The following is a 50,847-nucleotide window of genomic DNA, read 5'->3' as shown; positions in this document are numbered from 1 at the left end:
GACGACCGGCTCGCCGAACGCGGCGATGACCGCCCGCGCGCGCGGCTGGCCCGGCACGCGCACGGCCACGCTGTCCAGCCCCGCCCGCGCCAGATCGCACACCCGCTCGCGATCGCGCACCGGGGCCACAATGGTCAGCGGCCCGGGCCAGAAGGCCTCGGCCAGAGCCCGCGCCTTGGCGTCGAATACGGCGATCGCCTCAGCGTCCACGGCGTTGGCGACATGGGCGATCAAAGGATTGAAGCGCGGCCGTCCCTTGGCCTCGAAGATTCGCGCCACCGCCTGCGGGTTGGAGGCGTCCGCCGCCAGCCCATAGACCGTCTCGGTGGGCAGGATGACCAGACGCCCCGTTTTCAGCGCCTCGGCGGCGATTTCGGGGCTGTCGCCCCTGGCGGCTCGGTCGGCGGGCACGGTCGGCCTTTCCTTACGCGGCGTCAGCCGTTCAAACAGAGGGCCACAGTGCGCGGAATCTCGACCAAAGTCCAAGCAGGCTTGCGCCCAAGGGCGCGGCGGCCGACAGAAGCGCAACGTCTTTCTGAGGATAACCGATGAGCTACCGCGCCCCCGTCCGTGACATCGCCTTCGCCCTCGACGCCGTGGCCGGGATCGGCCAGGTGGCGGCGACCGGCGCCTTTCCCGATTACGACGCCGATGTCGCCTCGGCCGTGCTGGACGCCGCCGGTCAGTTTTCCGAAGAGGTTCTGGCCCCGCTGAACCGCCCCGGCGATCAGGCGGGCGCCAAATACGCCAACGGCGCCGTGACGGCCGCCCCCGGCTTCGCCGACGCCTATCAGCAGTTCGCGGCGGGCGGCTGGACCAGCCTAACCGCCTCGGTCGAGGCCGGCGGACAGGCCCTGCCCAAGGCGCTGGAGCTGGCGGCCTATGAGACCGTCCACGCCGCCAACATGGCCTTCGGCCTGTGCCCCATGCTGTCGCTGGCCTCCATCGAGGCGCTGGAGCAGGTCGGCAACGAACATCAGAAGGCGACCTATCTGCCCAAGCTGGTCTCGGGCGAATGGACCGGCGCCATGGTGCTGACCGAACCGCACGCCGGGTCCGACCTGGGCGCCCTGACGGCGACGGCGGTTCCCAACGGCGACGGAACCTACGCCCTGACCGGCCAGAAGATCTTCATCACCTGGGGTGATCACGACGCCACGGACAACATCGTCCACCTGGTGCTGGCCCGCCTGCCCGACGCGCCTGCGGGGCCCAAGGGCATCAGCCTGTTCCTGACGCCCAAGTTCGCGGTCAACGCCGACGGCTCATTGGGCGAGCGCAACGCCTTCCGCCCGGTCGGCGTCGAGCACAAGCTGGGCATCCACGCCTCGCCCACCTGCGTCATGAGCTATGAGGGCGCCCGCGCTGAACTGGTCGGACAGCCGAACCAGGGTCTGGCCCATATGTTCGTCATGATGAACGCCGCCCGCCTAGCCGTCGGCGTCGAGGGCGTCGGCGTCGCCGAGCGCGCCTATCAGCACGCCCTGGCCTATGCGCTGGAGCGCCGTCAGGGTCGCAGCGTCTGGACCGGCGAGAAGGACGCCCCGATCTTCGATCACCCCGACGTTCGCCGGATGCTGTCGGTGATGAAGGCCAAGGTCGCCGCCGCGCGCGCCATCTGCCTGTCGACCGGCATCGCCGCCGACCTGGCCCGCCACGCCGCCACCGAAGAAGAGCGCAAGGCATGGAAGGGTCGTGAAGACCTGTTCACCCCGATCGCCAAGGCCTGGTCCACCGACGTCGGCTGCGAAGTCGCCTCGCTGGGCGTTCAGGTCCACGGCGGCATGGGCTTCATCGAGGAGACCGGCGCCGCTCAATACTATCGTGACGCCCGCATCACCCCGATCTACGAAGGCACCAACGGCATTCAGGCGATGGATCTGGTGGGCCGCAAGCTGTCGATGGACGGCGGCGAATCGGCCAAGGCCCTGATCGCCGAGATGAAGGCCACGCTGGCCCAGATCGACCGCCTCTATACCGGCAAGCCGGTCGAGCGTTTCGCCACCGCCATCGAGGCGGTCAAGGACGCCACCCTGTGGCTGCTGGACGCCAAGTCGGACCCGGCCCGCGCGGCCGATGTGCTGGCCGGCGCCGACGCCTATCTGAAGCTGATGGGCGACGTGGTCGGCGGCTGGATGCTGGCCAAGGGCGCTCTTGCCGCCAAGGCGAAGCTGGACGCCAATGACGGCGACGCCGTGTGGCTGCAGGGCAAACTGGACCTCTATGAAGTCTACGCCGCCAACGTCCTGGGCCACGTCTCCAGCCGTTTGGCCGCCGTCGGCCAGGGCGGCGACCTGCTGCAAAGGATGAGCGTCGACGCCCTGGCGGGCTGATCCCCTCGCCAAGACTATTCAAACGATAAGGCCTCCTGCATCCTGCGATGCAGGAGGCTCTTTTTAGATGATCTTGCCAACCATAATCCTCACGTCCGGTCTTGCCTTGGCTCAGGCCTCCGACAAAACAGAGCGGCAACCCGAAACCCCCCGCGTATCCTGGTCCGTTCTCCCGGCGCCGACCGAGACTGATTTTCCCGAGACGCTGCAATCCCTCGGCCTGACCGGCAAGGCCGTGGTCATCTGCGTGGCCGACGCCGAAGGCCGTGCGCGCGAATGTGTCGTAAAGGCACGTCCAGCTGGCCTTGGCCTGGAACAACACGCCGTCGAAGTGGTCAAGCGCGGCCGCATCAAGGCGAACTGGCCCGGCGACACGCCCGAGAATCTGAGCTTTTCGGTCAGACTGCCTTTTGGTTCGGACATGATCCCCCTGCTGCAGCCGGCGGATAGCTGGACGGGACCGACTCCCACCCCGGAGCAGGTCGAACTGGCGACCCGGACATCGGATGAAATCAGCGCTATGCGTAAGGAAGAGCCCAGCGACGACCTCATTCCCCCCGCTCTCGAGGCGGCTCTGGCTACAGAGGTGGAGCCCGAAAAGGCGGCCTTTATCCGCAGGCTCTACCAGGAACACGGCATTTCCACGCGACAGGCGCGCGCCCTGAATATCCGTATGATGGCCCGGATGATCGCCCTAACCGAAACCTCGCGGCCTCTCGAATTCGCCTTATATTTCGATGAGCCGGAGATACAGGAATTGATGCGCGACGCGGAGGCTGGCGAAGGCGTCCTCGCCTCTGCCTGGCGTATTCAAGCAGACTATTGCGCGCGCTTTGACTGCGGGGCGGACTACCCCGAAGAGCCCGACACCCCGGAGCATTGGCGACTGCGCGACGACGAGCCGTTTCCGACGCGTCAACCCGCCGACTGATCCAGCAGGGCGATGGCCTCGCGCACATATTGGGCGTGGGCGACGACGCCCAGGTCCATGCCTTCGCCGCCGCCCTGCACTTCTTGAACCAGCACTCCCGCTATGAAGGGATGCTCCGGCACGGGCGCCCCCGGCACGCGGCGCGCAGCTGGCGTCCAGAAGACCGGGCCGCCGGAATTGCCCTGGGCGACCACGAAGTCGAGCAGGAAGATCGGGAAGTGCCGGATCGGCGTCAGCGGCCATGAGCTGATCCGACCCAGGCGCAGGATCGGAAAGCCCGCCCGATTGGCCGACAGGCCATGCGGATAGCCCAGCGCCAGCAGTTCGTCCCCCGGCCCCATGCGCCAGCGATCGAAGGCCTCAGCGTCAGCCAACCATCCCGCAGGGATGGCCGCCTGGGCGAAGGCGGACGGCGCCGTGATCTCCATCACCGCCACGTCACGTTCCGGGTGCGCGGTCCACAGCGGCGCACCGCCGGCGTCGCGGATCGCCAGGGTTCCCGGCGTGAACTTCCAGGCGCCGTCCGCCTCGGCCGTGCGCCAGCCGATCCGCGCCTCATTGCCGGGCATGACGTCAAGCACGTGTTGCGCCGTCACCAGCACCACGCGCGGCGCGCCGTCAGGCCGGGGCGCGGCGATCAGAAAGCCCGTGCCGACCTTCCTCTGGCCGTTGCTGATGGCCTGATCCAGTTGCACGGTGGCGTTGATCACCCCGACCGTCAGATCCCATTCGGGCGGCGGGGCGGCGACGACGGCGGGTTGTTCGGGCGGAAGATCCTGAATGATCATGACGCCATTTGACGCCGAGCGTCGCCGGGCACAAGGTCCGGCTCAAATCATATTCCAGGGGGAAGCCCACGCCATGAACCGCCGTGAACTGATCGCCTCGACCGCCGCCGTCGGCTTGGTCGCCGCCTCCCCCGCCCTTGCCCGCCAGAGTACCGGAGCCTCGATGTCCAAACCCACGCCGCCCGTCGCCAAGAAAGTCCCCGTCCGCATCGAGCAGTTGGGCCGCGTCCGCGTCGACGACTATCAGTGGATGAAGGACGACAACTGGCAGGCCGTGCTGCGTGACCCGTCGCTGATCAAGGCCGACGTCAAGGAGCACCTGACCGCCGAGAACGCCTATCGCGAGGCCATGATGGCCTCGACCCTGCCGCTTCAGGCGCAGATGTTCGAGGAGATGAAGGGCCGCATCAAGGAGGACGACAGCTCCGTCCCCGCCGCCGACGGACCGTGGGAATATTACGTCCGCTACAACACCGGCGACCAGCACCCGCTCTATTGCCGTCGCCCGCGCGGTAAGACTGATGGCGAGACCATCCTTCTGGACTGCAACAAGCTGGCCGAGGGCAAGGCCTATTCGGAAGTCTCTGCGACCGAACACAGCCCCGACCACGCCCTGTTCGGCTATGCCGAGGACGCTCAAGGGTCCGAAGTCTACAAGATCTATGTGAAGGATCTGGCCACCGGCGAGGTGCTGCCCAACCCGATCGAATCTGCCAGCGCCAACTTCACCTTCTCACCCGACAGCCAGTGGATCTTCTGGACCAACCGCGACGACAACGGCCGCCCGGACAAGATCTTCCGTCGCCCGGCGCGCGGCGGCGAAACCGCCCTGGTCAATGAAGAAGCCGACGAGGGCATGTTCCAGGGCGTCGGCCGCACCGCCGACGACGCCTTCATCGTCATCTCCATCGGCAACCAGGAAACCTCGGAAAGCCGCATCATCCCGGCTTCCAACCCCACGGCCGCGCCCGTGGTGGCCGAGCCGCGCCATGTGGGCCGCCTGTATGACCTGGACCACTGGGGCGACCGCTGGGTGATCCGCACCAACGCCGACGACGCCATCGACTTCAAGGTCGTCGAAGCGCCCACCGCGACCCCCGCCAAGGCGAACTGGAAAGACCTGATCGCCCACGCGCCGGGCCGCTTCATCGAGGGCGTGGCCCTGGTGAAGGACTATCTGGGCCGCCAGGAACGCGCCGACGCCAATACGAAGATCGTTATCCGCGATCGCGCCGGCGCCGAGCATGAGATCGCCGTGGACGAGCCCGCCTACGCCCTGTCGCTGGGCGGCGCGTCGGAGTTCGACACCACGGTCATGCGCTATGGCTACAACTCGCCGTCCACGCCGACGTCCACCTATGACTACGATCTGAAGACGCGGGAACGCACCCTGCGCAAGGTTCAGGAAATCCCCTCGGGCCACAATCCGGCGGACTATGTGGTCGAGCGGCTGAACGCCCCCGCCGCTGACGGCGAACTAGTCCCGGTGACGGTGCTGCGCCGCAAGGACACGCCGGTCGACGGCTCGGCGCCCCTGCTGCTCTACGGCTACGGCTCCTACGGCATCCCGATGGCGGCTAGTTTCGCGACCAACCGACTGTCGCTGGTCGATCGCGGCTTCATCTACGCCATCGCCCACATCCGCGGCGGTTCGGACAAGGGCTGGAACTGGTTCCTGACCGCCCGGCGCTTCACCAAGAAGAACACCTTCACCGACTTCATCGCCGCCGCTGACCACCTGATTGCGCAGAATTACACCAAGGCCGGCAACATCGTCGCCGAGGGCCGCTCGGCGGGCGGCCTGCTGATGGGCGCCGTCACCAATATGCGGCCGGACTTGTGGGCCGGCGTGATCGGCGGCGTGCCCTTCGTCGACGTCATCAACACCATGAGCGACACCAGCCTGCCCCTGACCCCGCCGGAATGGCCTGAATGGGGCAATCCGCTCGAGGACGCGGCCGCCTACGACTACATGCTGAGCTACAGCCCCTACGACCAGATCGAATCCAAACCCTATCCGGCCCTGCTGGCGACCGGCGGTCTATCCGATCCGCGTGTCACCTATTGGGAGCCGGAGAAGTGGGTCGCCAAGCTGCGACCGGCTTCGACCTCCGGCAAGCCGGTGCTGCTCAAGATCAATATGGAGGCGGGTCACTTCGCCTCGTCGGGCCGCTTCGACTATCTGAAGGACATCGCCCATGACTACGCCTTCGCCGTCTGGGCGGTCGAGAAGGGCTGGGAGAAGGCGTGATCGTCCGGCCGTTCTCGGAGGCCGACCTGGCGGCCGTGACGGCCATCTACGCCGACAGCGTGCTGCACGGCACGGGGACGTTCGAACTGGACGTCCCCTCAGCCGGCGAGATGCGCGCTCGACTGGCCGCGCCGGCCGCGCTGGGCCTGCCTGTCCTGGTCGCCGAGATCGATGGAGCGGTCGCGGGCTACGCCTATGCCGCCCCCTATCGTCTGCGCGCGGCCTATCGCTTCATGGTCGAGGATTCGATCTACGTCGCCGAAGCGTTTCGCGGACGGGGCGTCGGCAAGGCGCTGCTGCACGCCCTGCTCAGCGCCTGCGAGGCCCTGGGCATGCGTCAGATGGTGGCGGTGATCGGCGACAGCGCCAACACAGGCTCCATCGCCCTGCATGAAGCGGCGGGCTTTGCCCACGTCGGCGCCTTCCGCGACGCCGGGTGGAAGTTCGACGGCTGGCGCGACGTCGTCTTCATGCAGAAGGCGCTCGGCGTCGGCGGCGCGGCTCCACCCAACGCCGACGGCCTGGATTGCGGCCGCTAGAGTCTGAATTCGCAGATTTTTTAGCAAAAGCGCCACAATGCGCTTGACCGAAAGCGCGTCGAACCGTATTCGCCCCTCCTCTCCTCCTCGCGGGGAGAGAAACGCGGGTGTAGCTCAGTTGGTTAGAGTGCCGGCCTGTCACGCCGGAGGTCGCGGGTTCGAGCCCCGTCACTCGCGCCACTCCTTCTCAGAAATGAGGGAGTGGCGCGCCACCGCTCTCCATACTCCGATAATTTAGATTGAACGCAGGCGCCGTCGTCGTGCGCGCCATACACTACGCTCAACAAGTTGCTTCATACCCGCCGCGCCGCATGGCGTCGTGTTGCGCAGCAAATTCCCGGCCAAGCACCGGCGCGATCAGACCACCACATCCCAGCAAGCCGTCAGGGCCTGCTCACGCCCAGAGGCTACAGCCCCTTTCTGGTCGCAACTTGAATAGCATCCAAAGAAATGGGCGGCGGATCCATGACCCGCCGCCCATCCCTACTCAAACCGCTTGGCTTAGAAGCGAGCGGTCAGGCCGACAAAGTAGCGGCGGCCGAGCACGTCGTAGGTCGACGGATCGGTGTTCGCCTGCACGCCCGGATCCCAGACGCGCGGCTGCTGATCGCCGACGTTGTTCACGCCCGCACGCAGCGAGACCGTGTCGTTGAGAGCCCAGCTGCCCATCAGGTCGAAGTAGTGAGTCGCATCGAGCTTCTCGTCCGAACCGTAGATGGTCATCTCGCCAACCCGGCGCCAACGCGCCGTGGCCGAGAACGGCCCCTTGGCCCAATCGACCGACGCCAGCGACTTCCACTCAGGGAAGGTGTTGCCGAAATCGTCCGAGATGGTGCCCTTGCGGTCCGTGAACGCGCCGCCGGCGACGACGCTGTCTTCACGCTCGGCCAGCCAGCTGACCACAGCGTTGAAGTTCAGCGTGCCCCAATCCGGAGCGCCCAGGTCCATCAGGTCGAAGCGCCAGTCGAACTGGGCGTCGACGCCGGCCGTCTTCAGAACGCCCAGGTTCTCCAGGTTGGAGGTGGCGTTGAAAATAGCGCCGCTCAACGGGTTACGGTCGAACATCTGGCAGTAAGAATTGTTCGGATCGTAGGTCGGGTTCTCACCCGCACCGTTGAAGCACCCCTTCAGCATGTCAGCGGCCGAGATGCTGGAGATCACGTCTTCGATTTCGATGTTATAGTAATCGATCGCGAACGACATATTCGAGAACAGCGCCGACTCGAAGCGCGGCTGATAGACAACACCAAACGACCAAGTGTCAGCTGTCTCTTCTGACAGCCCAGGATTCCCGCCTTCCTTGCCAGCAACTTGATTGTCAACGTAAACGAAGTTGTCAGGGTTAGCGATACCTTGAGCGATACACAGCTGCTTCACCTGAGCGGCGTTCGGGCCCTTCATATAGAACCCGTTACTGTCGCAAGGATCGCCACCGGGGGCCGCAGCATTGGCCTGGCCAATAGCCATGTAGTTCGTGCCCAGCGGCGAATAAAGCTCACCAACCGAAGGTGCACGAACGGCGCGGTTGTAACCACCACGCAGACGCAGACCGTCAATGATGGTCCAATCCAGGTCAGCACGATAGGCTTGGGTGCCGCCGATCGAGCTGTAGTCGGAGTAGCGGTAGCCCAGCGTCATATCCAATTGCTGGATGAACGGCAGGTTCGAGAGCAGCGGTACCAGAGCTTCGCCGAACAGGTCGATCGAGTTGACGCTGCCGTTCACCGACGGCGACGGGTTGAAACCAGCGATCTCAGAGCCGCCGATTTGACCGCCATCCGGCAGACCATCAGCGCCGAGGTGATCCACAGTCGGGTTTTCCTTCCCTAGCGAAGGATCCGTGTCAAAGCGGTAGCTGTTCTCGCGATACTGAACCCCCATGGCGACGCGGACTTCACCAGCCGGCAAGTCGAACGCCTTACCTTGCAGGGTGCCCTCGATCACATTCTGCTCGACCGTAGTCGCCGTGCGCGAGGTACGCCCGATATAGTTAAGGCAGCTAGCTGAAATCGGAGCCAAACCGAAGGGGTTGAAGCCGCCCTCACACAGCATCGTTGCTTCGTCTACGCCATTGCCGGCGCCGCCCCACGGATCATCCAGCAGAGTCTGCACGGACGAGCGCGACACGTTGCCCGTCTGCGTTTCGTTGGCGCTGACGCGGCCGAACGATGCATAGACGTCATAGGTCCAGGAGCTTTGCGGCACCTGACCACGGATACCACCCGTAACCTGGTAGACGTTGTAGTCATAGCTGGCGTGGCGGCCGCCCAAATCCGTGAAGCGCTTGCTCAGCTGGAACGAGGAGTTGGGGTTGGCGCGCGAGTCCAACAGCGCACGCAAGTCCGCACCGATAAACGGGTTGGTTGACGGCACGCGGAAGCCGGTGTTGCTGGAGGCTGGCGTGGCGGCCAGTTCTTGATCCGCAACATACTGGTTGAAGAGGGCATTGCCGTAGAATTCGGCGTTGTCATTCACCTTGTAGCGCGCGCTCGAGTAAACGTTCCAGCGCTCTAACGGGAGCTGCAAGTAATTCAGCGCACCAGTGTTGAACACATAGTTCGAACCCGGGACATGGAAACCATCATACTCAATACCACCCGGGCTCTTGAAGCCCAAGGCGCCTTGGTGTGCAAACAGAGTTCCATCGGCGTTGTAACCAATGGCGCCCGTGTTCTTAGCTTCCTGGCTATTAAAGTACTGTTTAAAGAGAGCGTCGCTCGGCAGATTGTTAGCGTCAAATGTCGTTGAGCCCAGCGGCGTCGTTCCCGAACCACCAGAAATAGCGGCGAATTCTCGATCCCCGTTATAGATCATCGCACGCGTCGAACGGTTGATCGAGATGACCGCATTACCCTTGTCGTCGGCGAAGTTGCCGCCGATGGTCAGGGAGTAGCTTTCGGTCTCGCCGTCATTACGGTCCGTCTGACCGTACTGGGCGTCGATCTGCACGCCTTCGAAGCTGTCGTTGATGATGAAGTTGGCCACGCCGGCGACGGCGTCCGAACCATAGGCCGCCGAAGCGCCGCCCGAGATGGTTTCAACCGACTTGATCAGAGCCGTCGGGATCAGGTTGACGTCAACCGAGCCGTCCGAGTTCGACGGCACCAGGCGACGGCCGTTCATCAGAACCAGGGTGCGCTTGGAACCCAGGCTGCGCAGGTCCAGGTTGGCCTGACCGCCGTTCGACGGGTTGTTCGAGGTCGACGAAACCGACGGCGTGAACTGCGGCATGTCGTTCATCAACGAGTCGATCGTGACAGCGCCCGTCGCTTGGAAATCTTCCGCGCTGACAGTCACGATGGGGCTGCTCGACTTGTAATCTTGGCGGGCGATACGCGACCCGGTGACGACGATGTCGCTAACTTGGCTGACCTGATCGTTTTCCTGGGCCACAGCCGGCATGGCCAGGCCCATAGCGGCCGCACCGGCAATCATAGTCGTAGAAAGCAGACGCTTACGATTTACTGGAAATCGCACTTTTACACCTCCAAATAAGAAGAAGAACCGAACACGACTCCTGTCGGATTCTGCCTCCCCCATCACTCATGGTCGTCCGGAGTGGGCAACCACGATTGCGCTGATAGACTGAGCCGCCACAAAAGCCTCATATTTTTGCCGCCCGAGAGCCCCTCTGAACCGGATTGTCGCAGAAAAGCCACGCTACAGCCTCTCGAGTGTCAGAAATTAAACCCACCCTTGCCGCGTTGTGACAAAAAATAATTCAGGAAAACGTCGTTGTTTGTAGAAATTTTCGCCTCCTGGCTAACGATCGGCGCAGCAACCGCGCCCCTGCCACAAGAAACTCAGGTTTCTGCCGAGTACCAGAACCTGATGGCTTGCTCGGCAGTGACGCCTGACGCGGATCGCCTCGCCTGCTTCGACCGCGAAACCGCTCGCCTCAGGAGCGCCGAACAAAGCGGCGCCGTCATCATCATGCCCCGCGCTCGCGTCGAAGAGACCCGAAGGGCCCTGTTTGGGTTTGCCGTTCCCAACATCCCCGACATGATGTCCGGGGGTACCGCGCTCGAAGCCGTCGAGACCACTCTGGTCAGCGCCAGCCAAAACGACGGTTGGGTCTTCCGCCTTGCTGACGGCTCCGTCTGGCGACAGGTAGACACGACAGCGCTCAATTTCCGCCCTCGAGAGGGCATGCCTGTCCGCATTCGTCGCGCCGCCGTCGGCAGCTATATGCTTAAGGTCGGCGACAGCCCCGCAGTGAGAGCGCGCCGCCAATAGCGAAAATAGGGCAAGCCCTTCCCAAGCCTGGAATCAAAGACGTCCCATTAAATTCTAAACACAAAAAAGGCGGCGGACATGATATCCGCCGCCTTCCTTATTTTATGCTTGATACTTAGAAGTTCGCCGTAATGCCGAAGAAGAAGTAACGTCCCATGGCATTATAGAGCTGCGGGTATGTGTTGTTGTTACCCGTGGTCCCCACGCTGTAGGACAGCGGAGGATCGGAGTCGAAAACGTTATTCACGCCAGCACGCAGAGAGATATTATCCCGCATCTGCCAAGTACCCGCCAGATCGAAATAGTTCTGAGAGTCCAGAACGCGATCGATACGGTCACTCGGCGAGTTGTTCAGGCTGCCATCCGAACCCAGAACCGCGATTTCGGCCTCACCATAGTAGCGCCAAGTGCCGTTCAGGTTCAGACCATCAATCGGGGTGTTCCAGTCAACCCGGAAGCGGTGACGCCACTCGGGGTTCGGCACGCCGCACTGGTTGGCGTAGAAGCCGGCGCAGTCATACGTCGAGCGGCCCAGACCCAGACCGGTGTCCGTCTCAAGCTTATCCAGCCAGGTGCCGATAAGGGCGAAGCCCAAGCTGCCGACGCCGTTCCAACCAAAGTCAGCCAAATCGACGTTGTAGTTGGCGGCGACATCGACACCTGAGGTTTTCAGACCGCCGATGTTCGTGTTCAGATCCACCACATTGCCGGTGCCGACCCAAAGTTGGCCGTTGGCGTTCCGCTGGATGTTGTTACAGGCCGCCATGAAGCCGCCTTCGTAACAGGCGTCCAATGCGTTCTGCGGGCCGACCGATGAGATCAGGTTGTCAATCTGGATGTCGAAGTAGTCGAGCGTCAAGTTGAAGCCCGGCAGGAATTCAGGCGTGAAAACCACACCGAAAGTCAGAGTGTCCGAGCTTTCCGGCGTCAGGGTCGTCTCCCCGCCTTGCAGCACATTGTACTGGCCAGCAGGGCTGCTCAGGTTACCGCCGTCAGCCTGACCTTGCGACACCTGCCAAGGATTGGTGCCGACGCAAGCTGCCTGCGAGGCGGTGCCGTCTTCGTTCGGATCGGTGAAGTCGCAGGGATCATCGTCCATGTCGAACAGGTTGAAGCCCTGTGCGGTGAACAGTTCGATGACGTTCGGCGCACGAACCGCACGCTGGGCGCTGGCCCGGAAACGAACCGAGGGAACAGGCGCCCAGTCGCCGCCGATCTTCCACGAATCCGTACCGCCACCGAGGTCGTACTCAGAGTGACGATAGGCCAGATCGAGCGACAGCTGGTCTGCGAACGCCATGCCTTCGGCGATCGGAATCTGAGCCTCGACGAAGACGTCGTAAACCTGGTTCGCACCATTCAAGCCCAGGGTTGGACCGCCTTGACCCGCGCCGTCGCCGCTCGAGAACGACACGTCTGGCGTCAGATCCAGAGCATCGCGGCGATATTCGCCGCCGAAAGCCGCCTGAACGCTGCGCGTAGCCCAGGGCGATTTCACGCCATAGGCGCCCAAATCAACCGTCAGCGAACCCGAAGCCACCTGCTGGGTCGTCCAGCCGGTCGCGACCAGCGGCACCTGCAGATAGTTCAGAGCCGCCTGCGACACGCCGCCCGGCTTGAAGATGTCATAGGGAACGCAGTCGGCGTCGATACCGGCCAGTACAGCCCGACAAACCGGCGTGTTGGTGTTGGGATCCAGCACGACGTCCAGAGCACGCGCCAAACGGGTGTTCGAGAATTCGTTACGATAGATGTTGGTGAACTGCGCGCGCGAGTACTGGATCGACAGATCGTAGCTCCAGGCGTCATTCAGATCGCCGCGAGCGCCGATCACGCCGCGATACGACTGGAAGCGGATGTCGGACTGACGTCCGCCGCCTTCAACATTGCGGCGACCGATATACAGCGGAACAAGGTTGGGATCTTCCAATAGGCGGAACGCCTCGTTGCCGCCCGGAGTCGTTGAGCCCGGAGCCGAAAGCGAGAAAGTCTTATCGTCGTTCTCGATCACCCAGGTGTTGTAGGCGGCCGTAGCTTGCGCGCCGCAACCGAGCGCCGCTGCCTGCTGAGCGTTCAACAACGGGCTGTCGCAGTTGATGAACGATGATCCGTCGGTGGTGCGGAAACCGTTCTTAAACTCACCGAAGAAGTTACCCGACGGCGCAATCTGAGCGATCGTCGAGTAGTCGCTATACATCAGCTGGGTATACACCTCGATCTTGTCGGTAACATCGTAGTGACCGAAAGCTCCCAGCGTGTACCTCTCATCCGGACGTTGGAAGTAGTTGGAAGGACCAAAATTGTAGGCATCCGTCGCACCAACATAGTTACGGAACCCTGCGCTGTTCACCGTGTAGGCGAAACTCGGCATCGGATTGACGTCAATGTCATCCGTCGTGGGATCGTTGTCGGTATCGATCAGGAATTCATTGCCGCCGAAATCGGTAAACTGTCCAGGGAACGAAGTACCTGAACCGCCGCAGTTGAATTCACCTTTGGGCGTGCTGGCCGCAGGCGCGGAAAGCGAACAGGCTGAATAGTCGTAGTCGCGCCCCAAGACCTTGTTGTTCTTACGATAGCCAGCATACAGCGTGATGTTGCCGCGATCATCAGGGGCGTTGACGCCCATCAGCAGGTTCACTTCACGGCTGAACCCCGTATAGACGTTGTCGTCCGGCAGTTGGAACTGCGACGGGTTGGAGGCGGAGCGACGTTGAATAACGTCGCGCAGATTGCCCACGCCGTCATAGTCGTTGTTGTGCTGGTTGAAACCGTACTGGGCGTCGATCTCGATACCCTCGAAGTTACGGCGCATGATGAAGTTCACAACACCGGCGATGGCGTCCGAACCATAGACGGCCGAGGCGCCGCCGGTCAGCACTTCAACGCGCTCGACCATCTGGCCGGGGATCTGGTTCAGGTCGGCCGCGTCGTCCTGCGGCGAGCCGTAGCCCATCCGTTTGCCGTCGATCAGCACCAGAGTGCGCGACGAACCAAGGTTCCGCAGCGACACGGTCGCCGTGCCCGAGGCGCCGTTGGCGACCGTCGAGTTCTGGGCGGCGAAAGCTTGAGGCAGTTGGGTGACCAGATCCTCAACGCGGGTCACGCCCTGAACGTCGATGTCTTCGCCCGTGACCTGAGTCACCGGGCTGGTGGTGGTTAGATTCGGCTGACGCAGTCGCGAACCGGTGACGACGATGTCGCTGACCTGGCTCGGCTGATCGGCTTCCGGACTCGGCGTGGTCTGGGCCGCAGCCGGGGCGGCGAAGCCAGCCAACGCGAGACCCGCGATCATCGTCGACGCCAACAGACGCTCACGTTTGATCTGAAAATTCAAAGCTCGTCCTCCTGAGTTGTGGTCGACTCCGGCGAAGTCCCCCTCCACCCGTCAACCACGGACACCGCCAAACGCCACATCATTCGGCACTTTGCTCGGCGACCGATCAGAAGGTTAGGCACGTAGTATGACTACAGACTACGTAAATTACATGACCGATACGATTGCGCCTTAGGTATGTCGCAATTTCGCCACGCAATGACTCCTGATGACACGCGCTTATCTCTCATGCGATGATAGACCTTCTTCAAACCCACGTTTCGAGATGTGCCAAAAATGCGAACGATGTTGACCTTCTGCGTTGTGGCGATTGGCACATTTGGCCTCACCTGCGACACATTGGCGCAAGTTCAATCCTCCGAGCGTTCGGCGCTGCTGAGCGCGCTCTCGGAATGTCGCGCCATGCCGGACACCGTCGCCCGCCTGGCCTGCTTCGACAGAACGGCGGATGCATTGGATACGGCGGAACGCCAAGGCGAGCTTGTGGTTATGGAGCGCCAACAGATTCGCGAAGCGCGGCGCCAGCTCTTCGGTTTCAGCGCCCCCGCCCTCCCCGCTATCTTCAGTCGAGGCGGCGATGCGGCGGATGCGGAGCCTGAGGTCGACTCCGTCGAAACGACCTTGGTGGGCGCCGGCCAGGATCATGAAGGCAAATGGACCTTCCGCCTGGCCGACGGCAGCGAGTGGCGGCAGATCGATTCAGCGCCTGTCCGCTTTCAGAATCGGAGCGGGATGGAAGTCAGGGTACGCCGCGCAGCGCTGGGCAGCTATCTGTTGACCGCCGGAAAGAGCCGCGCCGTTCGCGTCAAAAGGCAGTAGTGGGCGGAGAACGGCATACGCTCACGCGGAAGTCCCGATTATGATCCAATCTCTTTTCCCGTAACGAGAAGCGGTTGCCGGATTCGCACACGCAAGGGAGGCCGACCATGATCCCCTATCTCCGTCAGTTCGACTTCACCTATGGGCGGCGCGATCAGGTCTCCCCGCTCATCCAGCGCGTGATCGCCGACAATCCGGGGCCGTTCACCTTCACAGGAACAGGAACCTATATCGTCGGGCGCAACTTGCCGGGCGCCGAGGTTGCGGTGATTGATCCCGGACCGGCTGACGACGCTCACCTTTCAGCCCTGCTTCGCGCCATTGAGGGCCGCGTCGTCAGCCATATCCTGGTGACGCACACCCACCGAGACCACGCGCCACTCGCCCGCCCGCTCGCCGTGGCCGTCGGCGGCGCGCCGATCCTGGCGGCTCAACCGCCTGAGCGGACCGAACACGCCTCAGGAGCGCTGGATGAGGATGATGACGCCGACTTTCATCCCGACGAGATCCTGACCGAAAGCGAGTGGATCGAAGGCGACGGCTGGACACTGGAAGCCATGCCCACGCCAGGGCACGCCTCCAACCATATGGCTTTCGTACTGCGACAGGAGAACGCCCTGTTCAGCGGAGACCATATAATGGGCTGGTCGACCACTGTGGTGGCTCCGCCGGACGGCGACATGACCGACTACATGAACAGCCTGGAGGCCGTGCTGGCGCGCGGCTTCTCGACGATATGGCCGACGCACGGCCCGGCGATCACCCAGGTCGCGCCCTTCCTGAAAGCCTACCGCGACCACCGACTGGAGCGGGAAGCCCAGATCATGGCTCGGCTGGCCTCGGGAGACCAGCTGATCGCGGACATGGTCCCTGTCCTATACGCCGCCGTCGATCAGCGCCTTTGGCCGGCCGCCAGCCTTTCAGTGCTTGCTCACCTGATCAAGCTGGAGAAGGACGGCCGCGCTCGGGCATCCCCTCGGCCGGAACTGGCCGCGACCTGGCGATTGACCGATCCGGCCTTTTAAGGCGTCAGCGCGGCAACCACAGCCTTGGCGAGACGGCAGGCCTCATCGCCGACCTGAAGGTTGTCGCGCCCGGCGACGCGAACGTCCGTGCGGCCAGGACGGATGCGGACCGTGACATCATGCGTCACGCCAAACCACGCGCCTTCCTTGCGCCCATCCACGCGGAACGGCGACGTGCCCAGAACAGTGAAACCCGCCTTCTCAAGCGCCCAGGCTGCAGTCTCCGGCGCGACCTGGGTCGGCGCGGGGACCAAGCCCTCACAAGTCTGAGGTCGGGTTTCGGGCACGCCGGCGACACGCCGCTCCGCCGCCAGAATACGCGCGAAAGCCGGCGGCTCGGACGGATCAGTCGCCACGTCGCGCGGCGCATCGGTGAAACGGCGCTCCTGAACCAGATAACCGCCCAGGGTCACGCCAGCGATCGCCAGCGCCGCCCCTGCGATTCCCAACAACCGACGCTCGCGCAACGCCATCAGGCAAGCGACCAAGGCGGCGGCCAAACCCAGATAGGCCAGCACCCGCCCGGCCTTCAGGGCCAGCACGCCCAGGCTGAAATCGGCGCTCCACACGCCCAGCCGCGCGCCGCAGACAGCAACCAGCAACAACGTCGGCGCCAGAAGCGCAACGAGCAGCAACATCACGGCCAGAGACTGGCCCTTGGGGCGTGTGGTCGACATGACGTCCTCCGTCGCAATCAGCCGGCGGCGGGTAGTTGATAATCCTTCATCCGCTCGCGCAGCGTCTTCTTATCGATCTTGCCCGTGGCGCCCAGAGGAATGTCATCGACGAAGACCACGTCGTCCGGCATCCACCATTTGGCGATCTTGCCTTGCAGGAAGTCGAGGTGTTCCTGCTTGTCCTCGGCCTCCCCCTCCTTGAGCTTGACCAGCAGCACAGGCCGCTCGTCCCATTTGGGGTGGGCCGCGCCGATGACGGCGGCCAGCGCGACCTTGGGATGGCCGACGGCGATGTTCTCGATGTCGATGGAACTGATCCACTCCCCGCCCGACTTGATGACGTCCTTGGCGCGGTCGGTGATCTGCATGAAGCCGTAGGAATCGACGCTGGCGATGTCGCCCGTGTCGAAGAAGCCTTCGTGGTCTAGGATATCGCCGCCCTCGCCCTTGAAATAGGCGCCGGAGATGGTCGGTCCCTTGACCATGACTCGACCATAGGTCTTGCCGTCATGCGGCATGTCCTGCCCGCCGTAGTTCTTGATCTTGAGCTCAACGCCCAGCGGCGGGGTGCCCTGCTTCATGCGCCAGGCCATCTGCTGATCATAAGGCAGCGCCTTCAGCTCAGGCGTCAGATTGGCGATCGTGCCGATGGGCGAGGTCTCGGTCATGCCCCAGGCGTGAACCACCTCGACGCCGAACTTGTCCTGGAACCCGCGGATCAGAGCTTCGGGGCAGGCCGACCCGCCGATCAGCACCTTTCGCAAGGTCGAGAACTTCAGATTGTTCTCCATCATGTGACCGAACAGCCCCTGCCAGACCGTGGGCACGGCGGCCGAGAAGGTGACGCCCTCGGTCTCGATCAGCTCATAGATGGAGGCGCCGTCCATCTTGGCGCCCGGCATGACCAGCTTGGAGCCCGCCGCCGGGCCGACGAAGGCGATGCCCCAGGCGTTGGCGTGGAACATCGGCACCACGGGCAGAATGACCTCGCTGGGCGTGCCCCCGACGACCGTCGCCTGCATCCCCAGCAGCGTATGGATGAAGTTGGAGCGGTGCGAATACAGCACGCCCTTCGGATTGCCCGTCGTGCCCGAGGTGTAGCAGAGGCCGCAAGCCGTCTGCTCGTCAAAGCCGCCCCAGGTCACGTCGCTCGAAGACTGCTCCAGCACCGTCTCATAGGCTTCGGCCTTCGGCAGCTTGGCCTGAGGCATGTGAGCGGCGTCGGTCATGACAATGACGCGCTCGACCGACGGGCAATGCGGCAGAATGGCTTCCAGCAGCGGCACGAAGGTCAGATCGGTGAAGATGATCCGGTCTTCGGCGTGGTTGATGATGTAGGCCAGTTGCTCCGGGAACAGGCGCGGATTCAGGGTGTGGCACACGGCCCCTATCCCCATGATGCCGTACCAGGTCTCGATATGGTTGGCGGTGTTCCAGGCCAGCGTTGCGACCCGGTCGCCCGGCTTGATCCCCCAGGCCAGCAGTGCGTTCGACACGCGACGCGCCCGCTCATGGATGGCGGCGTAGTTGGTGCGGACGATCGGTCCTTCGACCGAACGGCTCACGACTTCGCGCTCTCCGTGCCAGTTCTTCGCGTGATCGAGGATCTTGTCGACCGTCAACGGCCAGTCCTGCATCATACCCAGCATTCGGCGTCTTCCCTCGTCTATGCGCCTTGGTTGAAAGCGGCGCTTGCACCCACGCTAAGACAGGTGAACCGCGACAAGCAACGTGACGCAAGGGAAGGCGGACCGCGACAGATCGCCGTTTCAATGCGCGATCAAAGCTTGCATCCGGCTTCATCCGGGTGAATGAGCCGCCCATGACCATACTGATCGCCATCACCGGCGGCTCGGGCTCTGGGAAGAGCACCCTGGCCGAGGCCCTGATTTCCTCGCTTCCAGAGGGCGTCGCCACCCTGTTGCGCGAAGATTCTTACTATCTGGATGCGGCGTCCGTGCCCGGCTTCGATGCGGCGACGCATGACTTCGACGATGTCGCCGCTCGCGATCACGATCTGCTGATTTCAGACCTGAGCGATCTCAAGGCCGGACGCAGCGTGACCGCCCCGCTCTATTCCTTCATTCATCACGGGCGCGAGCCCGGCGGCGAGCCTGTGCCCGCCGCCCAGGTCGTCGTCGTGGAAGGCACGCACCTGCTCTGCACGCCCGCCCTGACGGCCCTGTTCGACATTCGGGTTTTCGTCGACACTCCGGCGGATATCCGCTTTATCCGCCGCCTTCTGCGCGACCAGACGGAGCGTGGACGCACGGCGGAATCGGTCATCCATCAGTACCTCGCCACCGTCCGCCCCGGTCACGAACGCCTGACGGAACCATCGCGGGTTCATGCCGATTTCATCGTCGCGGACGCCACTGCGGCCGTGCGCCTGGAAGACCCCCAAGCCGTCGTGCGTCTGGCCGCGCCCGTGCTGGCTCACCCTCTGCTTGAACCTTGGCTGAGCTAACGTCTTTCGCTCAGCTTGTTAACCGAGATCATTGCAATCGTGGCAAATTAAAGGCAGGATTGTCACCTAACGATTGGTGACAATCCGATGACCGTCTCGGTCCATGTTCTCGAAGACCCCCGACGTGACGCCCTGGTGCGCCAGGCCCGGCTGCATTTCGTCGAGGAAGGCTATGCCGGCACCAAGATGGAGCCCATAGCCAGGGAGGCTGGCGTGTCGACAGCCACTCTCTACGCCATGTTCGAAAACAAGGCGGCGCTGTTCGCCGCCGTGATCGACGAGGCTTCCGCCGATTTCGCCGAGCGGATGGCCAAGGTGAAAGGCTGCAACGGCCCAGCGCGCCCCCGCCTGAACAGCTTCCTGACCGCCTATGCCGAGTTCATCAGCGACCCTTTCGTCAGAGCCATCTTTCGTCTGGTGATGACGGAACGCCGTCGTTTCGAAAGTTTGGCGACGGCCTTCTACGAACAGGCCAAGCAGGACTTCGGCACGGTTTTGGTCTCGGCTCTGGGTGAAATGGCAGCCAAAGGCGAGTTGAAGCTCAACAAGCCGTCCTGGGCCGCCAGCCAGTTGATGGGCATGGTGGAGCACCCCCTGTTCTTCGTGCCTACAGTGACCGGAGATCAGGTTCTGCCTGCTCGCCCCCCCGCCGCCATCGCCGAAGATGCAGTAGAGACCTTCCTGGCCCGCTACGCCGCCTAAACGGCTTCAAAAGCGCCTAGGGCCACAGACGGCCGCGGCTCCACGACTGATCTTCCACTGCTCGATCAAAGCGCAAGCGGTCGTGCAGGCGGAAAGGACGATCGCGCCAGAACTCGATTTGCACGGGCTTGACCCGCCAGCCGGTCCAGCTATCCGGTCGAGGCACCTCCTGACCATCAAAGCGTACAGTCTGGTCCGCCACCCGCGTTTCCAGCGTCGCCCGATCCGTCAGAGGGCGCGACTGGTCCGACACCCAGGCGCCAATGCGGCTTTCGCGCGCCCGGCTGGCGAAATAGGCGTCAGCCTCCGCCAAGCTGACCGGCTCGACCGGGCCGCGAACCCGCACCTGGCGGCGCAGGCTCTTCCAGTGGAACAGCAGGGCGGCGCTGGGGTTGGCCCACAACTGCTCTCCCTTGGCGCTTTCCTGATTGGAGAAGAAGGTGAATCCCCGCGCATCGACATCCTTCAGCAGCACCATTCGCACATCGGGATGACCGTCGGCGTCAACCGTGGCGAGAGCCATGGCGTTCGGATCATTCGGCTCAGACGCTCGCGCAGCCTCCAGCCACTCCACGAACAGGGCGATGGGCTCGTTCCGTTCGAAAATGGTCTCGTCCGCATTCGCCTCAAGCTGGGCGGCGTAGTCTTCGCGAGACGGGCTGGGCGGGATCACAGACTGGGTCATGTCGGACCTATAGTCCCGCTTGCGGTTCTCGTCACACGGCCTTCGTTCAATCCTGCGTCAGCTTTGCAAACAAGGTTAACCCTGTCTTGACCATGTGGCCCGCACAGTGGCCGCCATGCGCGCGGACAGCCTCTCCTTCATGGACGCTCGGCGCCTGCTCGGCCTGAACGGCCCCGCAGGACCACAGGCGCTGGCCGCCGCCTTCCGCATCGCCATCAAGGCCTCTCGCCCGGATCAGCCTGGCGGCGACGCCGAGCGATTTCGGCGTGTCATCGCCGCCTATCGTCTGTTGCAGAGCGAGACACGCGCCCTGCCCGCACCGCGCAAGACGACTGAACCTCAAAACACGCGGCGCGCCCAGGCCGCTTCTTGGACAGCCGTTCCGCCGCCGCTGATTGTGCTGACGCCAATGCAGGCGCTCACTGGAGGCAGCGTGATCGTCCAGGCCTGGGGCCGGAACCTGCTGGTTCACGTTCCCCCAGGCGTGCGCACCGCCGACCGCGTTCGTCTGAAAGGCTGCCCTACCCTGTTGCGCGTGCTGATCCGTCCAGCCGACGGCTTGTCAGTGCTGGGAGCCGATCTCTTCATGGATTGGGCCATCCCTCCGCGCCTGATGCGCGACGGCGGGCGAATCGAGATCGACACCCATGCCGGGTCGCAGGCCGCCTGGCTGGTGCCGGACATGGTAGAGCCGGTGCGACTGCGCCTTCCGGGCCTGGGCCTGCCCGCGCGAGGCAAACGCGCCGCCGGCGACCTGTTCGTCAAGCTGACGCCGTCCGACGACCTGCCCTCGGCGGCGGAAGACATGCTGCTTCGCTTCACTCGGGTCTGGACGCCGGAGCGGATGGCGGCTTAAGCCTCGCCATCATGTCGCACAACACCTTCGGCCACCTGTTCCGCATCACCACCTGGGGCGAAAGCCACGGCCCGGCCATCGGCTGCGTCGTCGACGGCTGCCCCCCGCTGATCCCGCTGACCGAAGCCGACATCCAGCCCTGGCTGGATCTGAGGAAACCCGGCGGCAGCCGCTTCGTCACCCAGCGACAGGAGGCGGATCAGGTCCGCATCCTGTCCGGCGTCTTTGACGACGGAAACGGCCCCGTCACGACCGGCGCCCCGATCAGTCTGATGATCGAGAACACCGATCAGCGTTCCAAGGATTACGGCGAGATCGCCCGCGCCTTCCGCCCTGGCCACGCCGATTTCGCCTATCAGGCCAAATACGGCGTCCGCGATCATCGCGGCGGCGGCCGCTCCTCGGCCCGCGAAACGGCCAGCCGCGTCGCGGCGGGCGCCGTGGCGCGCAAAGTTCTCGGCGACAGCATCCGCATCCGCGCCGGCGTGGTCCAGCTGGGCCCGCACCGCATCGCCCACGAAGCGATCGATTTCGACGCCGTCTATGACAACGCCCTGTTCGCTGCCTCGGCCGACGTAGTTCCCGCCTGGGAGGCCTATCTGGACGGCGTGCGCAAGGCCGGCTCCTCCATCGGCGCCGTCGTGGCCCTCGAAGTCACGGGCGTCCCCGCCGGTTGGGGCGCGCCCCTTTACGCCAAGCTGGACGCCGAGCTGGCGGCGGGCCTGATGTCCATCAACGCCGTCAAGGGCGTCGAGATCGGCGCGGGCTTCGGCGCCGCTGAACTGTCGGGCGAGGAAAACGCCGACGAGATGCGCCTGGGCGACGACGGCCAGCCTGTCTTCCTGTCGAACAAGGCGGGGGGCGTCCTGGGCGGCATCTCCACCGGCCAGCCGCTGACGGCGCGGGTGGCGTTCAAGCCAACGTCGTCCATCCTGACCCTGCGCCAGACCATCAACCGCGACGGCGCCGAAGTCGATCTGCGCACTAAGGGCCGCCACGACCCCTGCGTCGCCCTTCGCGGCGTGCCGGTCGTCGAAGCCATGGCCGCCATCGTCCTGGCCGACGCCAAGCTGCGGCACCGGGCGCAGATGGGCTGACGCCTAATAAGAAACAAACACAGTTGCAAATAAGATTTGGCGATCCTATCTAGGTCTCAAGCATTCCTCGGATGGGAGACCGAACCATGATCGACGTCAGACCTTTCAACACCCTCGGCGGCGCCAACCACGGCTGGCTGAACGCCAAGCACCACTTCTCGTTCGCCAACTACTATGATCCCAAGCGCATGGGCTGGGGCCGTCTGCGCGTCTGGAACGACGACGAGATCGGCGCCCGGTCGGGCTTCCCGCCCCACCCCCACGCCGACATGGAGATCATCACCTATGTCCGCACGGGCGCCATCACCCACGAGGACTCGATGGGCAACAAGGGCCGTACGGGCGCGGGCGACGTTCAGGTGATGAGCGCAGGGACCGGCGTGCGTCACTCCGAGTTCAACCTCGAGGATGAGACGACCACCCTGTTCCAGATCTGGATCGAAACGGACAAGCCGGGCGCCCAGCCGTCCTGGGGCCAGCGCGAGTTCCCCAAGAACGACCGCTCGGGCCGCTTCACCGTCGTCGCCTCGGGCGATCCGGCGGACGAGGCCCTGTCGATCAACGCCGACGCCAAGATCCTGGCCGCGACTCTGAAGGCGGGCGAGAGCCTGACCTATGACCTGGCCGCCGGGCGTCGCGCCTATCTGGTGCCCGCCGTGGGCCGAGTGGACGTCAACGGAACCACGCTGAACGCCCGCGACGGCGCCGGCATCATCGACGAGCTGACCATCACCATCACGGCCGCCGAAGACGCAGAACTGGTCATGGTCGACAGCCTGTAAGACTACGCTGATCGAAAGATCACAGGGGGCGCTTGAAAGAGCGTCCCCTTTCTTTTGCGCGCTGACAGAAGGCAGGCGGCGCGGCAGACTGCCGTCATGATCCAGCGCCTCACCGCCCTCGCCCTCTGCCTGTCCGCCGTCCTGATGCTTCAGGGCTGCGTCGCGGGCGCCGTCGTCGGCGCCGGAGCCGCTGTGGTCGGCGGCGCAGCCAAGGTGACGGGCGCCGCCGTCGGCGCGGGCTTCGACGCCGTCACCACCTCGGACGAGGAAACCAAGGCCAAGCGCGAGCGCGAGCAGCGCGAATACGAACGCGAACAACGCCGCTGCGAAGAGAGGCAGCGTCAGGGCAAAACCTGCTGATCCCTAGCGCACCCCGATGTATTTGTGCGTCTGAACGCTAAGCCGCCATTGCGGGTGGGTCAGGCAGTATTCGATGGCGGCGGCGGTGTTGGCGACCTGATCAGGGCCATCCATCGGCTGAAGCCAGAAACGCTCGAAATCGAGATGTTCGAAGCGGTCGGGCATGGCCAGCGGCTGAGGAAAGACCAGCTTCAGCTCCTGTCCTGAGGTCTGAACCACGGGGGCGTCGGCCTTGGGGCTGATGCAGATCCAGTCGATGCCGTCCGGCGCCGTCAGGGTGCCGTTGGATTCGATAGCGATCTCGAATCCGCGCGCATGCAAGGCGTCGATCAGCGGCGCATCCAGTTGCATCAGCGGCTCGCCACCCGTGCAGACCACCAGTTTCGGATCGCCTTCGCGGCCGCGCCACATCCCCGCGACGTGGTCGGCCATCAGGTCGGCGGTCTTGAACTTGCCGCCGCCGTCGCCGTTCACCCCGACGAAATCGGTGTCGCAGAAGGTGCAGATCGCCGTTGCACGGTCCCGCTCCAGCCCGCTCCACAGATTGCATCCGGCAAAGCGCAGGAAGACCGCGGGGCGCCCCGCCTGTCCGCCCTCGCCCTGCACCGTCAGGAAGACTTCCTTGGCCGAATAGGTCATGCGGCCGCCCATTGTGCATAGCCCGCCGCGCGCAGTTCGCAGGCTGGGCAGGCGCCGCAGCCATAACCCCAGACATGGCGATGCGTCCGGTCGCCCAGATAGCAGGTGTGGCTAAACTCGATGATGGCCTCGACCAGGCCGCGTCCGCCGATCTGATCCGCCAGTTCCCAGGTCTGAGCCTTGGTCAGGAACATCAGCGGCGTCTCGACCGGCACGGATTTGTCCAGACCCAGCGACAGGGCGCGAGCCGTCGCCTGGATCGTGTCGTTGCGGCAGTCGGGATAGCCGGAGTAGTCGGTCTCGCACATGCCGCCGATCAGGACATCCAGCCCCCTGCGATCGGCCAAGGCCGCCGCCGCGACCAGAAAGATCAGATTGCGCCCCGGGACGAAGGTGTTCGGCAGGCCGCGCGCGTCCGCCTCGATGGCGCGTTCGGTCGTCATCGCCGTCTCGCCGATGGCGCCGAAGCCCGTCAGATCGACCACATGATCGTCCCCCAGACGCTCGGCCCACTGCGGCAAGGCCTTAACCAGTTCCTCGCGCACGGACTGGCGCGCCTGCATCTCGACCGCATGACGCTGGCCGTAATCGAAACCGACGGTCTCCACCCGATCAAAACGCTCCAGCGCCCAGGCCAGGCAGGTGGCGCTGTCCTGCCCGCCAGAAAAGAGAACAAGAGCTGTTTTTTCAGAGTGTTGCACGATTGCGCTCATGACAAGCCTGCGGTCGGCCCGCAGGCCGCGCGCATTCGAAAAAAGGAACCAGGGTCGGATAGATGGGACGTCGCCTCCTATACGCCAGAGCGACGGGCTCGGCAAAGGACGCGAGACTGAAGAATAAACGAGGCGGCTTAACCCTTCCGCAAAAGATTCTCTGAGATTGTAAAAGAACCTCAGTAGGAGCCGGCCGAATGCCGACGATTGAAGTGCTGACCGACCGCGTGGAGCCGGTGGCGAAAACCGCCATGACCGGCGACATTCTCGCGCGGTTCCAGCGCGAGCCGGACACCATGGTGATACCGGTCGTCGATGGCGATCGACCTGTCGGCCTGATCGAGCGTGGAGACTTCCTGCTGAAGCTGGCCGGGCCGCTGGGCCAGAGCCTGTATGGCGCGCGCGAAGTCATCCACGTGATGGACCCGGAGCCGGCCGTGATCGAATCCGGCGTTCGTGTGGACGCCTTCTCCTCCATCATCCTGAAGAGCGGCCCCGGCGCCTTGATGCGCGGCTTCATCGTCACGCGCGGCGGAGCCTATCGCGGCGTCGGCACGGCTGTGGCCCTGCTTCGCGCCATCAATGAAGACCAGCGTCACGAGAACCAGCGTCTGGGCGAGCAACTCCGCTCATCCGATGCGGCCGAGCGCGCGCTCCAGACCGCAGCGCGGGACAAAAGCCGCTTCATGGGCCTGCTGAACCGCGAACTCAGCACCTCCATGAACGGGGTACTGGCCGTGGCCGAGCTGCTGCACCGCCAGCCGCTGAACGAAGCCGCAAAGGCCCATGCCCGGACCATCATGGACTCGGCCGAGGACATGCTGGACAGCCTGCGCGACGCCCTCGACCTGGCGCGCGCCGAGGCGGGCGAACTGCAGATCACGGCGACCGCCACCCCCTTGCGCACCCTGATGGACGAGTTGCAGAGCCATTGGTCGCCGCGCGCGGCCCAGGACGGCGTCACCCTGATGGTCGGCTATGAAGGCGACACGGAACTGGCGGCCATGGTCGATGCAGACCGCCTGCGTCAGGTGTTCAACAACCTGATCGGCAACGCCCTGAGCTTTGCCCGTCATGGCATGGTCGAAGCCAGCCTCAAGGCGCACGCCCATGGCGACCGCGTCCAGATCGAGGCCCGCATCCGCGATGACGGCCCCGCCGATGAAAGCCGCACCAGCGGCCTGCTTGACGCTTCGGCGCCTGACGCCGGGCTGAGTCTGGCGATCAGCCGACGTCTGATCGAATGCATGGACGGCCGCATCTGGGCCGAAAACAACACAGGGCGCGGCGCCACCTTCGCCTTCGACCTGTCGGCGCCGATCGCCTTCATCGAGCGCGACGAACCGACCAATGTCGCCGATCTGGACAGCCTTCATCTTCAGGCGCGGCCGCATGTGCTGATCGCTGACGACAACGCCACCAACCGCGTCGTGGCGCAGGCCCTGTGCGAGATGTTCGGCTGCACCTCCGAAACCGTCGAGGATGGCCAGGAAGCGGTCGAAGCCGTCCAGTCGCGGCCCTTCGACCTGATCCTGATGGACATCAAGATGCCGCGCCTCGACGGCGTCGGCGCGACACGCGCCATTCGCGCCCTCGATGGTCCTCAGCGTGACATTCCGATCATCGCCCTGACCGCCAACGCGGATCCGGACGACGCCAAGGCCTATCTGGCCGCAGGCATGGCCGCCGTGGTGGAGAAACCCATCAAGCCGGAACGCCTGCGCCTGGCCATGAACACCGCGCTTGAACCGGCGAGCGCCGCCTCTACGCGAGCACGAGACGTCGCCTGACGGCGTTCAAACCGTCGCCAGATCGCCCAGTGTTTCTTCGTCGTCCTCGTCATAGCCGACAAGACGCAAGGCGCGCGCCTTCACCCCCTTCAGCTCCGCCCAGCGCAGCAGGCCTTCCTCGCGCCCGTGCGTGATCCAGATTTCCTCCGACGTCAGTTCCTCGAAGGTCTGGATCAGTTCGGGCCAGTCCGCATGATCCGAAATGACCAGGGGCAGCTCCACGCCCCTTTGGCGCGCCCGCGCCCTCACGCCCATCCAGCCAGAGGCGAAGGCGGTCACGGGATCGGCGAACCGGCGCGCCCAGCGATCCTGAATGGCCAAAGGCGGCGCGATCACCACCTCGCCGCCCAAGGCCCCCGCCTTCAGTCCCGTGGCGGGCGCCAGCGGCCCCAGGTCGATTCCTTCGTTCTGATAAAGACGGTTCAGTCGCTCAAGCGCGCCGTGCACATGAATGGTCCGATCCCAGCCCGCCTCGCGTAGCAGGCAGATCACCCGCTGCGCCTTGCCCAAGGCGTAGGCGCCGACCAGGTGGGCGCGTTCAGGAAACTGCGCCAGAGAATGAACTAGGCGCGCAATCTCCTCCCCATCCGGCGGGTGCACAAAGACGGGCAGACCGAACGTCGCCTCCGAAATGAAGACATGGCAGGGAACCGGTTCGAACGGCAGGCAGGTCGGATCGCGTCGTCGCTTGTAGTCGCCGGACACCACCATGGTCAGGCCGTCTCGCTCGATAACGGCCTGGGCCGAGCCCAGCACATGCCCGGCGGGCGCAAAGCGCACCGCCACGCCATTGATCTGCGTCGTCTCCCCGTAAGCAGCGGGCTGCGTCCGCCCGGCGAAGTCGGGTCCGTATCGTTCAGCCATGATGGCCAGGGTCTCGGGCGTCGCCAGCACGGCGCCGTGCCCCGGCCGCGCATGATCAGAATGGCCGTGCGTGATCACCGCCCGGTCCACCGGCCGCACGGGATCGACGTAGAAGTCGCCGACAGGACAATAGAGCCCCGCCGGCGCCGGCCGCAGAAGATCTTGAGGTCTGATCATCAAACTATCCGCTCGCTGGACAAGAAGGCCCCCGACGGGCGACCAAGGCGAGACACAACACAGGACGCCTCGATGACGGATTCGTTCCTCGACACCCTCTTGCCCCAACTCGCATCCGGCGCAGCCCACACTCACGCTTTGGGCTTCGCTTTCGAAGGCCTGGACGGAGACCGCGTCCGCATCCGCGTTCCCTATCGTGATGATCTGGTCGGCGATCCCGAGACCGGCGTGCTGGCCGGCGGCCTCGTCACCACCCTGCTGGACCACGTCGGCGGTCTGGCCGTTTGGGTCGGGTTGGGAACGTTTCGGCCTGTGGCGACGCTCGATCTTCGTGTCGACTATATGCGCGCCGCAGCGCCCGGTCGTGACCTGCTGGCCGAGGCGCGCTGCTATCGCCTGACGCGCAATCTCGCCTTTGTGCGCGCCTGGGCCTTCGAAGATGACCCGACCGATCCCGTCGCCGCCGCCCAGTCCGCCTATATGGTCAGCGCGGAAGGCGATCACCGCCCTGGCGCAAACCTGAAGTCCAGGAGCGCCGCATGACCGCCTCCCTGCTCGACAGCCTGCCCTACGCCCGCTTCCTAGACCTCCAGACCCAGATGAACGGCGACGAGATCACCGTCGTCATGCCGTTCGCCGACAAACTGATCGGCAACCCGATGCTGCCGGCTCTGCACGGCGGCTCGACCGCTGCCCTGCTGGAGATGACGGCCATGGCCCAGGTCTCGCTCACCTATCCACGACTACGGCTGCCGCGCCCGATCAACGTCACCGTGGCCTATCTTCGCTCAGGCCGCCCCATCGACGTCTACGCGCGCGCCAGGATCAACAAGGCGGGACGCCGCGTCGCCCATGTCGTCGCCGAAGCGTGGCAGGACGCGCGGCAGGAGCCGATCGCCTCCCTCACCGCTCACTTCCTGCTGGACCCCGAAAACGCAGGATCGTGATAAGCGACGGTGCGACAACGTCAATTGTAAAATTTGTAAAGAAAGTCCTACCCAAATTAGTTAATGTGCGTTAACACTTTCTCGTTGTTCTTTTTTCAACGAGGGGTAAGTCATGGATCGCAACGAAGTCATCGCCGGTGTCGCCGGCGAACTGTACGCCACCGAAAAAGCCTTGGATGACGCCATCGCCCACGCCGCCACCCTGGTTCAGACCATGATCGGCGCTCGTACGGCCCTGTCGCTCTCGGCTGTCGCTGCTGCAGGCTCCCAGACCAAGGCCATGGAAGCCATCGCCGCCCTCAGCACCGCTCGTGAAGCCGTGATCGCTTGCCACGCCGAACTCGAGAAGGACCATCGTCGTCTCGGCTACGGCACCTACGCCCTCGGCCCGGTCAACAAGCCCGACGAGTGGGACAGCCGTCCGATGGGCAGCCAGGAACGCCACCTGCGCGTGGCGTGAATTCGACGTAACATTCGGAGTCGGCGCTCCGATTTCCGATATGTATGATGTAACTTGGCCCCCATTGTCGTGAGACAAATGGGGGCTTTCGTTGCTGGAAACCATATCCGCACTAGTCGGCGCTGGCTTTATCGTGCTGGTCTGCCTTTTCGCCCTGACCAAGGGAAACCGGCCAGAGCGCATCGGAGCCGCAACGGTTCTTGGCGGGTGGTTCCTATCAATCCTCGCCCAAACCTACGTCGGGTACGCATCCGTGCAGTGGCCCACCCTGATCATCGACCTGGTCGCCTTGGCCATTTTCGTCGCACTGGTATGGAAATCGCCACGATCCTGGCCAGTCTGGGCCAGCGCATTCCAACTGCTCGCCGTCGCCAGCCACATCATGGTTCTGATGAAGCTGCGACCCGAGATTTCCGCTTTTTACACAGTGACCAACATGGCGGGTTACGGCGTCATCATCGCCTTGGGCGTCGGCGCCTTCTTCGCCTGGCAGGAACGCCGTGCGGTGGGGCTTGACGACGAAGAATAGGTAGATATTCCTAATCCCCTCGATTAAACTGGCGTTTCGAGTTTCTCGGAACCTCCGCCATTGCCCTTGTCCCACGCTCAAATCTGGAAGGCCATCGACGCCCTGGCGCGGCGAGAAGGCGTTTCTGCCTCAGGTCTGGCCCGGCGCGCGGGATTAGACGCCACAAGCTTCAATCCATCCAAACGACTGGGCCCGGGCCAGCCCCCTCGGCCTCGTTGGCCTTCGACGGAAAGCCTGATGCGCGTGCTTCAAGCGAGCGAGCTAAGCTTGGCTGAATTCGCCGCCCTGGCCGATGACGCCGCGCCGCAGCGGCGCGCCATACCGCTTCTGGGCCTCGCGCGCGCGGGCGACGAGGGCTTCTTCGACGACGCCGGCCTGCCTATGGCGGAAGGCTGGGATCAAACCGAGCTGCCGGCCCACAAGGACAGTCTGTTCAGCCTGACCATCGACGGCGACTCCATGGAGCCGGTTTATCGACCAGGCGACCGGGTCATCGTTGACCTTGACGCTACAGAGGTAAGGCGCGGCGATCGTGTGGTGGTGCGCACGGCGGACGGTGAAACCCTGGCCAAGGAAATCGCAGCCCTGAACGGCCGCGAGGTCGTTCTGGCCTCGCTCAATCCGCACTATGAGCCGCGCATCCTGCCCCGCCGCCACGTCCTGTGGATGGCTCGCATCCTGTGGGTCAGCCAGTAGACAGCAAAAAGGCCGCCCCTTTCGGGACGGCCCTCGCATTTGATCGACGCGGGGGAGAAATCCGCCGATCAGTTCGGCGCCACGTAGCGGGCGTTGACCCAGCCGCCGCCCGCGATCTGAACCCACTCGCCCTGCGACCCCGTGGCCGTGAAAGGCTGGCCTGCCGAAAGGCTGCCGGTCTGGCGATACTGGGCGCCCGGTCCGGTGCGGATCCGCAGGTTAGAGGTTGCGCGGTACATATTGGCGTTGCTTTGGCTCGCTGCGCGCGTGCGCTGCTGGTTGCAGCCGATATAGGAACCAGCTGCGGCGCCGGCGCCGGCGCCGACAACGGCGCCCAGAGCGCGCTCGTTCTTCGACACCTGGCTGCCCGCCAGGCCGCCCAGCACGGCGCCTATGGCGGCGCCCGCCTGCTGACGACCGCCGGGTGCGTCGCAGTTGGTGATTCCGTTAGCCTGAGGCATGGCGCTGGCGGTCATGGGCACAGCGGCGGCGGCCAGAGCGGCGAACATGGCGGTGGCGGCCAAACCCGCCTTGAAGGTCTTCGACATGAGGCTCTCCTGTCATCGAGTTGTCGATGATGAGAGAATGCACCGCCCAAGCTGAAGGCTCCCCCAGCCTTGTCGTTATGTGCCGTTCATCTTTCTTGTCGGACGCAGAGCCGCCTGACGTTCCGGACGCGCCCAAGTTCGTGTGAAAAAACAGATATTGTTCATTTCCTCCCCCATACGGGGGATGGGCAGAGGCCGCATTGTCGTGCGCTATGACGTCCATGGGCGCACTTGGAAAAGCAGACGTGGCTCTGGATGTGCTGTGGCGCAGCCTTTACGGCCAGCCGCTGCCGATCTCCGGCTCTGCCGAGCTTGCCCTTCAGGTCATTATGGAATGCGAGCGAAAATCATGGTCCCCAGCACCCGCCGACGCCATCGCCGATCAACCTGGTTGCCGTCCCCGTTTGAGAGTCTGCTCTTGATGCTGGCTATAGCGTCCCTCGTCGGGGCCGTCTTCGTCGCCTGACCAGCCCCCAGACGAAGACGGGCCGCTGACGCAGTCAGCCGCCCGAAATCTCTCCGTCCTTAGCCCTCGGCCAAGCCGCCGGCGGCGCCCTTCTCGATCAGTTCGATCGTCTGGGACAGACCATAGATGGCGGCGAACGATCCGAAGCGCGGGCCCTGCGAGGAGCCCAGCAGCACCTCATAGAGCGCCTGGAACCAAGCCCGCAGCGGTTCGAACTCATGCGCCTTGCCCACGGCGTAGACCTCGCCCTGGATGATCTCGCCGTCGGTCGTGTCCGCCGGCAAGGCCTTCAGGCGTCCGGCCAGATCCAGCAGCGCCGCCTTCTCCTTGTCGTCGGGCAAGCGATAGGTCTTCGAGGGCTTCACGAAGTCCTCGTAGTAGTTCAGCGCATAACCCATCAGCCGGTCCAGAACCGGCTCATTCTCGGGCGTGGCGTCGGGCAGGTATTTGGCGAAATAGGCCCAGAGCTGGTCCTTGCTGGAGGCGTTGGCCACGCCGACCAGATTCAGCAGCAGGGCGAAGGACACCGGCGAGGCGCTCTCAGGCGGTCGGCCCGAATGGATGTGCCAGACGGCGTTGTCGATCTGCTTGGCCGGGTCCTGCGTCTTGTACTGCTCGATGAAGGACAGATAGTCGTCCGTCGCGCGCGGAATGACGTTGAAGTGCAGGCTCTTGGCCGACTTCGGCGACTGGAACATGTACCAGCTCAGGCTCTCCGGCGTGCCGTAACGCAGCCACTCCTCCATCGTCAGGCCGTTGCCCTTCGACTTGGAGATCTTCTTGCCTTCGACGTCGAGGAAGAGCTCGTAGTTGAAGCCTTCCGGCGCCGTGCCGCCCAGGGCGCGACAGATCTTGCCGCTCTCGCGCACGCTTTCGATCAGGTCCTTGCCCGACATCTCGTAATCGACGTCCAGCGCGGTCCAGCGCATGGCCCAGTCGGGCTTCCACTGCAGCTTCACATGGCCGCCGGTGACAGGAACCTCGGTGCGGCCGCCGGCGGGGTCGTCAAACACGATGGTCCCGCGCTCGACGTTGCGTTCCAGCGTCGGCACCTGCAGCACATGGCCGGTGATCGGGCTGATCGGCAGGAAGGGCGAATAGGTGGCGCGGCGCTCCTCGCCCAGGGTCGGCAGCATGATGCCCATGACCTTGTCGAAGCGTTCCAGCAGGGTCAGCAGGGTCGCGTCGAACCGGCCCGACCGATAGGTCTCGGTCGAGGACATGAACTCGTAGTCGAAGCCGAAGCTGTCGAGGAAAGCCCGCAGACGGGCGTTGTTGTGCGCGCCGAAGCTGTCATGCGTGGCGAACGGATCGCGCACCTTGGTCAGCGGCAGATGCAAGTCTTCGCGCAGCATCTCGGGGTTCGGCACGCCCTCGGGCACCTTGCGCAGGCCGTCCATGTCGTCCGAGAAGGCGATCAGACGTGTGCGCCAATGGTCGCCGGTCAGGGCGCGGAACGCATTGCGCACCATGGTCGTGCGCGCCACTTCGCCAAAGGTGCCCATGTGCGGCAAGCCCGACGGGCCGTAACCCGTCTCCAGGATCACCGGCCGGTTCAGCGCCTCAAAGGTCGCCAGAGCCTCATCCGCCTTGCCCGCGTCGATCAGCAGTTTCGCCGCATCGCGCTCCGCGTCCGACAGCCGTTTTTTGAGCACGTGGGCCAGCAGGTTGCGCGCTTGCTCAAACGGCCACGAACGGGCCTCACGGGACAGGGTTTCGAGGTTCTGTAGCATGTACCGGGCTTTGACGCCTTGAAGGGCCGGGGTCAACAGCAGCGGCGTCTTACAGGCGCGCTTCGGCGTTCCGGGGCAGTTGCATCTGGTTCTCGAAGCTCATGGCCAGGTCGTCGTCCTGATTGGTGACGGTCGTCTTGGTGCGCACGACGCCGCGATCGGGCTGGCTCTTGGACGGGCGGATTTCGATGATTTCACGGCGCACGGTCAGGGTGTCGCCGGGACGCACGGGCCGCACCCACCACAGGGCGTCGACGTTCATGCCCAGCAGCGGCGTCTGGCCGAAATAGGCTTCGTCCACGAACTGGCGCATGACGCGCGAACAGACGTGCCAGCCGCTGGCGATCAGGCCGCCGAACCGGCCCGCCTCGGCCGCCGCCTTGTCCACGTGCATGGGCTGGGGGTCGAACTCGGTCGCAAAGGCGATGATCTCGGCCTCGGTGATCGTGAAGGGCTCGCTGTCCCAACTTTCGCCGACGGTCAGGTCGTCCAGATAACGGTCGGTCATGCACTCAACTCCCATTGCTCAGTCTGACATAGCGGCTGGAGCGGTTTTCGCCAGTCGACTTTCGGCCGGGCCTCGCTTGACCGCAAAGGCGGGGCGTGAGCATTGCCCGCCTCATGCGGACATCTGATTTCGACTTCGACCTGCCCGAGGCGTGCATCGCCCTGCGTCCTGCCGACCCGCGCGATTCCGCGCGGTTTCTGATCGTGAAGGGCGGCGATCTGCAAGATCGGATCATCCGCGACCTGCCGGACTTCCTGCGACCCGGCGACGCCCTAGTCTTCAACGACACCCGCGTGATCCCCGCCCGCCTGTCGGGCGTCCGCCACCGCACCGGGCCAGAGGGCGAGCTGCTGTCGGTCCCGGTCGAGGCCACCCTGCACCACCGCGACGCGCCCGATACCTGGAGCGCCTTCATGAAGCCCGGCAAGCGGCTGAAGGTCGGCGACCGCGTTCGTTTCGGGCGCGAGGAAGACAGCGCCTGCTTCCTGGGCCAGGTCGATGCCGAGATCACCGCCAAGGGCGAGGACGGCCTCGTCACCCTGCGCTTCGATCTGGCGGGCCCTGTGCTGGATGACGCCATCCGCGAGGTCGGGGTCATGCCCCTGCCCCCCTACATCGCGGCCAAGCGGGCCGAGGACGATCAAGATCTGAAGGATTACCAGACCGTCTTCGCCGAGCATGACGGCTCGGTCGCGGCGCCGACGGCGGGCCTGCACTTCACGCCTGCCCTGCTGGACGCCATCCAGGCGCGCGGCGTGACGACCCACGCCGTGACCCTGCACGTTGGGGCGGGCACCTTCCTGCCGGTCAAGGCGGACGACACCGCCGATCACAAGATGCATTCCGAGTGGGGCGAGGTCTCGGCCGAGACCGCCGCCGCCCTGAACGCCGTGCGTGCGGCGGGCGGGCGCATCGTCTGCGTCGGCACCACCTCGCTTCGCCTGCTTGAGAGCGCCACGAGCGAAGAGGGTGTGGTCCAGCCCTTCCACGGCGACACGGCCATCTTCATCACGCCAGGCTATCGCTTCCGCGCCTGCGACGTGCTGATGACCAACTTCCACCTGCCGAAATCGACGCTGTTCATGCTGGTCAGCGCCTTCGCCGGGCTGGAGACGATGCGCGCCGCCTACGCCCACGCCATCGACAGCGGCTACCGCTTCTATTCTTATGGCGACGGAAGCCTGCTGTTTCGGGAAGACGCCCAATGAGCCACATCGACGACCTGCCCGAAAATCTGGCCGCGACCTTCGACATCCTGGCTTCAGCGGCCAGTGAGCTTCAGGATCCCTGGTGGGTGTTCGGGGGCGCGGGCATGGCGCTGTCGGGCCTGTCGGAATGGCACGTGCCCGATGTCGACGTGATGACCAGTCCTCGCGACGCCCGGCGCCTGATCGAGGCTCTGCACGGCGAAGCCATCGAAGACCCCGGCGAAGGCCTGTTCCGGTCGCAGGTGTTCGGCGAAATCCTGACCACGCCGGTTCCAATTGAGGTCATGGCGATGATGGACGTGCGCGCGGGCGCCGACTGGACGCCGGTCATCTTCACCACGCGCCAGGCGATCGAACTGGACGGGGGCACGCTCTATGTTCCTACCGTCGCCGAACAGATCGAGAAGTGCCGCCTGTTCGGTCGTCCCAAGGATCTGCAGCGTGCTGAGCGCCTCGAGACGCTCCTGCGCTGAGCCTGGTTCAGTACCGGAAGCGCAGACCCACTGTGTAGAGGCTCTCTTCATAGCGCACGTCGCGCGGATAGACGCCCTCGCCATAGTCGTAGAACGACCGGAACGGCTGACCCAGGATATTGGTCGCGTCGAAGCTGACGGTGATGCGCTCGGTCGGTGACCAGCCCGCCGAGAAGTCCAGCCGCGCCACATCATCGACGTGCTCGCCGATGACGCCGTTGCCGAACTTGGTCCGCAGATTATAGGCCAGCCGCGCCGTCCACGGCCCGTTCTCATACATGCCGGTCAGGTTGTAGGAATATTTCGACACATAGGGCAGCACCCCGTCGATGTAGGTGGCGTTGGCCTGCGACCCCGAACGAGCGCGCCCATTGCGGCACAAAGTCGTAGTCGAAGAAGGTCGTGAAGGACGCCTCGACGCCCTGCAGCACGGCGTCGTTCAGATTGACCGGCCGCGTGACGCGCAGGACGCCGTAGACTGGATCGTCCACGTCCATCGTCTGATCGGCGATGAAGCCTGAAATCTCGCGCCGGAACAGGGCCAGGGTCGCGGCGCCGGTATCGGCGAAATAACGCTCCAGCGTCAGGTCGTAGTTGGTCGACTGGATCGGCTTCAGATCGGGATTGCCCCCCGAGGCCGTGCGCCGTCCAGAGGTATCGGCCGACGGGCTGACGAACAGGCTGGGGTTAAGCTGACCGAAGGCCGGGCGCGTCCGCGTCTGGTTCGCCGCCATGCGCAGGATCAGGCCGTCGTCCAGCATGAAGCGCACGCCCAGGCTGGGCAGCAGGTCGGTGTAGCGTCCACCCTGATCGACCGGCGTGAAGACCTCGGCTTCGCCCTCTGTCGAGCGGCTGGTCCCGCTCACGGTGAAGTCGGTGGCGACGATGCGCAGGCCCAGTTCGCCCTCGATCGGAATACGGGTGTTGATGGCGAAATCGGCCTGACCATAGGCCGTATAGGCCGTCTCGGACGCCTCATAGGTCTGAACCGGGTTGATCGGCGGGCGCCCCGGCTCGAACCCGGCCAGCGCGCGCAGGGCGTCCATGTTGGAGCGCAGGCTGCCGTAGGTCGGCGACACCCAGGCGCGCATGGCCTGAACGTCGCTGCCATTGAACCCGGCCGGGATCAGGGCCAGCTCGACCGGAAGTGAGGTCAGCGGCAGGCCCAGGTCTTCCTGGTTCTGATACCGCTCGCCGTTCTGATAGGAGCCGTTGCGGTCGACGTAGCGCACGCCGAACTTCAACTGCGGGATCAGGCTGTTTCCCGTGTCATAGGTCAGGTCGATCTTCGCCTGCCAATCATCGCCCGCGCCGATGAAGTGGCGATCGAACAGACCGCGATAGACGTAGTTGTTCGGGTTCGTAACGTCGAAGTCGCGGAATTCGAAGGTCGCCCCACCGTCTTCGCCCGATGTATCGAAGTCGATCAACGTCACCGGAGCATGGGTGAAGGCCGTGTCGAAACTGTAGTTCGAAAACTCATAGGTGCTGTCGGTGCGCGCCAGATCAAAGGCAATCTGAAGCGGCCCGGCGTTGTAGCGGCCGCCCACGGCCGCCTGCCAGGTGTTGGTCTTGCCGGTCGAGGCGCCCTGCCACTGCTCCGGGCGACGGCCGGAGATCTGGGTCAGGCTCTGAATCTCATTGCGGCCGTCGCGCAACGCCACGTCCTCGAACCGGGTGATCTCGTGGTTCAGCGGCACAATGAACTGGCGGTCCGAAATCTTGTTACGATAGCCCTGATAGAGGGCATCGACATAGAATTCCCACTGGTCGTTCGGTCGCCATTGCAGCGCCAGATTAGCCGACGGCCGCCAGCGCTCGCCGGTCCCGTAGAAGATGCCCACGGCATCCGGGTATCGCGCGCCCTGCACCGCCGGATCAGCCGACTGCCCGTCCACGGCGACGATGCCGCCGCTGTCCCAGCGCACGGAGTCGAGGTAGCGGAGACTGGTGTAGGACAGGTTCAGCAAGGCTCCGACCTCGCCCGCGCCGGTATTCCAGCGGTTACTGATCAGGATGTCGCCGTTCGGGTCATAGCTTTCAGACTGGGTCGCATATGACCCCTTCACCGAGGTCGACAGTTCGAAGCCGTCGAAGTCGAACGGCCGGCGAGACCGCACATTGATCAGGCCGGCGATGCCGGACTCAAGTCGCCAGGCGGAACTGGACTTATAGACCTCCAGCGCGGCGATGGCCGCCGCCGGGAAGTCCTGCATGGCGACCGAACGTCCCTGATCCGTGAAGATGTCGCGGCCGTTGTAGGTGGTGGCCACATCAGGCAGGCCTCGCACGATCACGCGCGACGCCTCCCCGCCTCCGCGCTCGACCTGGATGCCCGTGACCCGCGCCAAAGATTCCGAGGCGTTCACGTCCGGCAGCTTGCCGATGTCCTCGGCGACGATGGCGTCCATCACCTCGTCAGCGTTGCGTTTCAGCGCCTGCGCCGAGCGCAGGCTGCCGCGCAGGCCCGTCACCACCACGTCCTGCACCTGGACGGGGCCGTCCGAGACGGCCGACGGCGGCGTGACTTCAAGGGAATCCTGAGACCAGGCAGGATGGGCGACGGCGAGCGCAAGCAGAGAGACGGAACCCAGGGTTCCCGAACGGAACAGCATTAATCAGGCGACTTTCACGGCTTTGTGCGCTGCCCTAACAGCCGCGTGATCGTTCGGTTGCCAAATAACCGTCGCTATTCGAACAAAGGCGCCGACGCCGGATTGCCGCCACAGAACCGCCTCGCCTGACACCCTCCAAGGGCTGGCGGCCTTCCGCCGTTCGGCCTAAGACGCGCCTCCCTGCAAGGAACGCCCATGCCTTTTCCGTTTGAGATCTCCGCTGTCGAAGGCCGCGCCCGCACCGGCGTGCTGAAGACTGCGCGCGGCGACATCCGCACGCCCGCCTTCATGCCCGTCGGCACCGCCGCCACGGTCAAGGCGATGACGGTGGATCAGGTCAAACAGACCGGCGCGGACATCCTGCTGGGCAACACCTATCACCTGATGCTGCGGCCCGGTCCCGAGCGGATGGAGCGCCTGGGCGGCCTCCATAACTTCATGCGCTGGGACAAGCCGATCCTGACCGACTCCGGCGGCTTCCAGGTCATGAGCCTGTCAGGCATCTCCAAGTTGACCGAGGAGGCCGTGACCTTCTCCAGCCATATCGACGGGTCGAAACACGTCCTGACGCCGGAACGCTCGATCCAGATTCAGGCCGACCGCCTGGGCTCCGACATCGTCATGCAACTGGACGAATGCGTCGCCTGGCCCGCCGAGGAAAAGCGCGCGCGCGAAGGCATGGAGCTGTCCGCGCGCTGGGCCCAGCGCTCCAAGAACGCCTTCGGCACGCGCGACACGCAGGCCCTGTTCGGCATTCAGCAGGGCTCGACCTATGAGAACCTGCGCCGTGAATCCTCCGAACGTCTGCAGGAGATCGGCTTCGACGGCTACGCCATCGGCGGCCTGGCCGTCGGCGAAGGCCACGAAGCCATGTGCGAGGTTCTGGACTATGCGCCCGAGTTCCTGCCCAAGGACCGCCCCCGCTATCTGATGGGCGTCGGCAAGCCGATCGACCTGGTCGAAGCGGTCTATCGCGGCGTCGACATGTTCGACTGCGTCCTGCCGACCCGCGCCGGGCGTCACGGACAGGCCTGGACCTGGGACGGCCCGCTGAACCTCAAGAACGCCCGCTTCGCCGAGGATCAGGATCCGCTGGACGTCGAAGTCCCCTGCCCGGCCTCACAAGATTATTCAAAGGCTTACCTGCATCACCTGATCCGCGCCGATGAGATTCTCGGCAAGATCCTGCTGAGCTGGCACAACATCGCCTTCTTCCAGGCGCTGACGGCCGCCATGCGCGCCGCCATCGCCGAGGGTCGGTTCGAACAGTTCCGCCGCGACTTCCGTGCGCGGCATCTGAAGACCTAGCCGCGACGCGGAACGAATCCGGCCGGCGCGGCCGGCGGGGCGCAGTTGCGCTGCATTCCTACGCCCTTCAGGAAGGAGCGGCGACGCAGGCCCGCCTGAATGGCCGACTGGACGTGCTTGCTGTGCGCGTCGGCGCCGGTCAGGCGGCGCACCCAGCTGCGGGCCGGAATGAAGTCCGTCACCGTGCCGCGCACGGCGTCCAGCGTCGCCCCGGCGGCGGCGTCAGCGGCGCGCTCGCTCATGAAGGTTCCGTCGTCGGTGGGCGCGGCGTCCGTGTCCGGCCCCAGAGCCTCATCCAGCCGCGCTATTTCGGCGGCGATGACAGTGCATCGGGTCATGTTGCGCACGTCATAGGGATTGGATTCCGCCTGCAGCAGAACGGTCGGTATTTCCTGACGCTTGAGGTTCAGATCCTCTAGCGGCGCAGCCACGGCGTCGCCCAGGCCCGTCCCCACCTGGTCCACGCCGTCTCGGGCGGAGGCGCCGGCGTTGCAGCCGGCAAGCAACAGGGACACAGCGATGACAGTCAATGAAATCTGGCGCATGAGCGCGTTTAATCACGCCCTGCGCGTTAAAGCCAAGCCTGCCTCCCTCGACACCCAGCCCAAAGCCCGCCTAGGCTGATGTCATGCGCATGCTGAACGTCCCGCTTTATAATCTGACATGGCTGGATTTCGTGATCGCCGCAGTCGTACTGGCGGCGGCGCTCGCACTCGCCTGGCGGCTCCACGGGCCCTTGCGGCGGCGCGGCGTCGGAACCTCACATGTCAGCTGGCTGGACGAACGCCTGACGGAACTCGAGCGCGCGGTCCGCAACAAGAACCAGAAGTCCTAGGCGCTGATCGTCTTGGATTTTCAGGGGAGTGGTACGCCCCCTCGGGCTCGAACCGAGGACCCTCTGATTAAAAGTCAGATGCTCTAACCAACTGAGCTAGGGGCGCACATCGCGTTTGCGAAGAGCGCGGAACATACGGATGAGCTTCGCGGCGGGCAAGTGGAAATTTCAGGAAATTTTTCACCGCACAAACAAGGCTCTGACGACGACCCCCGCCACGAAATCACGGCGATTCCAGCGCGCGATTCATCCCAGGTTCACATGAATCCTATAAAGGCGCGCCCAGAGGAACCGGCTTCGCTTCTCCACGTTTCCAGCCCCTAGAAGGGGGATCAAAAATGAATCGATCCATGTTGAATCGTCTGATGATCGGCGCGGCGCTGGCCGCCACCGGCTTCCTGGCCGCCTGCGAACAACCCTACAGCGAACCGACGCCCGTCGAAGCGCCGGTGCCCGTTGAGGCCCCCGCCGCCGAAGACGCCGCCGCGCCCGCCGTTGCTGAGACCCCCGCCGCTCCCGAAGCGGCCACGCCAGTAGAGGCGCTGCCGCCGGACCAGCGTTCCTCCGAAGAGACAGTGCAACCCGAAAGCGATACGCTGTTTTACTGATTCTCCTGACGAACGGGGCTAATCGCTCATGATCGTCTCGCAACCAGGGTTCGGATTTGACGTCGAGGCTTCCCCTCCTTCTTGCCGGCGCGGCAGTATGCGCCCTTGCAAGCCAGGCCGCCGCCGAACCCCGAGCTCAGATTCGCGGTGAAATAGACGGCGATCTCAAACGCCAGCTCGAACAGGCCATTGGCGAGGTGGACGGCGCGCCGTCCAATCGCTTCGAGGCGCGTCGTCGCGCCCGCGCCGCCCTGACTTCAGCTCAGGCCTTGCTGCGTTCGGAAGGCTATTACCAAGCCACCGTAGAGGATCAGGTCGAGGGCGATGACAAGCCTGTCGCCGTGGTTCAGATCGCGCCGGGTCGCCGCTTCGTCCTGGGCGAAACCACGATCAACTGGACTGCGCCTGCGCCGGACGCAGAAACCAGCACCGCTGTCATTGAGGACATCCGGCTCAAGCCCGGCGAGCCGGGCCGGGCCGCCGGGATTCTGGAAGCCGAAGGCCGCGTCGTCGCCGATCTGACCAGGCGCGGCTATGCGGACGCCGTCGCCCTGCCCCGCCGCGTGGTCGTGGATCACGCCACCTTCCTGGTTCAACCCGGCTTCAACATCAACTCCGGCGAGCTGGTGCGGCTGAACGGGATTCAATTGCGGACCCGCGGACCGACCAAGGAAAGCTGGCTCCAGAGCCTGGTCCCCTGGAAGGAAGGCGATCGCTACGATCCAGAGGACGTCGCCGAACTGGAACGTCGCCTTCTGGACACCGGCGTCTATGACGGCGTGGGCGTGGCCCTGTCGCCGCTGGACGACATTCGGCCGGACGGCCTGCGCCCGGTCGTCGTCACCCTCGCGGATCGGCCAATCAGCCTGCTTGAGGCCGGCGCCACCTATTCAACCTATGAAGGCGTCGGCGTCGATGTCTTCCGCACGCGCTACAATCGTTTCGGGCGCGCCGACACCCTGCGCTATGGCGCGCGCATCGCCAGCATCGACAGCCGCATCGGCGGCGAGTGGTCCCAGCCGCACTGGCGCAAGGCTGGACGGACGCTCAAGCTGTCGTCCTTCATCGTCAACGAGCAGACGGACGCCTACGACCGCAGCGCCATCACCCTGGCCGCAGACCTGTCCCAACGCCTCGGCAAGACGTCGTGGTTCAGCTACGGCCTGGGCGTCGATGCGGGCCGCTACACGGAATATCGGTTCGACCCGGTGACCCAGGCGCCGATCACCTTCGACCGCGACCTGGCCATCGTCACCCTGCGCGGCAGCGCTTTCATGGATCGCTCAAACGATCCGTTGAACCCCACCTCGGGCTATCGTCTGTCGCTGTCGACCCAGCCGACCGCTGTGGCGGGCGAGGATACGGTCCTGTTCCTGCGCACCGAGGGCCAGGCGACCGCCTATCTGCCGCTTCAGGACGACGCCAAGACCGTACTGGCCGGACGCGCCCGTATCGGCTCCATCATCGGCGGCGAAGAACTTACCGTCCCGTCGGACCGCCTGTTCTATTCGGGCGGCGGCGGCTCGGTTCGCGGCTATTCCTATCAGAGCATCAACCCGCGCCTGCCCAACAACCGACCGCGCGGCGGCCTGTCGCTGTTCGAGACCTCGATCGAAGTGCGACGCGACATCGGCGAGAAATTCCAGGCCGTGGCCTTCGTCGACGGCGGCGCCATCGGCTTCCAGGAAACGCCCAACCTGACCAATATGCGCTACGGCGCGGGCGTCGGCGTGCGTTACAAACTGCCGTTCGGCCCTGTGCGCGCCGACATCGCCTTCCCGTTGAACAAGCGTGAGGGCGACTCTGGGTTCCAACTCTATCTCAGCATCGGCCAGGCGTTTTGACCGACACACCTCCGCCTCTCGAAACGGGCGCAGACGTCGCCGACACGCCGGCCAAGAAGGCCAAGCGCAAGCGCACGCGTCTGCAACTGGCGGCCTTCATCGCGGGCGCGACCTTCGCCGGTCTGCTGGCCCTGATCGTCGTCGCCCTGGTGGGCGGGCGGATGTATCTGGTGTCCGATGCGGGGCGCGAACTGATCACCAGCTTCGTCGCGGGCAAGAAGATCAGCCGCTACGGCCGGATCAACGTCGAGGGGCTGCAAGGTGATCTGTTCAGCGACTTCCGCCTGAAGCGCGTCACCGTGACCGACGAAAAAGGTGTCTGGCTGGAAGCCACGGACGTCCGCGTCGACTGGTCCTACTGGCCTCTGCTGGCGCGGCGCTTCCATGCGACGGAAATCAGCGCCGGCCAGATTCGTCTGTTGCGCCGTCCCGAGCTTGAGCCGCCGAGCGAGCCGGGCGGGCCGCAGGCCATCTCCATCGACATCGACCGCTTCAGCGCCAATGTCGAACTGCTGGAAGGCTTCTCCAAGGAATACGGCCGCTGGACCCTCAGCGGCGACGCCGCCATTCCGCGCAAGGGCGTCAAGACCGCCAACGTCAACGCCTACAGCCTGAACCGCAAGGGCGACTATCTGCGTCTGGCCGCCGCCTTCGGCGACAAGCCCGAAGACCTGCGCGTCAATCTGCGCGCCAATGAAGCCCAGGGCGGTCCGATCGCCGGGTCGCTGGGCTATTCGCCTGATCAGCCCTTCTCGGCCGTCGCCGTAGTCAACGGCGAGGTCATCGACGTGGCCGTCCAGACCGGCCAGTTCCGTCCCCTGTTGGTCAAGGGAACCTATGGCGATAACGGGGCCAAGGTGTCGGGTTACGCCGACTTCTCCGGCTCCGACCTGCTGGAGCCCTTCGTCGAACGCATCGGCCGCACCGCCCGCTTCGGCTTCGCCATGACGCCGGATGCCAAGCGCGAAGGCTATCAGGGCGTGGCCTGGCGCCTGTACGCCGACAACATTGAATCCAGCGCGCGCGGCCTGATCCGCACCACGGACAACACTTCGCCCGACGGCATCAGCCTGGAGCTGAACACCCCCTCGCTCAGCCGCCTGGTCGGCAGTCCGATCGCCGGTCCCGCCGCCTATACGGGCGTGTTCAAGGGCGACGCCCAGGTATGGAGCCTGCAAGGCTCGGCCAGTCTGCTGAACGCCGACATCGCCTCCTATCGCGCCACGCGCATCTCGGGCCCCGTCAACATCGCCGCCAACAAGGGCCGTATCGACGTGACGACCGACGTGCGCGCCGTCGGCGGCTCATCGGCGGGCATCATCGGCGGCCTGCTGGGCTCTGCGCCGCGCATCCAGATGGAAGGCACGCGCATGGCCGACGGCGCCATGCTGCTGAAGAAGATCGACGCGCGCGGCCAGGGCCTGACCCTGACCGGCTCGGGCGGGCGCAGCCTGAACGGCGGCCTGAACTTCACCGGCCGCGCCGACCTGACCGATCTGTCGCGCATCCAGCCCGGCGCGCGCGGCGCGTTCGGCGGCCCGATCCGGGCGGCTTCGGCCAAGACCGGCGCGCCCTGGACCCTCAGCTTCGACGGGCGCGGCTCGCGCATGGCTATCGGCATGGAAGAACTGGACCGCCTGCTGGGCGCCGCGCCGCGCCTACAACTGGCCGGTTCGCTGAACGGCGGCGTCGTCTCCATTGATCGCGGCGAACTGACCGGCGCGGCCGGGCGCGCAGGCGCCAAGGGCCTGATCGAGGGGCCGAAGCTACGGCTGGCGCTGGACTGGAACGCCCAGGGCCCATTCGGCGTCGGCCCGGTCGCCATCGACGGCGCCATGTCGGGCGACGGCGCCCTGACGGGCACCCTGGCCCAGCCGCGCGCCGACCTGCGCGCCGCCTTCGACAAGGTGGCGGCGGGCGGCCTGATCCTGACCAACGCCGATCTGGTGCTTAGCTTCCGCAAGGGCGCTGACGCCTCGGACGGGCGCGTGGTGCTGAACTCCGGCTCCAACTACGGACCGGCTCACGCCTCGGGCAACTTCTTCCTGGGCGGGCCGCGCCTGCGCCTGTCGGACGTCGATGTGAACGCCGGCGGCGTCGCGGCTCAGGGCGACGTCGCCCTGTCGAACAACTTCCCCTCCAGCGCCGACCTGACCTTCACTGCCCGCCAAGGGGCTTTCCTGGCCTCGGGCGAAGCCAACGGCCGCATCCGCCTGACTGAAGGCGCGGGCGACCAAACCGCCGTTCTAGACGTCACGGGCCGCAACGTACGCCTGACCGGCCAGGACTGGACCCTGCGCAACCTGTCGCTGAAGGGCCAGGGCACGCTGGACCGCCTGCCCTTCACCCTGGCGGCCGACGTGGGCGGCGCCAATCCGGTGCAGTTCAACGGCTCGGGCGAATACGCCCGCCAGGGTCAAGCGCAGAGCCTGACCCTGCGCGGGGGCGGCCGCGTGCGCGAGATCGCCTTCACCACCCGCGCGCCCGCCGTCTTCGCCCTCAACGGCGACGGCCGCGTCGCGCGCCTGGACCTGGGCGTCGGCGGCGGCTTCCTGACCGGCGAACTGAAGCAGGACAGCGAAGGCAGCGTCATCCAGGCCGACATGACCAATGTCGAAATGGGCTCGCTCGTCCCCGACCTGCGCGGTCAGGTGACGGGTCGTGTCTCAATGCAAGGGCAAGGTGACACGCTGCGCGGCTCCGCCAACGTCGACCTCAGGCAACTGCGCAGTCTGGACGCGCCGCGCGGCCTGGCCGTCGACGGCACGCTGAACGCCGACCTGACCGGCGACGCCCTGCGCCTGCGCGCCGAGGCCCACAACGGCACGGCCGTTCAGGCTACCGCCGACGTCACCTTGCCGGTCGAAACCTCGGCCGCGCCCCTGCGTCTGGCCATCGCCCGAACCGAAAATCTGTCGGGTCAGATCGCCATTCGCGGCCAGATCCAGCCCATCTGGGACTTGTTCCTGGGCGGCGCTCAATCGCTGTCGGGGCAGGTGAACGGCCAGGCGACCCTGGCCGGCACCCTGAACGCGCCGCGCCTGAACGGCCGGCTGGACCTGAACGAAGGCGCGTTCCGTGACGGAACGACGGGCCTGCGTCTCGAGAACATGACCCTGGCCAGCCGCTTCAACGACAGCCAGGCCGTGATCGAACGCTTCCAGGCCACCGACGGCGTGAAGGGCGAAGTGTCCGGCAGCGGCGACCTGGGTCTGCGTCAGGGCTCGCCCTCGACCCTGCGGCTGGAGTTGGCGCGCTTCCAGATCATCGACAACGACATCGCCAAGGCGCGCGCCAACGGTCGCCTGACCGCCGTGCGCGGCGCAGACGGCAACATCCGCCTGACCGGCAATGTGAACATCGACGAGGCCGAGATTTCGCCCGATCTGCCCGGCTCCACCGGCATCGTCAAAATGGACGTGGTCGAGATCAACCGTCCCGGCGGCGACACTGTCGAGACCGAGAAAAAAGCCGCCGCAGGTCCGCAGATCGGCCTGGACCTGACGCTGACGGGACGCGAAATCTACCTGCGCGGCCGCGGCCTGAACGTCGAACTGCGCGCCGACGCCCGCGTGCGCGGCACCATCACCCAGCCCGAACTGAGCGGCACCGCCAATGTGGTGCGCGGCGATTATGAGTTCGCAGGCAAACGCTTCGTCTTCAATGACCGCGGCTCGGTCATCCTGTCCACCGACCCGGCGCGCATCCGCCTGAACCTGGAAGCCGTGCGCGAAGACCCGGCCCTGACCGCCGTGATCAAGGTCACAGGCACCGCCGCCTCGCCCAAGATCGAGCTGACCTCCACCCCCGACCTGCCCCAGGACGAAATCCTGTCGCAGGTGCTGTTCGGACGTTCGGCGGCGCAACTATCGCCGTTCGAGGCGGCCCAGTTGGCCTCGGCCGTGGCGTCCCTGGCGGGCGGCGGCGGCTTCGATGTGGTCGGCAACCTGCGCGAACTGGCCGGTCTGGACCGTCTGTCCTTCAGCGGCGAGGCCTCCAGCCTGACCGTTGCGGGCGGGCGCTACATCACCGACGACATCTATCTGGAGGTCATCGGCGGCGCCGAGCGCGGCGCAGCCGTCAATGTGGAATGGCAGGTCCGCCGCAACCTGGCGATCACCTCCAAGTTCGGCGGCGAAGGCGACACCGCACTGTCGATCCGCTGGCGTCGCGAAGGCCCCCGCCCCGGCGGCGACCGTCGCGATCGCCGTCCCAACGCCGCCGCTCGACGCTAACCCGGACGAGGCTGGCTGAATGCCGGTCTCGTTCTCTCGTCCATTTTGTTCTTGATTTGTTCTTGTTCGTTCCGCATCCTGCGGACATGAGTAAGGCGATCAACGGACGCGGCGCACGCTCCAACGCCTCGGGTCGGTATGAAGCCGATCGGCGCGAGGCCTACGACGACGGCTGGACAGATCAGGACGAGGCGGCGGCCCCGCTTCGCACCACCCTGTCCCCGGAACACGCCCGCACCATCATCGCCAAGAACACGAGTCCCGACGTCGGCTTCGATCGCTCCATCAACCCCTACAAGGGCTGCGAACATGGCTGCATCTACTGCTACGCCCGTCCGTCCCATGCCTGGATGGGCCTATCCCCGGGCCTGGATTTCGAGAGCCGGATCTTCTTCAAGCCGGACGCCGCGCGTCTGCTGGAACAAGAGTTCTCAAAGCCCCGATACGTCTGCCGGCGCATCCACATAGGCGGCAACACCGATCCTTATCAGCCGGTCGAGCGCGAAACGAATTCGACCCGTTCGATCCTGGAGGTGATGCAGCGCTTCAACCACCCGTTCAGCATCATCACCAAGTCGGTGCTGATCGCGCGCGACGCCGACATCCTGGGCGACATGGGGGCACGAGGTCTGGCCTCGGCCTTCGTCTCCATCACCACACTGGACCGCAAGCTGGCGCGGGCGATGGAGCCGCGCGCCTCCACGCCCGCCAAGCGGCTGGAGGCGATCAGCCGCCTGGCTGACGCGGGATGCCCGGTCGGCGTCGGCTTCGCCCCCGTCATACCCGGCCTGAACGACCATGAACTGGAGGCCGTGCTGGAGGCGGCGCAGAAGGCCGGCGCGACCTCGGCCATGTATGTGACCCTGCGCCTGCCGCTGGAGATCAAGGATCTGTTCCGCGAATGGCTGGCCGACGCCCGTCCCGACCGCGCCGCGCGCGTCATGTCCCTGATCCGCCAGACGCGCGGCGGCAAGGATTACGACCCCGACTGGTCCCAGCGCATGAAGGGAACCGGACCCGTCGCCGAGCTGATCGCCACACGCTTCAGGGCGGCGGCCAGGCGCTACGGTCTGGACGCGCCGCGTCAGGCGCTGGACCTCACCCAGTTCCGCGTTCCCGCCGACGCCCGACCGCAGCTTGACCTATTCGACATTCCCGCCTGACGCCGCCTAGGATGACCTTTCAGCAGGCAAGGTGAGGACCATCTCCATGCGCGGAACCCGGATGATCATCGTCGCAGTAGCGGCCATCAGCGCCGGCGGCTGTTCCGTCAACGTGCCGGAGAACGCCTTCCTCTACCCCGATGCGCGTATCGTAGCCGAGAAGATCGAGCTCACCCCCGGTCCCGCCATGCCGCCATCGGCGCAGACCCTGACCCTGCCCTATGCCGGCGGCCAGTTGGCCACGACCCGACTGTCTTCCGCAAAAGGCGATCAGGCGCCGCTGATCCTGTTCTGCGGCGGCAACATGTTCCGACAATCAGCCTATGGCGGACTGGTGGGCGAACAGCTCTCGGCTTTCGGCGATGTCCTGCTGTTCGATTATCCCGGCTACGGCGCCTCGACCGGCGCGTCCGACATCGCCTCCATGAAGGCGGCCGCCGAGGCCATGGCCGCGCATGCCCGTGCAACGGCCGACAAAGAACGGCGCACGCTCATCCTATGGGGACATTCTCTCGGAGGAACGGTCTGCGCCCAGGCCGCGACAACCGCCAAGGCTGACATCCTGGTGCTGGAAACGACCACTCCCTCGGCCGGCGCTGTCATTGAAGAGTCCCTGGGATGGAAAAGGCTGCTGGTTCGCGTTCGCCTGGCCCCGCCGTTGGAGGAAATCGATATCCCCGCGACGCTCGCCGGCTATCAAGGCCGGGTCATCGTCCTGGAGGCTGGACGCGATACGGTTCTGCCGCCGGTCCTGAGCCGTCGTCTGGCCCAGGCCCTGACGGAGAACGGACGATCGGTCGATCATCTGATCTTCGCCGAAGCCGGCCACAACGACGTGCATAGCCAACCCGACTTCACGCCCCGAATGACCGAAGCCCTCGCCCGTTCCTAGTCTCGCCTAGCGCCGGAACACGCCGACCAGTTCGATATGCGTCGACCAGATGAACTGGTCGATGGGCATGACCTTCTCCAGTCGGAAACCGGCGTCGACCAGAACGCGCGCGTCGCGGGCGAAGGTCTGGGGATTGCAGGACACGCCGACGACGACCGACGCCTTCGTCCCCGGCAGTTGCTGCGTCTGTTCCAGAGCGCCCGCGCGCGGCGGGTCGAGCACGATGGCCTCGCAGCCCTTCAGGTCATAGGGCGACAACGGGCGACGGAACAGATCGCGCGCCTGGGCCTCGATCCCCTTCAGACCCTGAGCCGTGCTGAGGCCCGCCTTCAAGGCGGCGATGGAGGCGGCGGCGGAATCGGCGGCCGTCACGCTGGCGACCTCGGCCAGGGGGAAGGTGAACGTGCCCGCCCCGCAGAACAGGTCCGCCACCTTCTTGGCCCCCCTCACCGCCTCGACCGCGCGTTCGACCATGGCCGCTTCCGCAGCCGGAGAGGCCTGCAGGAAACCGCCCGCCGGCAAGGGCACGGACGCGCGCCCGAAGCGCACGCGCGGCTGGCGCGCCATGACCAGCGTGTCGCCATCCAGGCTGAGCCGCGCCAGATCGGCCTCGGCCGCCGCCGCAATGGCCAGCGCCAACTGGTCTCCATTCAGGCCGCCCGAACGCTTTTCGACCCCCGTCACATCGACGTCCAGACCGGTGTCGGTCAGGGTCACGTGCAGGGTCGGCGCCGATTTCGGATGCCCCAGGAAGGGGGCCGCCACCTTGGCCAAGGCGGGCAGAGCCGCCGTCAGGTGCGGGTCCGACAACGGACAGTCCGTCAGTTCGACCACCCGCCACGACTTGCGCGCCTTGAAACCCAGGGTGACGCGGCCGTCCGCGCCCTGCCGCGCGTGCAGCGCCAGGCGACGGCGGCTGGCCAGCGGCGTCGCCACCGTCGCCTCGACTTCGGTTTCCAGCCCCTCGCGCGCCAAGGTCTGGAGCACCACCTCGCGCTTCCAGGCCAGATAGGGTTCGTCTGCCCAATGCTGCAGCGGCGCGACCCCGCACTCGGCATAGATCTGCGAGTGAATTGGGCGACGGTCGGGGCTGGCCTCGATCAGATCGAACCGCTCGGCCCGGCCGTCCTTGATCTCAGCGGCGATCACCTCGCCCGGCAGGGCGCCCGGCACGAAGACCGGGCCGTTGGCGGTGTCGGCGATCCCGTCGCCCTGATGGCCCATGCGGGCGATGGTCAGCGTCTGCGTCATGCAGCGGCTTCTAACGGCTTCCGCGCGAAAATCGAAACATGAACGAAGATGAACGAGGCGATCAAAAGCCGTTCAGCTTCACGGCCCTATCAATGGCTGCAACAGACGGCGACCTGATCCGTTCAGGTGCGGCATCCGTCGAAGGAAAAAAACGATGATCGCTCTCATCTCGAAAAAAGCCTCGGCCGCCGCCATCGCCGCCCTGGCCTGCGCCTCGGCCGTCGCCCTACCCGACGTCGCCTCAGCCCAAAGCTACGGCTATGACTATCCGCCAGCCTATGGCTACGGCAACAGCGGTTACAGCCAGGGAACCTACTACGACCCCTGCGCGCGGGATCAGCGCCAGCGCGCCACGACCGGAGGACTGCTGGGCGCCGCCATCGGCGCCGTCGCCGGCGCGCAACTGGCCGCGCGCGGCCGCCGCACCGAGGGCAGCGCCCTGGGCGGCGTCTTGGGCGCC

At 65.2% G+C, this 50,847-nt stretch carries 45 protein-coding genes, 2 tRNA genes and 1 pseudogene; 30 read left to right on the top strand and 18 right to left on the bottom strand.

Annotated elements, in window-relative coordinates; translation table 11 throughout:
- Nucleotides 1-411: L-threonylcarbamoyladenylate synthase (locus B2Y21_RS05150; RefSeq protein WP_292057622.1), on the bottom strand; the 411-nt coding region annotated here is incomplete at its 3' end.
- Between the two features lie 137 nt (nt 412-548).
- Here B2Y21_RS05150 and B2Y21_RS05145 point away from each other — a divergent pair.
- Both B2Y21_RS05145 and B2Y21_RS05140 read left to right on the top strand, forming a co-directional pair.
- Nucleotides 549-2,333 carry an acyl-CoA dehydrogenase gene (locus tag B2Y21_RS05145; protein ID WP_292057618.1) on the top strand — a complete coding sequence of 595 codons (1,785 nt, stop codon included), beginning with the start codon at nt 549-551 and terminating at the stop codon, nt 2,331-2,333.
- Between the two features lie 67 nt (nt 2,334-2,400).
- Nucleotides 2,401-3,264 (top strand): hypothetical protein, encoded by an 864-nt coding sequence (locus B2Y21_RS05140; protein WP_292057615.1) that lies wholly within the window; start codon nt 2,401-2,403, stop codon nt 3,262-3,264.
- Here B2Y21_RS05140 and B2Y21_RS05135 read toward each other — a convergent pair.
- A complete protein-coding gene (locus tag B2Y21_RS05135) occupies nt 3,249-4,052 on the bottom strand; it encodes a trypsin-like serine peptidase (RefSeq protein ID WP_292057613.1) in 804 nt (267 codons plus the stop codon). The two genes, B2Y21_RS05140 and B2Y21_RS05135, sit on opposite strands and share 16 nt — an antisense overlap.
- Nucleotides 4,053-4,125: 73 nt before the next feature.
- On the opposite strand from B2Y21_RS05135, the gene B2Y21_RS05130 reads away from it, so the two are divergent.
- The 3 genes from B2Y21_RS05130 (at nt 4,126) to B2Y21_RS05120 (ending at nt 7,022) form a co-directional block, all read left to right on the top strand.
- Nucleotides 4,126-6,303 carry a S9 family peptidase gene (locus B2Y21_RS05130; RefSeq protein WP_292057610.1) on the top strand — a complete coding sequence of 726 codons (2,178 nt, stop codon included), beginning with the start codon at nt 4,126-4,128 and terminating at the stop codon, nt 6,301-6,303.
- On the top strand, nt 6,300-6,842 hold the full coding sequence (locus B2Y21_RS05125) for a GNAT family N-acetyltransferase (RefSeq protein WP_292057609.1): 543 nt from the start codon (nt 6,300-6,302) through the stop codon (nt 6,840-6,842). The genes B2Y21_RS05130 and B2Y21_RS05125 overlap by 4 nt, the downstream gene beginning before the upstream one ends.
- A 103-nt stretch (nt 6,843-6,945) precedes the next feature.
- A tRNA-Asp gene (locus B2Y21_RS05120) sits at nt 6,946-7,022 on the top strand.
- Nucleotides 7,023-7,343: 321 nt separating this feature from the next.
- On the opposite strand, the gene B2Y21_RS05115 is transcribed toward B2Y21_RS05120, so the two are convergent.
- Nucleotides 7,344-10,244 (bottom strand): TonB-dependent receptor domain-containing protein, encoded by a 2,901-nt coding sequence (locus tag B2Y21_RS05115; RefSeq protein ID WP_292057607.1) that lies wholly within the window; start codon nt 10,242-10,244, stop codon nt 7,344-7,346.
- Nucleotides 10,245-10,577: 333 nt separating this feature from the next.
- Between B2Y21_RS05115 and B2Y21_RS05110 the strand changes: the two genes are divergently transcribed.
- Nucleotides 10,578-11,078 carry a hypothetical protein gene (locus tag B2Y21_RS05110; RefSeq protein WP_292057606.1) on the top strand — a complete coding sequence of 167 codons (501 nt, stop codon included), beginning with the start codon at nt 10,578-10,580 and terminating at the stop codon, nt 11,076-11,078.
- A 115-nt stretch (nt 11,079-11,193) separates the two neighbouring features.
- On the opposite strand, the gene B2Y21_RS05105 is transcribed toward B2Y21_RS05110, so the two are convergent.
- A complete protein-coding gene (locus B2Y21_RS05105) occupies nt 11,194-14,415 on the bottom strand; it encodes a TonB-dependent receptor domain-containing protein (RefSeq protein ID WP_292057605.1) in 3,222 nt (1,073 codons plus the stop codon).
- 285 nt (nt 14,416-14,700) lie between these two features.
- Here B2Y21_RS05105 and B2Y21_RS05100 point away from each other — a divergent pair, with 285 nt between their 5' ends.
- On the top strand, nt 14,701-15,234 hold the full coding sequence (locus B2Y21_RS05100; RefSeq protein WP_292057603.1) for a hypothetical protein: 534 nt from the start codon (nt 14,701-14,703) through the stop codon (nt 15,232-15,234).
- 107 nt (nt 15,235-15,341) lie between these two features.
- Nucleotides 15,342-16,259: an MBL fold metallo-hydrolase gene (locus tag B2Y21_RS05095; protein WP_292057600.1), complete on the top strand. Its 918-nt coding sequence runs from the start codon at nt 15,342-15,344 to the stop codon at nt 16,257-16,259.
- Here B2Y21_RS05095 and B2Y21_RS05090 read toward each other — a convergent pair.
- Together B2Y21_RS05090 and B2Y21_RS05085 are read right to left on the bottom strand one after the other, a co-directional pair.
- The gene (locus B2Y21_RS05090) at nt 16,256-16,936 is read right to left on the bottom strand and encodes a DUF1499 domain-containing protein (protein ID WP_292057598.1); all 681 of its coding nucleotides are present in this window, start codon (nt 16,934-16,936) and stop codon (nt 16,256-16,258) included. The two genes, B2Y21_RS05095 and B2Y21_RS05090, sit on opposite strands and share 4 nt — an antisense overlap.
- 17 nt (nt 16,937-16,953) lie before the next feature.
- Complete coding sequence (locus B2Y21_RS05085; RefSeq protein WP_292057596.1) at nt 16,954-18,585, bottom strand: long-chain-fatty-acid--CoA ligase; 1,632 nt, start codon at nt 18,583-18,585, stop codon at nt 16,954-16,956.
- Between the two features lie 173 nt (nt 18,586-18,758).
- Between B2Y21_RS05085 and udk the strand changes: the two genes are divergently transcribed.
- On the top strand, nt 18,759-19,403 hold the full coding sequence (gene udk / locus B2Y21_RS05080; RefSeq protein ID WP_292057593.1) for a uridine kinase: 645 nt from the start codon (nt 18,759-18,761) through the stop codon (nt 19,401-19,403).
- 87 nt (nt 19,404-19,490) lie between these two features.
- Nucleotides 19,491-20,105: a TetR/AcrR family transcriptional regulator gene (locus B2Y21_RS05075; RefSeq protein ID WP_292057591.1), complete on the top strand. Its 615-nt coding sequence runs from the start codon at nt 19,491-19,493 to the stop codon at nt 20,103-20,105.
- A 16-nt stretch (nt 20,106-20,121) separates the two neighbouring features.
- On the opposite strand, the gene pdxH is transcribed toward B2Y21_RS05075, so the two are convergent.
- A complete protein-coding gene (pdxH, locus tag B2Y21_RS05070; RefSeq protein WP_292057589.1) occupies nt 20,122-20,790 on the bottom strand; it encodes a pyridoxamine 5'-phosphate oxidase in 669 nt (222 codons plus the stop codon).
- Between the two features lie 94 nt (nt 20,791-20,884).
- On the opposite strand from pdxH, the gene B2Y21_RS05065 reads away from it, so the two are divergent.
- The 4 genes from B2Y21_RS05065 to B2Y21_RS05050 all read left to right on the top strand — a co-directional run bounded on the left by B2Y21_RS05065 (nt 20,885) and on the right by B2Y21_RS05050 (nt 23,885).
- Nucleotides 20,885-21,646, top strand: coding sequence for a J domain-containing protein (locus tag B2Y21_RS05065; protein WP_292057587.1), 762 nt, complete (start codon nt 20,885-20,887; stop codon nt 21,644-21,646).
- 11 nt (nt 21,647-21,657) lie between these two features.
- Entirely contained in the window at nt 21,658-22,743 is a 1,086-nt protein-coding gene (aroC, locus tag B2Y21_RS05060) for a chorismate synthase (RefSeq protein WP_292057585.1), read from the top strand.
- An 86-nt stretch (nt 22,744-22,829) separates the two neighbouring features.
- A complete protein-coding gene (locus B2Y21_RS05055) occupies nt 22,830-23,525 on the top strand; it encodes a pirin family protein (RefSeq protein WP_292057582.1) in 696 nt (231 codons plus the stop codon).
- A gap of 96 nt (nt 23,526-23,621) precedes the next feature.
- The gene (locus B2Y21_RS05050) at nt 23,622-23,885 is read left to right on the top strand and encodes a hypothetical protein (protein WP_292057580.1); all 264 of its coding nucleotides are present in this window, start codon (nt 23,622-23,624) and stop codon (nt 23,883-23,885) included.
- Between the two features lie 3 nt (nt 23,886-23,888).
- Here the strand turns inward: B2Y21_RS05050 and queE are convergent, their stop codons facing one another.
- A complete protein-coding gene (gene queE, locus B2Y21_RS05045; protein ID WP_125899894.1) occupies nt 23,889-24,524 on the bottom strand; it encodes a 7-carboxy-7-deazaguanine synthase in 636 nt (211 codons plus the stop codon).
- The gene (gene queC / locus B2Y21_RS05040; protein ID WP_409410767.1) at nt 24,521-25,228 is read right to left on the bottom strand and encodes a 7-cyano-7-deazaguanine synthase QueC; all 708 of its coding nucleotides are present in this window, start codon (nt 25,226-25,228) and stop codon (nt 24,521-24,523) included. Before queC ends, queE begins: the two co-directional genes overlap by 4 nt.
- A 206-nt stretch (nt 25,229-25,434) precedes the next feature.
- On the opposite strand from queC, the gene B2Y21_RS05035 reads away from it, so the two are divergent.
- On the top strand, nt 25,435-27,027 hold the full coding sequence (locus tag B2Y21_RS05035) for a response regulator (protein ID WP_292057575.1): 1,593 nt from the start codon (nt 25,435-25,437) through the stop codon (nt 27,025-27,027).
- A 6-nt stretch (nt 27,028-27,033) separates the two neighbouring features.
- Here the strand turns inward: B2Y21_RS05035 and B2Y21_RS05030 are convergent, their stop codons facing one another.
- A complete protein-coding gene (locus B2Y21_RS05030) occupies nt 27,034-28,068 on the bottom strand; it encodes a ligase-associated DNA damage response exonuclease (protein ID WP_292057573.1) in 1,035 nt (344 codons plus the stop codon).
- A gap of 72 nt (nt 28,069-28,140) precedes the next feature.
- Here B2Y21_RS05030 and B2Y21_RS05025 point away from each other — a divergent pair, with 72 nt between their 5' ends.
- From B2Y21_RS05025 to B2Y21_RS05005, 5 genes are all read left to right on the top strand, one after another.
- The gene (locus B2Y21_RS05025; protein WP_292057572.1) at nt 28,141-28,611 is read left to right on the top strand and encodes a PaaI family thioesterase; all 471 of its coding nucleotides are present in this window, start codon (nt 28,141-28,143) and stop codon (nt 28,609-28,611) included.
- Nucleotides 28,608-29,015 (top strand): PaaI family thioesterase, encoded by a 408-nt coding sequence (locus tag B2Y21_RS05020; RefSeq protein WP_292057571.1) that lies wholly within the window; start codon nt 28,608-28,610, stop codon nt 29,013-29,015. Before B2Y21_RS05025 ends, B2Y21_RS05020 begins: the two co-directional genes overlap by 4 nt.
- 112 nt (nt 29,016-29,127) lie before the next feature.
- The gene (locus B2Y21_RS05015) at nt 29,128-29,475 is read left to right on the top strand and encodes a hypothetical protein (protein WP_292057570.1); all 348 of its coding nucleotides are present in this window, start codon (nt 29,128-29,130) and stop codon (nt 29,473-29,475) included.
- Nucleotides 29,476-29,566: 91 nt separating this feature from the next.
- On the top strand, nt 29,567-30,004 hold the full coding sequence (locus tag B2Y21_RS05010) for a hypothetical protein (RefSeq protein ID WP_292057568.1): 438 nt from the start codon (nt 29,567-29,569) through the stop codon (nt 30,002-30,004).
- A gap of 267 nt (nt 30,005-30,271) precedes the next feature.
- Nucleotides 30,272-30,700: a S24 family peptidase gene (locus B2Y21_RS05005; RefSeq protein WP_312204855.1), complete on the top strand. Its 429-nt coding sequence runs from the start codon at nt 30,272-30,274 to the stop codon at nt 30,698-30,700.
- 68 nt (nt 30,701-30,768) lie between these two features.
- Here the strand turns inward: B2Y21_RS05005 and B2Y21_RS05000 are convergent, their stop codons facing one another.
- The 3 genes from B2Y21_RS05000 to B2Y21_RS04990 form a co-directional block, all read right to left on the bottom strand.
- Nucleotides 30,769-31,248, bottom strand: coding sequence for an SH3 domain-containing protein (locus B2Y21_RS05000; protein ID WP_292057564.1), 480 nt, complete (start codon nt 31,246-31,248; stop codon nt 30,769-30,771).
- 525 nt (nt 31,249-31,773) lie between these two features.
- The gene (locus B2Y21_RS04995; protein ID WP_292057561.1) at nt 31,774-33,447 is read right to left on the bottom strand and encodes a lysine--tRNA ligase; all 1,674 of its coding nucleotides are present in this window, start codon (nt 33,445-33,447) and stop codon (nt 31,774-31,776) included.
- 49 nt (nt 33,448-33,496) lie between these two features.
- Nucleotides 33,497-33,955, bottom strand: coding sequence for a MaoC family dehydratase (locus tag B2Y21_RS04990; RefSeq protein ID WP_292057559.1), 459 nt, complete (start codon nt 33,953-33,955; stop codon nt 33,497-33,499).
- Between the two features lie 113 nt (nt 33,956-34,068).
- On the opposite strand from B2Y21_RS04990, the gene queA reads away from it, so the two are divergent.
- Together queA and B2Y21_RS04980 are read left to right on the top strand one after the other, a co-directional pair.
- Complete coding sequence (queA, locus tag B2Y21_RS04985; RefSeq protein ID WP_292057625.1) at nt 34,069-35,163, top strand: tRNA preQ1(34) S-adenosylmethionine ribosyltransferase-isomerase QueA; 1,095 nt, start codon at nt 34,069-34,071, stop codon at nt 35,161-35,163.
- Nucleotides 35,160-35,636: a hypothetical protein gene (locus B2Y21_RS04980; RefSeq protein WP_200167536.1), complete on the top strand. Its 477-nt coding sequence runs from the start codon at nt 35,160-35,162 to the stop codon at nt 35,634-35,636. The genes queA and B2Y21_RS04980 overlap by 4 nt, the downstream gene beginning before the upstream one ends.
- Before the next feature lie 7 nt (nt 35,637-35,643).
- Here B2Y21_RS04980 and B2Y21_RS04975 read toward each other — a convergent pair whose 3' ends face one another.
- A complete protein-coding gene (locus B2Y21_RS04975) occupies nt 35,644-35,946 on the bottom strand; it encodes a TonB-dependent receptor (RefSeq protein ID WP_292057556.1) in 303 nt (100 codons plus the stop codon).
- Nucleotides 35,909-38,251 carry a TonB-dependent receptor gene (locus B2Y21_RS04970; protein WP_292057554.1) on the bottom strand — a complete coding sequence of 781 codons (2,343 nt, stop codon included), beginning with the start codon at nt 38,249-38,251 and terminating at the stop codon, nt 35,909-35,911. The genes B2Y21_RS04975 and B2Y21_RS04970 overlap by 38 nt, the downstream gene beginning before the upstream one ends.
- A 195-nt stretch (nt 38,252-38,446) precedes the next feature.
- Here B2Y21_RS04970 and tgt point away from each other — a divergent pair, with 195 nt between their 5' ends.
- Nucleotides 38,447-39,559 (top strand): tRNA guanosine(34) transglycosylase Tgt, encoded by a 1,113-nt coding sequence (gene tgt / locus B2Y21_RS04965; protein WP_292057552.1) that lies wholly within the window; start codon nt 38,447-38,449, stop codon nt 39,557-39,559.
- Here tgt and B2Y21_RS04960 read toward each other — a convergent pair.
- Nucleotides 39,556-40,089 (bottom strand): hypothetical protein, encoded by a 534-nt coding sequence (locus B2Y21_RS04960; RefSeq protein ID WP_292057550.1) that lies wholly within the window; start codon nt 40,087-40,089, stop codon nt 39,556-39,558. The genes tgt and B2Y21_RS04960 overlap by 4 nt on opposite strands.
- Nucleotides 40,090-40,187: 98 nt before the next feature.
- Between B2Y21_RS04960 and B2Y21_RS04955 the strand changes: the two genes are divergently transcribed.
- Nucleotides 40,188-40,394: a hypothetical protein gene (locus B2Y21_RS04955; protein ID WP_292057548.1), complete on the top strand. Its 207-nt coding sequence runs from the start codon at nt 40,188-40,190 to the stop codon at nt 40,392-40,394.
- Nucleotides 40,395-40,423: 29 nt separating this feature from the next.
- On the opposite strand, the gene B2Y21_RS04950 is transcribed toward B2Y21_RS04955, so the two are convergent.
- A tRNA-Lys gene (locus B2Y21_RS04950) sits at nt 40,424-40,500 on the bottom strand.
- Between the two features lie 244 nt (nt 40,501-40,744).
- On the opposite strand from B2Y21_RS04950, the gene B2Y21_RS04945 reads away from it, so the two are divergent.
- The 5 genes from B2Y21_RS04945 (at nt 40,745) to B2Y21_RS04925 (ending at nt 49,136) form a co-directional block, all read left to right on the top strand.
- Complete coding sequence (locus B2Y21_RS04945) at nt 40,745-41,002, top strand: hypothetical protein (protein ID WP_292057547.1); 258 nt, start codon at nt 40,745-40,747, stop codon at nt 41,000-41,002.
- Nucleotides 41,003-41,058: 56 nt separating this feature from the next.
- Complete coding sequence (locus tag B2Y21_RS04940; RefSeq protein ID WP_349679413.1) at nt 41,059-42,846, top strand: autotransporter assembly complex protein TamA; 1,788 nt, start codon at nt 41,059-41,061, stop codon at nt 42,844-42,846.
- Entirely contained in the window at nt 42,843-47,081 is a 4,239-nt protein-coding gene (locus B2Y21_RS04935; RefSeq protein WP_292057543.1) for a translocation/assembly module TamB domain-containing protein, read from the top strand. The genes B2Y21_RS04940 and B2Y21_RS04935 overlap by 4 nt, the downstream gene beginning before the upstream one ends.
- A gap of 86 nt (nt 47,082-47,167) precedes the next feature.
- The gene (locus B2Y21_RS04930; RefSeq protein WP_292057541.1) at nt 47,168-48,244 is read left to right on the top strand and encodes a PA0069 family radical SAM protein; all 1,077 of its coding nucleotides are present in this window, start codon (nt 47,168-47,170) and stop codon (nt 48,242-48,244) included.
- A gap of 46 nt (nt 48,245-48,290) precedes the next feature.
- Entirely contained in the window at nt 48,291-49,136 is an 846-nt protein-coding gene (locus B2Y21_RS04925; RefSeq protein WP_292057540.1) for an alpha/beta hydrolase family protein, read from the top strand.
- Nucleotides 49,137-49,142: 6 nt separating this feature from the next.
- On the opposite strand, the gene B2Y21_RS04920 is transcribed toward B2Y21_RS04925, so the two are convergent.
- Complete coding sequence (locus B2Y21_RS04920) at nt 49,143-50,387, bottom strand: class I SAM-dependent RNA methyltransferase (protein ID WP_292057538.1); 1,245 nt, start codon at nt 50,385-50,387, stop codon at nt 49,143-49,145.
- A gap of 154 nt (nt 50,388-50,541) precedes the next feature.
- On the opposite strand from B2Y21_RS04920, the pseudogene B2Y21_RS04915 reads away from it, so the two are divergent.
- Nucleotides 50,542-50,847: pseudogene (locus B2Y21_RS04915) on the top strand (hypothetical protein); the annotation flags it as partial.

It is taken from the genome of Brevundimonas sp. UBA5936, assembly GCA_002430835.1.
GTDB lineage: Bacteria > Pseudomonadota > Alphaproteobacteria > Caulobacterales > Caulobacteraceae > Brevundimonas.
Note: the sequence above shows the minus strand (reverse complement) of the source record. Positions and strands in the feature narration are given on the sequence as shown.

Coding starts and splice junctions, on each gene's coding strand:
- B2Y21_RS05130 (WP_292057610.1), top strand. CDS start 4,126: ATGAACCGCCGTGAACTGATCGCCTCGACCGCCGCCGTCGGCTTGGTC.
- B2Y21_RS05050 (WP_292057580.1), top strand. CDS start 23,622: ATGATCCAGCGCCTCACCGCCCTCGCCCTCTGCCTGTCCGCCGTCCTG.
- B2Y21_RS04920 (WP_292057538.1), bottom strand. CDS start 50,387: ATGACGCAGACGCTGACCATCGCCCGCATGGGCCATCAGGGCGACGGG.
- B2Y21_RS05015 (WP_292057570.1), top strand. CDS start 29,128: ATGGATCGCAACGAAGTCATCGCCGGTGTCGCCGGCGAACTGTACGCC.
- B2Y21_RS05020 (WP_292057571.1), top strand. CDS start 28,608: ATGACCGCCTCCCTGCTCGACAGCCTGCCCTACGCCCGCTTCCTAGAC.
- B2Y21_RS05135 (WP_292057613.1), bottom strand. CDS start 4,052: ATGATCATTCAGGATCTTCCGCCCGAACAACCCGCCGTCGTCGCCGCC.
- queE (WP_125899894.1), bottom strand. CDS start 24,524: ATGACCTATTCGGCCAAGGAAGTCTTCCTGACGGTGCAGGGCGAGGGC.
- B2Y21_RS04925 (WP_292057540.1), top strand. CDS start 48,291: ATGCGCGGAACCCGGATGATCATCGTCGCAGTAGCGGCCATCAGCGCC.
- B2Y21_RS05095 (WP_292057600.1), top strand. CDS start 15,342: ATGATCCCCTATCTCCGTCAGTTCGACTTCACCTATGGGCGGCGCGAT.
- B2Y21_RS05085 (WP_292057596.1), bottom strand. CDS start 18,585: ATGCTGGGTATGATGCAGGACTGGCCGTTGACGGTCGACAAGATCCTC.
- B2Y21_RS05145 (WP_292057618.1), top strand. CDS start 549: ATGAGCTACCGCGCCCCCGTCCGTGACATCGCCTTCGCCCTCGACGCC.
- B2Y21_RS05030 (WP_292057573.1), bottom strand. CDS start 28,068: ATGATCAGACCTCAAGATCTTCTGCGGCCGGCGCCGGCGGGGCTCTAT.
- B2Y21_RS04945 (WP_292057547.1), top strand. CDS start 40,745: ATGTTGAATCGTCTGATGATCGGCGCGGCGCTGGCCGCCACCGGCTTC.
- B2Y21_RS05140 (WP_292057615.1), top strand. CDS start 2,401: ATGATCTTGCCAACCATAATCCTCACGTCCGGTCTTGCCTTGGCTCAG.
- B2Y21_RS05055 (WP_292057582.1), top strand. CDS start 22,830: ATGATCGACGTCAGACCTTTCAACACCCTCGGCGGCGCCAACCACGGC.
- B2Y21_RS05115 (WP_292057607.1), bottom strand. CDS start 10,244: ATGCCGGCTGTGGCCCAGGAAAACGATCAGGTCAGCCAAGTTAGCGAC.
- tgt (WP_292057552.1), top strand. CDS start 38,447: ATGCCTTTTCCGTTTGAGATCTCCGCTGTCGAAGGCCGCGCCCGCACC.
- B2Y21_RS04955 (WP_292057548.1), top strand. CDS start 40,188: ATGCGCATGCTGAACGTCCCGCTTTATAATCTGACATGGCTGGATTTC.
- udk (WP_292057593.1), top strand. CDS start 18,759: ATGACCATACTGATCGCCATCACCGGCGGCTCGGGCTCTGGGAAGAGC.
- B2Y21_RS05090 (WP_292057598.1), bottom strand. CDS start 16,936: ATGTCGACCACACGCCCCAAGGGCCAGTCTCTGGCCGTGATGTTGCTG.
- B2Y21_RS05025 (WP_292057572.1), top strand. CDS start 28,141: ATGACGGATTCGTTCCTCGACACCCTCTTGCCCCAACTCGCATCCGGC.
- B2Y21_RS04930 (WP_292057541.1), top strand. CDS start 47,168: ATGAGTAAGGCGATCAACGGACGCGGCGCACGCTCCAACGCCTCGGGT.
- B2Y21_RS04970 (WP_292057554.1), bottom strand. CDS start 38,251: ATGCTGTTCCGTTCGGGAACCCTGGGTTCCGTCTCTCTGCTTGCGCTC.
- B2Y21_RS05100 (WP_292057603.1), top strand. CDS start 14,701: ATGTTGACCTTCTGCGTTGTGGCGATTGGCACATTTGGCCTCACCTGC.
- queA (WP_292057625.1), top strand. CDS start 34,069: ATGCGGACATCTGATTTCGACTTCGACCTGCCCGAGGCGTGCATCGCC.
- aroC (WP_292057585.1), top strand. CDS start 21,658: ATGTCGCACAACACCTTCGGCCACCTGTTCCGCATCACCACCTGGGGC.
- B2Y21_RS04980 (WP_200167536.1), top strand. CDS start 35,160: ATGAGCCACATCGACGACCTGCCCGAAAATCTGGCCGCGACCTTCGAC.
- B2Y21_RS05000 (WP_292057564.1), bottom strand. CDS start 31,248: ATGTCGAAGACCTTCAAGGCGGGTTTGGCCGCCACCGCCATGTTCGCC.
- B2Y21_RS04995 (WP_292057561.1), bottom strand. CDS start 33,447: ATGCTACAGAACCTCGAAACCCTGTCCCGTGAGGCCCGTTCGTGGCCG.
- B2Y21_RS05035 (WP_292057575.1), top strand. CDS start 25,435: ATGCCGACGATTGAAGTGCTGACCGACCGCGTGGAGCCGGTGGCGAAA.
- B2Y21_RS04990 (WP_292057559.1), bottom strand. CDS start 33,955: ATGACCGACCGTTATCTGGACGACCTGACCGTCGGCGAAAGTTGGGAC.
- B2Y21_RS05075 (WP_292057591.1), top strand. CDS start 19,491: ATGACCGTCTCGGTCCATGTTCTCGAAGACCCCCGACGTGACGCCCTG.
- pdxH (WP_292057589.1), bottom strand. CDS start 20,790: ATGACCCAGTCTGTGATCCCGCCCAGCCCGTCTCGCGAAGACTACGCC.